The sequence below is a fragment of the Cryobacterium suzukii genome, assembly GCF_004403185.1.
GTDB lineage: Bacteria > Actinomycetota > Actinomycetes > Actinomycetales > Microbacteriaceae > Cryobacterium > Cryobacterium suzukii.
On record NZ_SOHJ01000004.1, the window covers coordinates 227,064 to 283,648 of the forward strand.

At 66.0% G+C, this 56,585-nt stretch carries 53 protein-coding genes, 1 tRNA gene and 1 other RNA gene (2 of these 55 cut by a window edge); 20 read left to right on the forward strand and 35 right to left on the reverse strand.

Translation table 11 applies throughout. From position 1 onward, the window contains the following. From E3T39_RS05455 to E3T39_RS16670, 4 genes are all read left to right on the forward strand, one after another. Window positions 1-15: the 3' portion of an ABC transporter permease gene (locus E3T39_RS05455; RefSeq protein WP_134513708.1), read on the forward strand. It extends 1,023 nt beyond the left edge of the window; the window shows 15 of its 1,038 coding nt (coding positions 1,024-1,038); its start codon lies beyond the left edge, outside the window; its stop codon occupies window positions 13-15. Window position 16: 1 nt separating this feature from the next. Beyond that, window positions 17-943, forward strand: a complete 927-nt coding sequence (locus E3T39_RS05460; protein WP_198416088.1) for an SMP-30/gluconolactonase/LRE family protein — start codon at window positions 17-19, stop codon at window positions 941-943. 16 nt (window positions 944-959) lie between these two features. Next, window positions 960-1,886: a cyclase family protein gene (locus E3T39_RS05465; RefSeq protein WP_134513709.1), complete on the forward strand. Its 927-nt coding sequence runs from the start codon at window positions 960-962 to the stop codon at window positions 1,884-1,886. Window positions 1,887-2,011: 125 nt separating this feature from the next. Further along, a complete protein-coding gene (locus E3T39_RS16670; protein WP_174845094.1) occupies window positions 2,012-2,401 on the forward strand; it encodes a hypothetical protein in 390 nt (129 codons plus the stop codon). Window positions 2,402-2,553: 152 nt separating this feature from the next. Here E3T39_RS16670 and E3T39_RS05475 read toward each other — a convergent pair whose 3' ends face one another. From E3T39_RS05475 to E3T39_RS16675, 3 genes are all read right to left on the reverse strand, one after another. Further along, on the reverse strand, window positions 2,554-2,874 hold the full coding sequence (locus tag E3T39_RS05475) for a hypothetical protein (protein ID WP_134513710.1): 321 nt from the start codon (window positions 2,872-2,874) through the stop codon (window positions 2,554-2,556). A 163-nt stretch (window positions 2,875-3,037) separates the two neighbouring features. Further along, window positions 3,038-3,769 carry an arsenate reductase/protein-tyrosine-phosphatase family protein gene (locus E3T39_RS05480; RefSeq protein WP_134513711.1) on the reverse strand — a complete coding sequence of 244 codons (732 nt, stop codon included), beginning with the start codon at window positions 3,767-3,769 and terminating at the stop codon, window positions 3,038-3,040. Between the two features lie 246 nt (window positions 3,770-4,015). After that, a complete protein-coding gene (locus E3T39_RS16675) occupies window positions 4,016-4,231 on the reverse strand; it encodes a DUF4012 domain-containing protein (RefSeq protein ID WP_420898141.1) in 216 nt (71 codons plus the stop codon). A 339-nt stretch (window positions 4,232-4,570) separates the two neighbouring features. On the opposite strand from E3T39_RS16675, the gene E3T39_RS05490 reads away from it, so the two are divergent. Continuing rightward, window positions 4,571-4,879, forward strand: a complete 309-nt coding sequence (locus tag E3T39_RS05490; RefSeq protein ID WP_134513713.1) for a DUF7882 family protein — start codon at window positions 4,571-4,573, stop codon at window positions 4,877-4,879. A gap of 91 nt (window positions 4,880-4,970) precedes the next feature. On the opposite strand, the gene E3T39_RS05495 is transcribed toward E3T39_RS05490, so the two are convergent. From E3T39_RS05495 to E3T39_RS05520, 6 genes are all read right to left on the reverse strand, one after another. Then, complete coding sequence (locus E3T39_RS05495) at window positions 4,971-7,334, reverse strand: sensor histidine kinase (RefSeq protein WP_134513714.1); 2,364 nt, start codon at window positions 7,332-7,334, stop codon at window positions 4,971-4,973. Continuing rightward, on the reverse strand, window positions 7,334-7,987 hold the full coding sequence (locus E3T39_RS05500) for a response regulator transcription factor (RefSeq protein ID WP_134513715.1): 654 nt from the start codon (window positions 7,985-7,987) through the stop codon (window positions 7,334-7,336). The genes E3T39_RS05495 and E3T39_RS05500 overlap by 1 nt, the downstream gene beginning before the upstream one ends. Before the next feature lie 45 nt (window positions 7,988-8,032). Next, window positions 8,033-8,656, reverse strand: coding sequence for a thymidine kinase (locus E3T39_RS05505; protein ID WP_134513716.1), 624 nt, complete (start codon window positions 8,654-8,656; stop codon window positions 8,033-8,035). Beyond that, the gene (locus E3T39_RS05510; RefSeq protein ID WP_134513717.1) at window positions 8,656-10,062 is read right to left on the reverse strand and encodes a hypothetical protein; all 1,407 of its coding nucleotides are present in this window, start codon (window positions 10,060-10,062) and stop codon (window positions 8,656-8,658) included. Before E3T39_RS05510 ends, E3T39_RS05505 begins: the two co-directional genes overlap by 1 nt. After that, a complete protein-coding gene (locus tag E3T39_RS05515) occupies window positions 10,059-11,288 on the reverse strand; it encodes a sensor histidine kinase (RefSeq protein WP_134513718.1) in 1,230 nt (409 codons plus the stop codon). Before E3T39_RS05515 ends, E3T39_RS05510 begins: the two co-directional genes overlap by 4 nt. A 206-nt stretch (window positions 11,289-11,494) precedes the next feature. Next, window positions 11,495-12,694: an Rv2578c family radical SAM protein gene (locus E3T39_RS05520; protein ID WP_134513719.1), complete on the reverse strand. Its 1,200-nt coding sequence runs from the start codon at window positions 12,692-12,694 to the stop codon at window positions 11,495-11,497. 304 nt (window positions 12,695-12,998) lie between these two features. On the opposite strand from E3T39_RS05520, the gene E3T39_RS05525 reads away from it, so the two are divergent. The 3 genes from E3T39_RS05525 to E3T39_RS05535 all read left to right on the forward strand — a co-directional run bounded on the left by E3T39_RS05525 (window position 12,999) and on the right by E3T39_RS05535 (window position 15,016). Further along, complete coding sequence (locus E3T39_RS05525) at window positions 12,999-14,141, forward strand: DNA topoisomerase IB (RefSeq protein ID WP_134513720.1); 1,143 nt, start codon at window positions 12,999-13,001, stop codon at window positions 14,139-14,141. A 128-nt stretch (window positions 14,142-14,269) separates the two neighbouring features. Further along, window positions 14,270-14,710, forward strand: a complete 441-nt coding sequence (locus E3T39_RS05530) for a hypothetical protein (RefSeq protein ID WP_134513721.1) — start codon at window positions 14,270-14,272, stop codon at window positions 14,708-14,710. 24 nt (window positions 14,711-14,734) lie between these two features. Continuing rightward, window positions 14,735-15,016, forward strand: a complete 282-nt coding sequence (locus E3T39_RS05535; RefSeq protein WP_134513722.1) for a hypothetical protein — start codon at window positions 14,735-14,737, stop codon at window positions 15,014-15,016. Between the two features lie 123 nt (window positions 15,017-15,139). Here E3T39_RS05535 and E3T39_RS16100 read toward each other — a convergent pair whose 3' ends face one another. From E3T39_RS16100 to E3T39_RS05565, 6 genes are all read right to left on the reverse strand, one after another. Further along, window positions 15,140-15,448, reverse strand: coding sequence for a hypothetical protein (locus E3T39_RS16100; RefSeq protein ID WP_166784048.1), 309 nt, complete (start codon window positions 15,446-15,448; stop codon window positions 15,140-15,142). A gap of 328 nt (window positions 15,449-15,776) precedes the next feature. Further along, a complete protein-coding gene (locus E3T39_RS05545; RefSeq protein ID WP_134513724.1) occupies window positions 15,777-17,309 on the reverse strand; it encodes a malate:quinone oxidoreductase in 1,533 nt (510 codons plus the stop codon). 2 nt (window positions 17,310-17,311) lie between these two features. After that, entirely contained in the window at window positions 17,312-18,517 is a 1,206-nt protein-coding gene (locus E3T39_RS05550) for a PP2C family protein-serine/threonine phosphatase (protein WP_241979531.1), read from the reverse strand. Beyond that, window positions 18,514-18,957, reverse strand: coding sequence for an ATP-binding protein (locus E3T39_RS05555; protein WP_134513725.1), 444 nt, complete (start codon window positions 18,955-18,957; stop codon window positions 18,514-18,516). Before E3T39_RS05555 ends, E3T39_RS05550 begins: the two co-directional genes overlap by 4 nt. Continuing rightward, window positions 18,950-19,282 (reverse strand): STAS domain-containing protein, encoded by a 333-nt coding sequence (locus E3T39_RS05560; RefSeq protein ID WP_134513726.1) that lies wholly within the window; start codon window positions 19,280-19,282, stop codon window positions 18,950-18,952. Before E3T39_RS05560 ends, E3T39_RS05555 begins: the two co-directional genes overlap by 8 nt. Next, window positions 19,282-21,246, reverse strand: coding sequence for a glycosyltransferase (locus E3T39_RS05565; protein ID WP_241979532.1), 1,965 nt, complete (start codon window positions 21,244-21,246; stop codon window positions 19,282-19,284). Before E3T39_RS05565 ends, E3T39_RS05560 begins: the two co-directional genes overlap by 1 nt. 220 nt (window positions 21,247-21,466) lie before the next feature. Between E3T39_RS05565 and E3T39_RS05570 the strand changes: the two genes are divergently transcribed. Next, window positions 21,467-22,399 (forward strand): response regulator transcription factor, encoded by a 933-nt coding sequence (locus E3T39_RS05570; RefSeq protein WP_134513727.1) that lies wholly within the window; start codon window positions 21,467-21,469, stop codon window positions 22,397-22,399. 38 nt (window positions 22,400-22,437) lie between these two features. Here the strand turns inward: E3T39_RS05570 and E3T39_RS05575 are convergent, their stop codons facing one another. The 8 genes from E3T39_RS05575 to E3T39_RS05610 form a co-directional block, all read right to left on the reverse strand. Then, the gene (locus E3T39_RS05575) at window positions 22,438-22,788 is read right to left on the reverse strand and encodes a hypothetical protein (protein ID WP_134513728.1); all 351 of its coding nucleotides are present in this window, start codon (window positions 22,786-22,788) and stop codon (window positions 22,438-22,440) included. A gap of 114 nt (window positions 22,789-22,902) precedes the next feature. Continuing rightward, window positions 22,903-24,081, reverse strand: coding sequence for a diguanylate cyclase (locus tag E3T39_RS05580; protein ID WP_134513729.1), 1,179 nt, complete (start codon window positions 24,079-24,081; stop codon window positions 22,903-22,905). Between the two features lie 22 nt (window positions 24,082-24,103). After that, complete coding sequence (locus tag E3T39_RS05585; RefSeq protein ID WP_134513730.1) at window positions 24,104-25,741, reverse strand: sensor histidine kinase; 1,638 nt, start codon at window positions 25,739-25,741, stop codon at window positions 24,104-24,106. Further along, on the reverse strand, window positions 25,738-28,137 hold the full coding sequence (locus E3T39_RS05590) for a putative bifunctional diguanylate cyclase/phosphodiesterase (RefSeq protein ID WP_134513731.1): 2,400 nt from the start codon (window positions 28,135-28,137) through the stop codon (window positions 25,738-25,740). Before E3T39_RS05590 ends, E3T39_RS05585 begins: the two co-directional genes overlap by 4 nt. Before the next feature lie 258 nt (window positions 28,138-28,395). Continuing rightward, on the reverse strand, window positions 28,396-29,466 hold the full coding sequence (locus E3T39_RS05595; RefSeq protein WP_134513732.1) for an aspartate-semialdehyde dehydrogenase: 1,071 nt from the start codon (window positions 29,464-29,466) through the stop codon (window positions 28,396-28,398). A gap of 226 nt (window positions 29,467-29,692) precedes the next feature. After that, window positions 29,693-30,970, reverse strand: coding sequence for an aspartate kinase (locus E3T39_RS05600; RefSeq protein WP_134513733.1), 1,278 nt, complete (start codon window positions 30,968-30,970; stop codon window positions 29,693-29,695). A gap of 268 nt (window positions 30,971-31,238) precedes the next feature. Next, complete coding sequence (gene recR, locus E3T39_RS05605) at window positions 31,239-31,838, reverse strand: recombination mediator RecR (protein ID WP_104192574.1); 600 nt, start codon at window positions 31,836-31,838, stop codon at window positions 31,239-31,241. A 3-nt stretch (window positions 31,839-31,841) separates the two neighbouring features. Continuing rightward, window positions 31,842-34,520: a DNA polymerase III subunit gamma and tau gene (locus E3T39_RS05610; RefSeq protein WP_174845095.1), complete on the reverse strand. Its 2,679-nt coding sequence runs from the start codon at window positions 34,518-34,520 to the stop codon at window positions 31,842-31,844. Window positions 34,521-34,776: 256 nt separating this feature from the next. Here E3T39_RS05610 and E3T39_RS05615 point away from each other — a divergent pair, with 256 nt between their 5' ends. After that, the gene (locus tag E3T39_RS05615; protein ID WP_134513735.1) at window positions 34,777-35,697 is read left to right on the forward strand and encodes a type IV toxin-antitoxin system AbiEi family antitoxin domain-containing protein; all 921 of its coding nucleotides are present in this window, start codon (window positions 34,777-34,779) and stop codon (window positions 35,695-35,697) included. Between the two features lie 121 nt (window positions 35,698-35,818). On the opposite strand, the gene E3T39_RS05620 is transcribed toward E3T39_RS05615, so the two are convergent. The 5 genes from E3T39_RS05620 to ffs all read right to left on the reverse strand — a co-directional run bounded on the left by E3T39_RS05620 (window position 35,819) and on the right by ffs (window position 43,144). Then, window positions 35,819-37,042 (reverse strand): acetate/propionate family kinase, encoded by a 1,224-nt coding sequence (locus E3T39_RS05620; protein ID WP_134513736.1) that lies wholly within the window; start codon window positions 37,040-37,042, stop codon window positions 35,819-35,821. Continuing rightward, a complete protein-coding gene (pta, locus tag E3T39_RS05625; RefSeq protein ID WP_134513976.1) occupies window positions 37,039-39,249 on the reverse strand; it encodes a phosphate acetyltransferase in 2,211 nt (736 codons plus the stop codon). The genes E3T39_RS05620 and pta overlap by 4 nt, the downstream gene beginning before the upstream one ends. Before the next feature lie 37 nt (window positions 39,250-39,286). Then, a complete protein-coding gene (locus E3T39_RS05630; protein WP_241979559.1) occupies window positions 39,287-41,734 on the reverse strand; it encodes a phosphoketolase family protein in 2,448 nt (815 codons plus the stop codon). A gap of 137 nt (window positions 41,735-41,871) precedes the next feature. Then, on the reverse strand, window positions 41,872-42,921 hold the full coding sequence (locus tag E3T39_RS05635) for an NAD-dependent epimerase/dehydratase family protein (RefSeq protein WP_241979533.1): 1,050 nt from the start codon (window positions 42,919-42,921) through the stop codon (window positions 41,872-41,874). A gap of 126 nt (window positions 42,922-43,047) precedes the next feature. After that, window positions 43,048-43,144, reverse strand: an RNA gene (gene ffs, locus E3T39_RS05640) — signal recognition particle sRNA small type. A 121-nt stretch (window positions 43,145-43,265) separates the two neighbouring features. On the opposite strand from ffs, the gene E3T39_RS05645 reads away from it, so the two are divergent. After that, window positions 43,266-43,353, forward strand: a tRNA-Ser gene (locus E3T39_RS05645). A gap of 763 nt (window positions 43,354-44,116) precedes the next feature. Here E3T39_RS05645 and E3T39_RS05650 read toward each other — a convergent pair. The 5 genes from E3T39_RS05650 to E3T39_RS05670 all read right to left on the reverse strand — a co-directional run bounded on the left by E3T39_RS05650 (window position 44,117) and on the right by E3T39_RS05670 (window position 48,066). Next, complete coding sequence (locus tag E3T39_RS05650; protein ID WP_134513738.1) at window positions 44,117-44,629, reverse strand: mycothiol transferase; 513 nt, start codon at window positions 44,627-44,629, stop codon at window positions 44,117-44,119. A 109-nt stretch (window positions 44,630-44,738) separates the two neighbouring features. Next, window positions 44,739-45,845 carry a sulfate/molybdate ABC transporter ATP-binding protein gene (locus E3T39_RS05655; protein WP_134513739.1) on the reverse strand — a complete coding sequence of 369 codons (1,107 nt, stop codon included), beginning with the start codon at window positions 45,843-45,845 and terminating at the stop codon, window positions 44,739-44,741. A 133-nt stretch (window positions 45,846-45,978) separates the two neighbouring features. Next, window positions 45,979-46,761, reverse strand: a complete 783-nt coding sequence (locus tag E3T39_RS05660) for an ABC transporter permease (protein WP_134513740.1) — start codon at window positions 46,759-46,761, stop codon at window positions 45,979-45,981. A 127-nt stretch (window positions 46,762-46,888) separates the two neighbouring features. Further along, window positions 46,889-47,656, reverse strand: a complete 768-nt coding sequence (gene modA, locus E3T39_RS05665; protein WP_134513978.1) for a molybdate ABC transporter substrate-binding protein — start codon at window positions 47,654-47,656, stop codon at window positions 46,889-46,891. Between the two features lie 5 nt (window positions 47,657-47,661). Beyond that, complete coding sequence (locus tag E3T39_RS05670) at window positions 47,662-48,066, reverse strand: TOBE domain-containing protein (RefSeq protein ID WP_134513741.1); 405 nt, start codon at window positions 48,064-48,066, stop codon at window positions 47,662-47,664. A 290-nt stretch (window positions 48,067-48,356) separates the two neighbouring features. Between E3T39_RS05670 and E3T39_RS05675 the strand changes: the two genes are divergently transcribed. The 6 genes from E3T39_RS05675 (at window position 48,357) to E3T39_RS05700 (ending at window position 52,806) form a co-directional block, all read left to right on the forward strand. Continuing rightward, complete coding sequence (locus E3T39_RS05675; protein WP_134513742.1) at window positions 48,357-49,646, forward strand: ThiF family adenylyltransferase; 1,290 nt, start codon at window positions 48,357-48,359, stop codon at window positions 49,644-49,646. A gap of 3 nt (window positions 49,647-49,649) precedes the next feature. Further along, window positions 49,650-50,963 carry a molybdotransferase-like divisome protein Glp gene (gene glp, locus E3T39_RS05680; protein WP_241979534.1) on the forward strand — a complete coding sequence of 438 codons (1,314 nt, stop codon included), beginning with the start codon at window positions 49,650-49,652 and terminating at the stop codon, window positions 50,961-50,963. Continuing rightward, complete coding sequence (gene moaC / locus E3T39_RS05685) at window positions 50,960-51,469, forward strand: cyclic pyranopterin monophosphate synthase MoaC (protein ID WP_241979535.1); 510 nt, start codon at window positions 50,960-50,962, stop codon at window positions 51,467-51,469. Before glp ends, moaC begins: the two co-directional genes overlap by 4 nt. Before the next feature lie 133 nt (window positions 51,470-51,602). Then, window positions 51,603-52,298, forward strand: a complete 696-nt coding sequence (gene mobA / locus E3T39_RS05690) for a molybdenum cofactor guanylyltransferase (RefSeq protein WP_198416089.1) — start codon at window positions 51,603-51,605, stop codon at window positions 52,296-52,298. Further along, on the forward strand, window positions 52,295-52,567 hold the full coding sequence (locus E3T39_RS05695; RefSeq protein ID WP_134513744.1) for a DUF6457 domain-containing protein: 273 nt from the start codon (window positions 52,295-52,297) through the stop codon (window positions 52,565-52,567). Before mobA ends, E3T39_RS05695 begins: the two co-directional genes overlap by 4 nt. Next, complete coding sequence (locus E3T39_RS05700; protein ID WP_134513745.1) at window positions 52,567-52,806, forward strand: MoaD/ThiS family protein; 240 nt, start codon at window positions 52,567-52,569, stop codon at window positions 52,804-52,806. Before E3T39_RS05695 ends, E3T39_RS05700 begins: the two co-directional genes overlap by 1 nt. A 48-nt stretch (window positions 52,807-52,854) precedes the next feature. On the opposite strand, the gene E3T39_RS05705 is transcribed toward E3T39_RS05700, so the two are convergent. Both E3T39_RS05705 and E3T39_RS05710 read right to left on the reverse strand, forming a co-directional pair. Continuing rightward, complete coding sequence (locus E3T39_RS05705) at window positions 52,855-53,277, reverse strand: molybdenum cofactor biosynthesis protein MoaE (protein ID WP_134513746.1); 423 nt, start codon at window positions 53,275-53,277, stop codon at window positions 52,855-52,857. Further along, complete coding sequence (locus E3T39_RS05710; protein ID WP_134513747.1) at window positions 53,277-53,792, reverse strand: MogA/MoaB family molybdenum cofactor biosynthesis protein; 516 nt, start codon at window positions 53,790-53,792, stop codon at window positions 53,277-53,279. The genes E3T39_RS05705 and E3T39_RS05710 overlap by 1 nt, the downstream gene beginning before the upstream one ends. Before the next feature lie 160 nt (window positions 53,793-53,952). Between E3T39_RS05710 and E3T39_RS05715 the strand changes: the two genes are divergently transcribed. The 3 genes from E3T39_RS05715 to E3T39_RS05720 form a co-directional block, all read left to right on the forward strand. After that, entirely contained in the window at window positions 53,953-55,278 is a 1,326-nt protein-coding gene (locus E3T39_RS05715; RefSeq protein ID WP_134513748.1) for an MFS transporter, read from the forward strand. A gap of 99 nt (window positions 55,279-55,377) precedes the next feature. Further along, complete coding sequence (locus E3T39_RS16105) at window positions 55,378-55,515, forward strand: hypothetical protein (protein WP_166784049.1); 138 nt, start codon at window positions 55,378-55,380, stop codon at window positions 55,513-55,515. A gap of 142 nt (window positions 55,516-55,657) precedes the next feature. Then, window positions 55,658-56,585, forward strand: the 5' portion of a protein-coding gene (locus tag E3T39_RS05720) for an NAD(P)/FAD-dependent oxidoreductase (protein WP_134513749.1). The gene runs 302 nt beyond the window's last position; only the first 928 of its 1,230 coding nucleotides appear in the window; it begins with the start codon at window positions 55,658-55,660; the stop codon falls past the right edge of the window.

Sequence of the window (56,585 nt, forward strand, 5' to 3'; positions counted from 1 at the left end):
CGAATTGGACACTGATATGCAGCAAGTTGAGATGACGTTGTTCGCTGAAGACCTGGCATTTCCCGAGGGGCCTGTTGTGCTCGAGGACGGCTCCCTGATGATTTGCGAGATCAAATCCCAATCAGTTACACGAATTACGGCAGACGGACAAAAGACAGTGCTGGCGCAGCTCCATGGCGCCCCGAACGGCGCGGCATTCGGTCCCGACGGACGACTTTGGGTGTGCGACAACGGTCGTTTTTCCTGGATCCGAGAGGGAGATTGGGATGCCCCTGCTGCAGAAACGCGCGACTACACCGGCGGCGGCATCATCGCTCTCGATCTCGACACAGGAATCGTCGAAGAGGTCTATCGAGAGTGCGACGGACGACCTCTACTCGGTCCGAATGACATCGTCTTTGACAAATTCGGCGGTTTCTACTTTACGGACCACGGGAAACGTCGCGCTCGCGATCTCGACTGCGGTGCCCTCTACTACGCGAAGGCGGACGGAAGCGAGATTAAGGAGGTCGCTTTTCCCCTGACCACGCCGAACGGTGTAGGCCTGAGTCCTGACGGCAAGCTCGTCTACGTCGCAGAGACTGATACGGGCCACCTGCTCAGCTGGGCAATCCGGGATCCGGGAGTTGTCGTCCAGGAATCCCGACGTGGCCCGGCCGGTTCCAGCGTCGTCCACGCACTCAAGCAATATCAGCTTTGCGACTCGCTGGCCATCGAGGCAAACGGGTATATCTGCATAGCGTCTCTGATCTCTGGCGGTATCTCGGTAATCTCCGCCGAAGGTGACTTGGTCGAGTTTCATCCCGTGCCAGTAGACGACAGTTTCGTTACAAACATCTGCTTCGGCGGGCCAGACAATCGAACTGCCTATATTACGTCCTCCGGTACAGGAAGAGTTTATTCCGCCATTTGGCCACGCCCGGGGCTGCCCTTAGCTCACTAAAATTGAAAGGAACGATATGTCTATCAATCTCGAGCCGACTCCCTACGACGGCACGGGAGCCGCTTCAAAGAAGTGGTGGCCCTCCCGTTACGGGGCCGGCGACCAACTGGGTGCTGGCAATGAGCTCAACTCAGACAGGACGCTGGAAGGGATACGCTCCGTCCAGCAAGGACGCGTCATTGAACTGGGGAGGGAACTCCATCCCGCTGTTCCGGCTTTTGATCCTCGTGCTTGGCAACAACTCATCCTCGCGCACGGCACTCTTGAAGACCTGTGGCTTGATAAGGGAGCGACGGACGTCTCGTTCTTTGAAGAGAGCGTCTGGCAGAGTTATCAGATCGGCACCCACCTCGACGCGCTTGGCCACCTCGGCATCGCGGGCCGCTTCTACAACGGCACCCCTTACGCAGAATTCTATGATCCGCACGGCCTGACTAAGTTGGGAATCGAGCACGTCCGCCCCTGGGTGGGGCGCGGTGTGCTGCTCGATGTTGCCGGAGTGCTGGGAGGGCCTCTTGACGAGGGCTTCGTGATCACAGCGGAGCATCTCAATGCCGCAGAGGCGAAAGCCGACGTGATCGTGGGTGCTGGAGATGCCGTTCTTGTGAATACCGGATGGGGGCGTCTCTGGGCGGCTGATCCAGGCCGATACGCCTCGGGACAACCCGGAATCGGTTGGGAAGGAGCCCATTGGTTGACGGCACGTCGCGTATCACTCGTGGGTGCTGATAACTCATCTTTTGAGCCTCGTCCCTTCGAGCGCGAAGCTTTTTCCTGGGCGGTTCATCAACATCTGCTGGCCGAGACTGGCACATACATTCTTGAAAACATCGACCTTGCTGAACTAGTCACGGCTGTGACCAGCACATTCCTGTTCATCCTTTCTCCCATAAAAACTCGCGGATCCACGGCTTCTATGGTTGCTCCTCTCGCCGTGATCTAATCACCCTCACACCTGGTTTCTCGCCAGGCAGGGCAGTGGAATTTGATGCTCGTATTGATGCCGGTGCCGGGGCGGTGGCGGTGAAGAAGTAGCGCTGGGTGTGTTCTGGATCAACGAGAACCTTGATGTCGGTGCGGGACGTGGCGGTCGTGTCGAACATGACGTCAACGGTGGCGGCACCGGCAGTGATCGTGCCCAGGTCGCCGGCGACCTGGCTGCAGGCAGGGACAGCGACCGAGGTGCTCATGCTCACGCAGAAGCAGCCCGGTGACCAAGAACCCGCTGATGACGAAAAAGACATCAACGCCCGCGAAGCCGCCGGACGGCCACGCCCACAGGTGATCGAAGCTGACGCCCACGACGGCGAGGGCCCGCAGGCCCTGGATGTCAGCTCGGACGTTCCTCGGCTGAGCGGGCACCTCGCTCGCGATCGTGCCCGAGGTCCGGATCTGAGTATCGGTAGACAAAATTCTCCCGGTTGTCCGTCGGAGATGGGCGGCGGGGCGCGGGGCTGAAGGCGACGACTCCGGTTTCGTCATGACTGTCAGTCACGTGGGTGAGGCTGCCGCAAGCCGGTCTAGGTGGCTACGGATTTTGGGCGACGGGCATGCGCTTGTGAACGCCCGCTACTGGCCGGACCTGATGAGGGTGGGGCTGGCGAGCTGGGCTAGGAGTCGACGGGGGGCCAGATGCCGTCGCATCCGCTTTGATGGCAAACGAACTGCCAGGCATCCCCGTCGGGCTCGACCTGCATCGGCATGAGGCAGCGCGCGCAATTGGGCGGCCCGAGCACGACCGTGTTGTCGCTGGCCAGTTCGGCCTCGGTGTAGGGGGGACCGCAGTAGACCCGCGAGCACGCATAGTTCTCGCAGCCGTAGTCGTAGGACACGCCGTGCCAGGAAACCTGCATGGGGTCGTTACACTGCGGGCAGAGGCGTGGCCGGGCCACGTCGTTCTTTTGAAAAACCCACGACACGTTGTCGTCCATGAGGTGAGACTAGTACTGCTGGTGGACGCTCGGTATGGTTTTGGCAATTTGTGGAGAGCCGAGCGGTTCCTTCTCCGGTTGGCGTTCACAAGCGCGAAGGCCTTGCGTCAGCGCAGGCACATGTTGGCGTCGCTCGGGCAAATTTCCGCACGTGAGTGCGACATCAGGCTCCTGCCGCGACGAGCGCTGCGGTGATCGTGGTGACGGAGCCGTTGATCGCCGCCGCCGCACGGGCGTACACGGCCGCGGACTGCCGATAGGGGTCAGCAACGTCGTCGAGAGTGGGCGGCGTGGGCGAAGGATAGAGTCCGCGGGTCGAGGCGACGTCGGCGATGAAGGCCGCGAAGTCGACGGGCGGCCGTGCAGTGGAGTCGGGGGGCGCGAGTGCTGTGGACGTCGCGACAGACTCGGCCGACGAGTTCTGGGCTGCAGGGCCGGCCGAGGCCGGCGCATCGACGCGAGCAGCCGGGGATACCAGACGCGCAAATTGATTGAGGGTGAAGGTGTAGCGGGTTGCCTTGGGCAGCATCGATACAACCTGTCGACGATGGTCTCTGGTGGCGGTCAGCACCAGATCGGCGTCGGCGATGAGCTTCTCGGTGAGCTGCCGCGCTACGTGCCTGGTCTGTGGCGCACCGTACCGCAACGACAGCGCCGCAGCCTCGGGCGTCATGGCACTGCCGGTCATGGCTTGGGTTCCGGCACTGGTGACGACGGCGTCGATGCCGGCGGCACTTAGGTTTTGGCGCAGCAGCTGCTCGGCCAGCGGCGACCGGCAGATGTTGCCGGTGCAGACCACGAGAATGCGGGGGGCACGAGCGGGCGCGGCGCTCACGCTCGCGGATGCAGCAGGCACGACAGCGTTCGGGTCCGTACTGGTGCGGGGTTCGTTCATGTTTTGCTCTCGATCGGCGGGAGGTAGTGGGGCGATGACTTCGGGGCCGGAAACGTCACCGTAGGTGCGTCCCGATAATGGTCGTAGTTGTCATGATCCGGTCGCTTAGTGGCCAGCGTGGTTATGACGCCGCCGCGAGCACGGCAAGAAGTTTACGAAGGCGAATACCGCTGCATTGAGACCGGATGCCTCCGATCACCGAGGATCACGGCGGTTCTGCGATCGCTGTGGTCACCCGTGGCGAACCTAACACGTGAATTCTAGTGATGCGGTCTCGTTCAGCGCGATCAGCGGTGTGCTGCGCAGCTCGAGCGCACCGGGAATGCCACCGGTGGAACGCAACTCGGCCGGGTTTTGGAACAGCAAAATGTAGTTGCGCGGCTCGGTGGCCCCGAGCATCGCCGGCAGCAGGGTCGCTGCCCGGTTCATGCCTTCGAGCGTGGCGGAGGTTTCTATGGTCACGGCCTGTCGCCCGTGGTGTGGTCTCGAGCTGAGAATGCCCGGGCGAAGCGGTGGCGCGATCATCGCGCCCGGGACTTTCCACGCTCTCGCGATCGAGCCACCGCTGGTGATTCTCTGACGATCTGCGTGCTGGGCAGGCCGTAGCAGCGTCAGACCGATCTGACTGTCCCCAGAATTGGGGCTAGGTTCTAGCTAACTTCTCGAACTACTTTGCGTCGGAGTTCACTAGGATCATCAGCGCATAGCAATTATCGCTCCCATATTGGGAACGAAACCCGTGGTTGTATGCGACTCGGCCTGCCGTTCGCGTTCGCCGATGACCCAGCGCGAGGCACAATAATGGGCAAGTTCACGTATGACTCGAGTATCACCGTCGATTTCGATGATCGAGTACTCGCGCACATTCAGCTCGTGATCGGTGCCAAACTGCGCCGCGGCGAATCGTTCTATTTCTCCTGGCGCGACGACCCCTTTGTTGGGGGAGGCCGCAGCACCGTTTGGGTGCACCCCGGCATTTCCTTGGCCTTTAAGTACTTCGGCAGCAAGGCGCCGACACTCAACCGAGATTGGGTCGAGGCGCTGTCGCTCTCGGCCAACTCCGCGAGCGGACTGCAGATAGTGACGGAACCAGGGCAGCGCACTCCCTAGCGCTGCGAGCGGGCGGTTAGGCGCAGGTACGCCAGCCGCAACGGGCGTAGAAACGCGGTCAAGTACCTGAAGTGGGGGTGTGCGAAGCAGTTCAGGCTTCGCGCACCGTTCCGTCACGGCCAACAAGCAGCAGGCGGCTCTGACCGCTCTCCACGATGATGGTGGCGAATTCGCTGCGCCCGGGGGGCAGTACTCGCACGGTCACACGCCCGGAAGTCAGCCGGTTGAGTTCGTCGCTGACAATTCTTGCCGTCAGCACAACGGATGCCGGTGGCCGGTCGCCGCTGTCGTCGAGCAGCACGACCTCGACGCCGCGGGATCGTGCCGCCCGGGCTGCGCCGATGATGGGTTCGACAAACAGACAACGCGCTCGAATGGCGTCTCGCAGGCTGGCCTCGACCAGCAGAAACTCGCCCCGCTGAAATTCCGTCACCGGGTCGGTGCGGGTGAGGCGTTCGAGCGAGGGGCGAGCCATCGCGTTCAATCGGGCCAGCTGCGCCTGTCGTTCGGAGGTGGTCGCGCTGATTCGAGCCACCAAGGTCTCTCTCTGCAACCGATCGCGGTACAGGTCATTGAGGTTTCGCGCGAAATTCCGCAGGGCAACGGAGAAGAGGGTTCCAGCCAGGAGAGTCCCCGCGTGACGGCTCGCTTGCATGACGCCGTCGCCGACGGTGAGGCCGGTGTGCACCGCCAGAGCGATGGCGCTGAGCGCCATCATGGCGTACCCCGCCCAGGCCCACCCTGGGCGTCCGCGGGCGACCAATACGACCAGCAACAGCGTGATGGCGCCCAGGTGCCAGTGGGCGAACGGTCCGACATGCCCGCTCGGAATGTGAAAGTACATCAGGCCAGCGGCGACCGTGCAGAGTAGCAGGACCGCCACGGTGCGTACCAGCGGCATCGGGTCGGCGGCGTCACCGGTGACCAGAATGGCTGCGGTGGAGAGCACGAGAAAGGCAAAGATTCCCAGCGGCATCAGCGTGATGTTCTCGGAGTTGGCGACGGCGAGCACCGAGTGCACGACGATGAAGAGCGCGACGACGACCCTCGCCATGTGCACAGAGTGACCGATCGCTGCCGAAAACGACAATGGACTCGACGCCGCCCCTGATGTGCGGGCCAGAAGGGCCGTCGTTGACACCCCAGGCGCGGCCCCGGTTGCGGCTACGGGTCGGATCCAAAACAGGTCGACCGAGACTCCACGACCCGGTCGACTCGTGATGACGGCGCTTCCGCCCTGCACACGTTGCATACGACCGACGATGCTCTCGGTGATTCCCAGCCGGTGGTCGGGCAATTTGGTGCTGTCGAAGCCGACACCGTCGTCGGTGACAGCGAGGTGGATTGCGCCCCGATCGATACTGAGCGTGACGCGACGATGCACCTCATGCGGATGGCCGACGCCGGCGGCGGCAACCGAATTGCGCAGGGCTTCATGGGCGGCGCCGAGCAGCGCGTGCAGGACCGGGGCCGGAATGGACGTGAGGTCGTTCCGCAGAATCGTGACGTGCACCTGCCTCGCGAGCTGTTCGCACTGCTGCCGCAACCGGTTTGCGAAGACCTCCCCGGTGATGGCGTCCGGCCCGATATGCGTGCCGAGGGCATTGAGCTGGTCGAGGGTGGAGCGCGCCTGGCGGGCGACCACGATGGGCGACACCCGGTTCAGGCCCGCCATCAGCAGGGTCGAGAGCACGCTGTCGTGCACGAGGGCATTGATGGTCTGCCGCTCCGCGCGTTGCGCGCCCCGTGCGGCCAGCTCGGATTCGGCGGCCCGTCGCACGTACTCCTCGCTGTCGACCCGAGCGGCGCTACGCCGGATGGTCAGGGTCAGCCCCACCAGCACGATCGACAGCAACAGCATATAGAGGGCGTCCTGCAACCCCACGAGCAGGGGCTGGGTTTCGGCCGAGGTCGCACCGCGGATGACCCCGCTCGCGATGGATGCGAGCAGGGCATAGCTGCGCGCGGTCCACGGACTGGCGATGATGGCGATGGTGACCGTCGGGATTCCCGAAAGCATGAGCACCCAGGGCACGTCGACGCCGAGCGGAAGCGGCTCGGACCGCACGATCAGCCACCAGCCCAGGATGCACGGAAAGGTGAGGCCTTCAGCGATGGCGATGCGTCGCAGCACGCGCAGCGGCAGCACGTGCGAAACAAACCCGAGTGCCGCCGGCAACCCCACGATGAAGACCCAGATGGCGGTCGATGCGATCGGGAACGGGAAATAGAACTGCCGCACGAACGCGTCGAGGGAGAGCACGCCGAAGATCAGGGCGGTGGCGCCGACCCCGAGATAGAGCATGCGGGTGAGACGTTCGGTGGCCGAGACGCCGTCGGGCTCGGCTACGTGGGCGCTGGCCGGCGTGGTCGTGGAGTCGGTACCGGGACCGACTGTCGGCGGGCGAAGCGGGGCATCCGTTTCGCTCGAGGGCCTCGCAGGCCGCTGAAACATCAGGAGCGGCCGGGAATGGGCAGAATACCGTCTTCCAGGGCGCGCTTGTATAGGTCAATTTTAGTGTTGGCTGGGCGGCCGACCCGCTCGTATTTGGCGCGTATGCGGCGGATGTAGTCAATGACGGTCGCCTCCGAGAGCTCGGTGCGGGAGGCGACGAGGGGCGCCTTCGCGCCGGCGGCGTAGAGCGAGAGTACCTCGCGCTCGCGCGGGCTGAGTTCGGCGTCAGCGAGGTCGGGGTCGCCGTCCAGGGCGGCGGCCCAGTCGGTCGAGGCGATGGTTTCACCGCGCGCAGCCCGGGTGATGGCGTCGAGCAGCACCGCCGTCGGCTCGGACTTGCGCACGACGCCGAGCACTCCCGCACGAGCGGCGGCCCGCATGAGCTGGGCGTCGTCTCCCCCGGTGAAGGCGAGCACGGCCGCTCCCCGGGCACGGAGACGGTCGACGTTGCTCGTGACCGTTGAGGCGTCCGAGAGGCGCAAGTCGAGAATGACCAGATCGATGCGGGTGCCGTGCGGCGTGGCCTCGAGCAGCTCGGTGACCGTGGCGACGGTGGCGGCGACGTGAATCTCGGGGATCGTGGAGAACAACTCGGCGAATCCGCGCGCGACAATTTCGTGATCGTCGATGAGGGCCACACGAAAGCGGTACATGGGTTTTACCCTAATGTTTCTTTGCGCACCACACCGCACCCCGACCTAAGTTAGTCGGCGGCGATTGTTCAGCACGCCGTGGCTCTCCTCGAGGTAGCAAGTTCCGCAGAGTGACTCGTAGGTAACTTCTTCACCGTCGATGGCCACCTGGTCGCCGTCGAACACGAAGACGCCGTCGATCTTGCGGCCGTTGAACACGGCCTTACGCCCGCAACGGCAGATGGTCTTGAGCTCTTCGAGGCTATGGGAAACTTCGAGCAGACGGCGGCTGCCGGGGAAAGCGACGGTCTGAAAGTCCGTGCGGATGCCGTAGGCCAGCACGGGCACGTTCTCCAAAATCGCGATGCGCAGCAGGTCATCGACCTGGGTTTCGGTGAGAAACTGAGCCTCGTCGAGCAGCAGGGCGCTCACGTCCCTGCCCGACCTTTTCAGGACCTGCGCGCGGTGCTGCTCGAAGACGGCGTAGGCATCCGTCTCGGGGGTGAGCAGAAAATCGACGGTTCGGGTGACGCCGAGGCGGGAGAGGATGCCGCGGTCGCCCTTGGTGTCGACGCTCGGCTTGGCCAGCAGCACGTGGTGGCCGCGTTCCTCGTAGTTATAGGCAGCTTGAAGCATGGACGTGCTCTTGCCGCTGTTCATGGCGCCGTATCGAAAGTACAGTTTCGCCATTATTTGATGCCTTTGCTCGTGGTGCGTTCAGCGGTAAATTCTAGCGTGAGCAGCGGATGCCGGCTGGTCACCCGCACCCGAGCGAACACGGCGCGCAGCACGCTGAGGTACGGGCGCAGGGCGCGGCGACGCTGGTATGGCGGTAGAGAGATTACGACCTGGATGGTGATGGTATCGACGGCACGGTCGTCTCGGCGGGGGCGCATTTGGGAATGTAGCTGCGCTTGGGCACGCGCCTGGGTGCGGGCCTGCGCGGCAGCCTGCTCCTGAGCCGCGGTGACGATGGCGATGGTCGTGGTGTCGGTGGCCGGGGTGGGAAGTGCTCCGCGCAGTCCGAAGGCCTGGGTGACCTGGGCGGTATCGGTCGGGGCGGCGCCGGATCCGTCGATCTGCACGACGAGGCTGGTCGGGTCGAATCCCTTGAGGGTACAGAGGGCCACGATCAGGGCACCAGCGGCGGCGCGCTGGTCGGAGTCGAAGCCGGTCGCGCGGCGGTCGGGGTCGGCGATCACGCAGAGCGGGTTGAGGCCGCGCTCGGTGAGGCCGATGCGTTCGCGGTCGATGAGGTCGTCGAGCCAGGTGTGATCGACCTCGGCCACGAGCACCCGCCGCACCTGGAAAGCGAAAGAGCGTGCGCGTTTGATGTCGGCGGCCGTGAGTTCCTGCCGCGCCAGAACATCGGCCAGAAAAGGGAGCACATCGGCGCCGAGATTGGTCAGGCGATGATCCACCACCTCGCGCGCGAGGAGGCCACGGCTCTCTTCGGTGCGCGCTCGGATCGCGCGGCGGGCATCCGTCTGCCAGCGGTGAATGGAGTTGACGACCTGTCGAGAGTACGCGGCGGAGGCCAGGGCGGGCGCGAGCACCTGGGTCATCGCGATGATGGCGAACAAAACGGGCGGCGTCTGGATACCGAGAAACGGCGACTGGGCCAGGGCCGTGATACCCACTACCGCGGCGGAAGAGACGCCCAGCACGAGGATCTCTTTCCACGGCCGAAACGGCGCGAGGGCCAGGAGGAGCAGGCCGAGTCCGATCGGGGCGAAGTCGTCCTGGATCATGCCGTTGAACTGCCAGGTACTCGCCGCGGCGAGCAGGTGCGCCGCGAGACCCAGTGCCACGATCACGATGGCGCGGGTGCGGGTGAACGGGGCCAGGTCGGGACGGGCGGCCCAGACGAGCACGGCGGCCGCGATCATGAGCACGGCAACGGATACCCCCGCGAGCTCAGTGATCTGGATCTCGTGCATGCGGGAGATCGTCGCAACGACGGCGTAGGTCACGACGATGGCGGAGACAACCGGAGCGAGCGGCCAGGCGGCGAGGCCTCCGATCGGGTCGAGCCGCTGCTGCGAAGCGGATGCCGGCGCGCGCGGCCGGCGCGGAGTGGGAGTCGCGCGGGTCATGCGGTGGGCCATTTGGCGGGGTTCGGCTGGCTCTGGGGCTGCCGGCGTGCCGCCGGCACCGTCAGACGCACGTTCGTACCGGCGCCCGGGCGGCTCCAGATCAGCACGGATCCGCCGAGCTGTTCGATGCGGCGACGCACGGACTGGCGCAGACCGAGGCGGTCGGAAGCGGATTCCGATTCGGTGAAGCCGCGGCCGGCATCCGCTATAAGAACTGAAATCGTAGTCAGGTCGGATTCGATGGCGACCTCGGCGGAGGCAACTCCGGCGTGCAGGATGACGTTGACGAGGCATTGCTGCACGGCCAGGCCGACGTCGCGGTCGTTGCTCGCGTCGAGGCGGGCGAGGGCGTCACGGTCGCCGCTGACCTCGACGACGAGTCCGCGGTCACGGCACCGTTCGATTGCGGTGTACACGGCGCTGGAGAGCCAGGCGTCGCTGTGCAACTTCTCGGTGACGGCCGATTGTGGTGCGATGGTGGCGCGGGCGTCGATGTCGGTGAGCCAGTTGGTGTCGTGCAGGGTGGTCAGGGTGTAGTTGAGGCTCGCTGTGAGGCCCGGTGAGAGCGATCCGGGCTCGGCGACAGACAGCGCCACGAGCTGAGCCACCGTCGTGTCGTTGAGCAGGGCGATGGCGCGGGTATCGAGGGCGTCGCGGAGCTGACGGTTGGCGCCGTCCTGTACTGCGCGGTGGATCGCTGGCTGGGCGGCGCTGCTCGCGCGACGGTCGATGCCGGCGAGCACCATGGCACCGACCAGCACGAGGTAGGTGGAGAGGGTGAACAGATCGGGCCGGTAGGGCACCGTGGTGGCGAGGATGGCGAGGAACGCGGCCGCCTCGGCGAGGACGAAGGCGGCGGTGCTCCAGAGCACGCCGGAGAGAGCGGTGGTACCGGCGCCGCCGACCATGATGAGCGCCATCTTGGGCATGGCGACGAGAAACATATTCGACGACGGGAATACGTCGGGGACGCCGAGGACGGTCGTGGTGAAGACGTAGACGCCGAGGGTTCCCACGACGAGATAGGCCACCGCGAATGCAATGCGGCGGTGCCGGGTGAAGAGCACGAGCAGGGCGCCCATGGCCACGACGACCACGACGGTCACCCACAGTTCGGGACTGTTCAGACTGAGAATCGCAACCGACACGACTGCCGCCATGAGGCAGGTCAGCGCAAACCAGTGCGCGGCCCGCGCCAAGGCGCGCGCGAGCGTCAGCTGGACCAAGTGGCCGGGTAACCCTAGAGACATATCTTCCTTCGGGTTAAGTATGCCACCGGGCGGGTTGGGTGATTGGGACTCGCGTCGTTGCGGGCGGCGTCGGTGGCAGTTGTGTTCTTGGAGACATCCGCTCGCCGGGCCCACGTTATGGCCCCGGGCCCAGTTTCTAAGCTGGGCCCACGGACGGGGCCCTGGCCCCGTCCGGAACGGTGTCAGAACAGAGTCGGCGCCAGATCGGGCGGAAGCTCCGCCGCGATCAGCGATCGGGGCACCTCCGCACCCCGGGCCCACCTTATGGCCCCGGGCCCAGTTTCTAAGCTGGGCCCACGGACGGGGCCCAGGCCCCGTCCACTCGACGAGGCCGGAGATGGGGAGGGTGTGCGAGAGGCGGACACTGGCATCCGCTCGGGGGAGGTCGGAAGGGCACTCGACCGCAGGCCACCGGTGGCTGGGTCGACGACTCCACGCTCGAGCCCGTGCGCACGAATGAGCGGTTTGATGCGGGCGGCGAGCCAGGTGCGGTACTCCTTGGGCGCGTATTGGCCGCCGGCATAGAGCTCCCGATAGCGGCCGACGAGCTCCGGATGCTCGCGCGCCAGCCACAGCAGGTACCACTCCTTGACGGCGGGTTTGAGGTTGAGTCCCGAGTAGAGCACGCTCGTGGCGCCGGCGGCTTTGGCCCGCCGCAGGGCCTCGTCGAGGTGGGCGCGGGTGTCGGTGAGAAAGGGCAAAATCGGCATGAGAAAGACGCCGCAATCGAGTCCGCGTTCGCGCACCGCGGTGACCGTGGCGAGGCGCGCCTTGGTGGTGGGGGTTCCCGGCTCGACCGACTGCTGCAACTCGTCATCGTAGATTGCAATCGACATGGCCAGGTCCACCGGAACGTGCTCGCTCGCCTCCACGAGCAGGTCGAGGTCGCGGCGCAGCAGCGTGCCTTTGGTGAGAATGGAGATGGGCGTCTTACTATCGGCGAGGGCCGCAATAATGCCGGGCATGAGTCGGTAGCGCCCCTCCGCGCGTTGGTACGGGTCGGTGTTGGTACCAAGGGCTACTGGATGCCGGCCCCACGTCGGCTTGGCGAGTTCCTTTCGCAAGACCTCGGCCACGTTGACCTTCACGATGATTTCGCTGTCGAAATCTTTGCCGGCGTCGAGGTCGAGGTATTGGTGAGTGGTGCGCGCAAAGCAGTATGTGCACGCGTGCGAACAGCCACGGTACGGGTTGATCGTGTAGCCAAACGGCATGGCGCTCTGGCCGGGAACATGGTTGAGCGCCGACTTGCAGAGGATCTCATGGAACGTGATTCCCGCGAACTCGGGCGTCTGCACACTGCGCACGAGGTTGTTCAGGCGGGCGAGTCCAGGCAGCGCGCCGACCTGTTCGGTCTGTAATTCCTGTGAGCTCCACCGCATACATCCAGTCGAACACAAGTACGAGTCAATTGCAAGTACTGCGCAAATTATCCGAAGAGAGCGGATGCTGGCGGCCGCACCGCGCGCGCCGCCTCCTTGCGGCACTCGTTCGGGAAGCGGGCACTCGTTCCTAAGTGTGCCGCGCGTTGCAACGAGTGCCACGAGACTGGCCACCTGCCACGAGGCCGAACACGTGCCGCCTGGCGCGTGCCACGAGGCGCGGGCAGGATCGGGGCAGGTGGCGGCATCCGCTTGTGGGCGATTCGCACTAGTGTTCCGGCATGCGCACAGAGACGCTCGCTGCATGACCCGGTTACGACGCAGCGACCCAACGCGGCCGGGGTATACGCGGCGGCGGGCTGGCACGGGGTTCAGCTATCGCGACCCGGCGGGGCACCACGTCACCGACCCGGAGCTGCGGCAGCGGTTCGCGGCCCTCGCTATCCCTCCAGCGTGGAACGACGTGTGGATCTCACCTCACCCGAACGGTCATATCCAGGCGATCGGCGTCGATGCCGCCGATCGCCGCCAGTATGTCTACCACCCGGTCTGGCGCGAGCAGAAGGACCGCCTCAAATTCGAGCGCGCGCTGCAGCTGGCCTCGTCCCTGCCGCGCGTGCGCGGCCAGGTCACCCGTGAGCTGCGCGGCGACGGCCCGCCGCGTACTCGGGCGCTCGCCGCGGCATTTCGCATGCTCGACCTCGCCTCACTGCGCATCGGCAGCGAGCGCTACGCCGACACCTACGGCAGCCACGGGCTCTCGACCCTGCTCTGCTCACACGTCACGGTGCGCGGCGACGAGGTCAGGCTCAATTTTCCGGCCAAGAGTGGGCAACAGTTCGAGGGCTTAATAGCGGATGCCGACCTCGCGACCTACCTGCGTGCCCGGCTGCGCGAACGGCCGGCCGCACCCCTGCTGTCTTGGGTGCTGGATGACGTCGAGGACGTCGTCTCGGCCTCCGACATCAACGATTTCATCAAGGAACGCACCGGCGGCGAGTTCACCGCGAAGGACTTTCGAACCCTGCGAGGCACGATTGCTGCCGCGCAGAGCCTGGCTCAGAGCTTGGCGGAGAATCTGGCGGCCAGCGCGCGACCGGCGGGGCCAGCTGCCAGGGGCTCGACCGGTGCGGCGGGCCCCGCTGCCAGGGGCTCGACCGGTGCGGCGGGGCCCCTTGGGGTGACAGCGTCGTTTGCGGCGCCTCTGACAACCGCTGGGCGGCCACCACGCGCGGCGACGCGCAGCCGGCGCTCCGATGACCGCGCCATTGCCGAAGCGATGCGGCAGGCCGCCGATGCGCTTGGCAACACGCCGGCGATCGCCCGCACGAGTTACGTCGATCCGCGCGTCGTCGATCTGTTTCGCGCGGGTGAAACCATCGACCCGACGAGCCGGGTGTCGGCCGAAACAGCCCTGCGCGCGCTTCTGCTCGGCGACTCGGAGTGAGCAAATGAAAGCAACCCGGAACATTGCCGCACCGGCTGCGCTAGGGATTTTAAGTGGACGTCCCCCGTTCGGGGTATAACTTGAATGTCGCCCGCCGCGGCGCATGTGTAATCGAGAAAGGTATGCCCGTGACCCACGATTCTGATCCCATTGAAGAGCCGCCGCTCAATGTTCCGGAGCCGCCGAGCTCACCGACCAATCCCGATCAGCTCGTGGGACCGGACGGCCCCGACGGCCCCGACGCAGAACACGCCGGGGCTGCCCGGAAACCAGAGGGTTCTGCCAGGGAACACCCCAAACCGACCGCTCCGGTCGCGAGCGCGAGCACCGGCCCGGACGGCCCGGCTCCGAGTACCGATGGGTCGACTGCCGGAGAAGCCGCCGCCGCAGCGCGGGTCGAGCCGAGCAACAACACCGAGCCGGACAGCGACAGCGAAGATGACCAGGACAACCGCGACAACGAGGCGAACCTCGACGACGTCGACCCGGTCGACAACCCCTCAAACCCTGATCTGATCGGCCACGACGTGGACGACGAAGATCCCACCCGCGCCGAACCCACGGCTTAAACCCCGCAACCTGAAGGAGTCCCCATGAAAGGCAAATTTCTGTTCCTCGCCGGCACCGCGACGGGCTTTGTGCTCGGATCCAAGGCCGGCCGCCAGGCCTACGACCGCCTCAGCGCAAAGGCCCATCAGCTCTGGGGCGACCCCGCCACGCAGAAGGTTATCTCGCAGGCCGAGACGATTGCGCGCGACGCGGCATCCGTGGCGCAGACCAAGGTGAGCGATCTGCTGGATCGAACGGAGGCATCCGTCAGGAAAGAGGAGGCCAAGACCACCCCGAAAACGGATGACGGGAGTCACGAAATATAGACCACCGGGGGTAACGGCACCCGGCTGCCACCCCGGCCCGGGGCGTCGGCGGTCGCACGGTCTCTGTGCTGCTACGACCGCCGGCGCGTCGTCTCCGGCGTCGTCTCCGGCGCGCCGTGTCGGCTACTCCGTAAGGCGGGAACCGACCGGCTGGACTGGCCGCGAAGCCGGCCGCTGCGCCGGGGCACCCCGCACCAGAAAGCTGGCTTGGGCCCGGTCGAACGAGGAGTAGAACCACCTCGTCGTGAGTACTCCGAGCTTCGTCACCTCGAAAGCGTCCCCGCTCTGCTGGATGACCCCGAGCAGGGCGGCCGGGTCGCCGTCAAGAATTTGCGGATCTCGTACCAACCACTCGGTCGGTGTGAGCTGGAGGATGCCGAGCTGCGATACGCGCAGATTCTCCGCATCCGAAACGCCATTGTTCGGGTTCACTTGCCGCCTCCGGGCCGCTTTGGGCCTTAAGTAGACATCGGCTGACCGCCCTAATCAAGGGGTTGACAGGGCACTCCTACGAAACTCCCACGGCACTCCAAGGCGTCGGCCGCGCATAACTCCTGCAAAGCCCTCCGGCCGACTTCTCTCGGAGCGCATGACTCCTGCAATTCGTTCCGGGCGCGCCGAAGCTCCCGCATGATCACGCAGGAGCCCACGTAGCGGCACGAAAATTGCAGGAGTTATGCACCTCGCCGGCCGCCGAGCAGGCAAAGCCAGGCAGGCAAAAAGCCAGGCAGAAGCCTACGAAGCCAGCGGCTGCCGTGCGTTAGTTGCTGAGCTGTAGGACCTCAGCGGTGGCGGCCAGCGACGCCGCGGCAGCGACAGGGTCGTCGGAGAGATTGGTGCCGTAGCTCGGAATCATCTGGCGGATACGCGGCTTCCAGCCCTCGATGCGGTCAGGGAAGCAGCGGGCCAGCAGGTCCACCATGATCGGCGCGGCCGTCGAGGCCCCCGGCGACGCGCCGAGCAGCCCGGCAATCGACCCGTCGGACGAGCTAATGACCTCGGTGCCGAACTGCAGCACTCCGCCGAGCTTGGCGTCTTTCTTCATGACCTGCACGCGCTGACCGGCCGTGATGAGCTCCCAGTCGTCAGAGACGGCGGTGGGAATGAACTCTCGCAGGGCCTTAAGCTTGGCGTTTCGCGAGGCGAATACCTCGCCGATTAGATACTTCATCAAGTCGAAGTTGTGACGCGCGACGGCGAGCATGGGGCCGAGGTTGTGCACGCGAATAGAGAACGGCAGGTCGAACCAGGTGCTCGACTTGAGAAACTTGGGGCTGAACCCGGCGTACGGGCCGAACAGCAGCGACATTTCGCCGTCGACCACGCGGGTGTCGAGGTGCGGCACCGACATGGGCGGCGCACCCTTGGCTGCCTTGCCGTAGACCTTGGCTTGGTGCTGGGCGACGAGCTTCGGATTGGTGGTGCGCAGAAACTGGCCACTGATGGGGAACCCGCCGAATCCCTTGATTTCTGGGATTCCGCTCTGCTGCAGCAACGCCAGGGCGCCACCGCCCGCACCGACGAAGACGAAACGGGCGTTGATGCTGGTGCGTGTCTGGCCGACCTGGCGCAGCAGCTTGAGGTTCCACGTGCCATCCGCTTTGTGCTTGAGGCCGACGACCTGCTCGTTCATGTGCATCGTGACCCCCTGCTGTTCGAGGTTGTCAAACATGAACCGGGTCAGGGCGCCGAAGTCCACGTCGGTGCCGCTCACGATGCGCGTTGCGGCAATCTTCTGGCCAGCCGGGCGCTTGCGGGTGAGCAGGGGCGTCCAGGTACCGATCTTTGCGGCGTCGTCGCTGAACTCAATACCGGAAAACAACGGCTGGGTTGCCAGCACGGCGTGGCGCTTGCGCAGGTACTCCACGTTTGCTTTGCCGTGCACAAAGGTCATGTGCGGTGTGGAGTTGATGAACTTGTTCGGCTCCGGCAGGGCGCCGATTGAAACGAGGTGAGCCCACAGCTGGCGGCTGATCTGAAACTGCTCGTTGATGACGACGGCCTTGTCGGCGGTGACGGACCCGTCGGGTGCCTGCGGCATGTAGTTGAGCTCGCACAGGCCAGCGTGGCCGGTGCCGGCGTTGTTCCACGGGTTCGAGCTCTCCTGGGCAAGTTCACCGAGGCGCTCGTACACCTCGATGCGCCAGTCGGGCTGCAACTCTTTCAGGAGTGTGCCGAGGGTGGCGCTCATGATGCCGCCACCAATGAGGACTACGTCGACGGTTCCCTGAGAATTCACACCTTTGAGTGTATCGCTGCGAGCGGATGCGCCCGACCGTGCGGGCGCTCGCATGGTCACCCCTCCATCTCACGCCGGACGACGATCACCGTGACGTCATCAGGGGCGGACACCCCGGCCAGTGACATCAGGGAATCGACGACGGCCTGCGCGGTCGACGCCTGGCGCACCAGCCGGTCGACCGCAGCGAGCGAGGCGAGCGTGCCGTCGAACAGGTCGAGTACGCCGTCGCTGACCGAGATCAGGGTACTGCCGGGAGCGAGCACAACCTGCTGCTCCTCCCAGGGTGAATCGTCCCCGGCGCCGACTGGCAGGCGCAGTGATGTGAGGCGCTCGGTCGTACCATTGGCGTGCACGACGAGAGAGAGACCGTGGCCGGCGTCGACATAGCGAATGACGCCAGTGTCCATGTCGAGCCGGGCATGGAACAGCGTGACAAAACTGCCGGCCTCGTCGAGGTCGGGTTCGAGAGTCGCCGCAGCAGCCCCGGCTACGTCGGCGACGGCGGCAAGGCGGGATCCGGCCCGCAGTACTGCCCGAACGGTGGCCGCAATGATCGCAGCGCCCACACCCTTGCCCATCACGTCGGCGAGGGTGAACGCCGCGCCCTCCCCCACCGGATACCAGTCGTAGAAGTCGCCGCCGACAGCCCGGGCCGGCGAACACGCCCCCGCAACCTCGAAGCCCGGCAGGCTCACAAGCTTCTTGGGCAACAGGCCGCGTTGCACGGCGGCCGCCTGGTCAAGTTCCTGCGAGGCGTTGAGTTCTTTCTGCACCCAGAAAGCGAGATCGCGCAGCAAATTCTGCTCGAGAGCTGTGAACTCCCGCGGCTGAGTGTCGAACACGCACAGGGCACCGATGCGTTCGCCGCCGTGGGCTTCGAGCGCGTGACCGGCATAGAAGCGGATTCCCGGTGCCCCCGTCACGTAAATATTGTCGCGAAAGCGCGGGTCGATCCGGGCGTCCGGAACAATGAGGATGCCGCACGCGTCGATGGTCGAATCACAGAAGGCGATGGACCGCGGATACTCGGTGGGTTGATCGGGATCGATGCCGGCGCTGGACTTGTTCCACTGCCGGTCGTGGTCGATGAGCGAGATGATCGCGATCTCCACGTGGAAGAGTTCCTTGACCAGGCGGGTAATCCGGTCGAATCGCTCCTCCGGTGGGGTGTCGAGAATCTGCAGGTCGTCGAGCGCCCGTTGCCGGGCGAGCTCGCTGTACGGCAGTATGGGCGGCACGCTGCTGAGCGCGGGGGTCATGACCGCAACGCTCGCACGATATGCCAGTGGTTCAGATCTCCGTCACGACTGTATTCCAGCTCGTCAACCAGAGCCTGGATCAACGCGATCCCCCGCCCCGATTCGCTGAGCCCGTCGGGCATCTCGCGGGCATCCACGCCCGCACTGCCCGGAATCTTCACCGCGAACAGTTCCTTCGACGTCGCGCCGGTGTCGCTCAACCGGGCATCGAGAGAAACGTCACTCACCTCGAGGCGTAAGCCGCAGGTCACGCCCGAACCAGTGTCCGCGTGGCGAAAAACGTTCGAGGCGAGTTCGATCAGGGCCGTCTCGAAACTGCAGCGATCCGTCGCGGAAACGTGCGTGGCATCCGCCCAGACCGTCTCAAGCAAAGCGTGCACCGCGTTCACGTCGTCGGGCGGCGAAACCAGCGTGAGGGTATGCGTGCTGATATTAGCCATGGAATGCGTCACTGGCGGCGGGATAGGCGGTCAGCACGCGTTCCATATTGGTCAGCTGCAGCACCAAGCGAACCTGTTCGTTGGGCGCTGCAATGCGCAGGTCACCGCCGGCCTGCCGGGCAGTCTTTAGGCCGCCGATGAGTGCGCCGAGCCCCGAGGAATCGATGAAATCCACGTCGCTCAGATCGACCGCGACGCGGTTCTGGCCGGCGGCGACGGATGCTGCCACCACCTCGCGCAGGCGCGGCGCGGTGACCATGTTCAATCGTCCAGCGATGTGTACAACGGCGATGCCGTCGCCCTGGTCGGTGACCGTGAATTGCATTATGGGGTGCTCTCCTTCGTGGTGGAACCTCGAAAGCGTGCGGCGGGTACCAGCACGCTGAGAATAAGCAAGTCAAATATTACCCAGGCCAGGTTCACGAGGGTGCCAATCGGCTCTCCCAGGCCGAGTCCCAGCCGGGTCACGCCGATGATGACCGAGACGACCAACACGATGGCGACGGCGATCTGCGGAAGGATCAAGTGCCAAGCAGCGGTACCCTCCTGCCGTGTTTTTGGAGTGACCGCGAAACCGAGCGGCCGGTGGAAGACCACATTGGCCGCAGCGGTCGTGGTGGCCTTGATCCACACCGGAAACAGGGCGAGGCTGTACTGCTGGCCGCGCCAGGTTGAAATACCGTGACTGGAGATGATGAACAACAGCTGGTTGGCGACCATGAACGGCAAAAAGCGCAGAAAAAATTCGAGGGCCGTCGTATTGACGGGCAGAATGCCGAAGCATAGAAATACCGCGGGGGCGGCGAAGTAGACCAGCGCGGCGTACCCGCTCAGGTAACTCCACATGGTCGAGAAGTACATCAGGCGCTGCGGCACGCTGAGACCGCGCTGCAGCAGCGGATTCTCCCGCAGCATCACCTGCATCGTGCCCTGCGCCCAGCGCAGCCGCTGGGTGATCATGGTTCCGAGGTCTTCAGGAGCAAGCCCGAGGGCAAGAGTTTCGTGGTGGTAGACGCTCGAGAAACCCAGGCCGTGCAAGCGCATGCTCGTGGCCATGTCTTCGGTGACGCTGATCGTGGCCAGCGGCATGAGCGGCTGGGCCTCGTCGGCGCGGTCCACGTCGATCGACCGCAGCAGCACCTGCACAGATTCCAACGCGCCGAGCGGGGATAGGTCGCGGGCCGCGAGCAGCTCGAGGCTGTGGGCGGGAATAAAGCTGTCGGCATCCGTTTCGACCTGCAACTCAGCAATGGCGGCGAGGTCGAGGGTAAGCAGTCGCAGGTCGACGGCCACGAGGTCGCGTGACACCGAAGCGATGCGCTGCTGCAGCGTATAGGTGGCGTTCCCGATGGTTTCGCCAGCTGCAATTGCGATGCGTGTGTCGCCGATCGCTGCGCCCACCTCGTGCAGGGCGGTCTGCACGATCGGGTCTTGTGCATCGTCGGCTCGGCCGGCCCGGTCGAGCACCCGTGCGGCGCCGGCGAGGGCACGGGTGACGACCCGCTCCATCTCGAGCACGTAGCGGGTGATGCCGAGCTGCATCAGCGCTTCGCGACGCACGAGGGCATTGGACCCGCAGAAGAACGCGGCGTTCCAGCCGTCTTTGCCCTGCTGGATCGGCCCGTAGAACAGGGGCGCCTGGCTGCCAAGCGGGTCGCCAGCGCTGACGTTGTCAAACACCTGCGGCGTTTGTACGAGGGCCACTTTCGGGTCATTGAAGTAGCCGAGCGTGTGGTCGAGAATGTGCGGCAGCGGCACCTGATCGGCGTCGAGAATGAGCAGAAACTCACCCTCGGTGCTCATGAGGGCATTGTTGAGGTTGCCGGCCTTGGCATGCAGGGGCCGATTCTGCCAGTCGGGGCCGCGGGTGATGTAGCCGACCTCGAGCAGCTGGGCCGCCTCGCGCATCTCCGGGCGGTTACCGTCGTCGAGAATCCAGGTGGCATGTGGGTAGCGGATGCGCCGGGCCGCCTGCGCGGTGCGCTTGACCAACTCGACGGGTTCGTTATAGGTCGTGATGAATACGTCGACGGTGAGATCTGGAACCGGTGCGGCGGGAAGCTCCCGGTCGCGAGCCCGCCACATGGTGAGACCGAACAAGGCCACGTCGATCAGGCTGTACGTTTCGGCGAGCACGAGGGCCACGGCGATCCACCAAGCATCCCAATTGAGGGAGAAAAACCAGCGCCAGATGATGTAATTCGCGCCGAGCGCGACGGTGACCAGCACGGCCACGCGCAAGAACAGCAAGTGTGCCGCAGATCGGGCGGAACGAACCGGTACCGCCACGATTCTCCCTGAGGCAAGCCCATTTCCACAGGCATATTTTCACCTCAGAATAAACTAGTGCTAGGCGGAATTCAATTCCCGAAATGGGCATTGTGCCACATCCGTGTCCTACGCTAAGACAGCACTTCACGGCGCACGATTCGGCCGTGGGTGAACCGCGACGCATGAAATCGAAGTGCCCTCGGCGAGGATCTGCCCACTTAACGGGATACTGGACCGTATGGTGTCAGAAAACCCCGAGCAGCGCGTCGCCGTCATCATCGAAGACGACTCCGACATTCGTAACCTGCTGGAGGCCGTGCTCACCCAGGCCGGGTTCGAGACAATCGCCACGAGCAACGGCCTCGACGGTATCGCCGCGGTGCGCGCCTACGATCCGATCGTCACGACCCTTGATGTGAGCATGCCCGGTATGGACGGCTTCGAAACGGCCAAGCGCCTTCGCGCGTTCAGTCCTACGTACCTCGTCATGCTCACCGCCCGCGACGACGAAATCGATACGCTCCAGGGACTGGAGGCCGGCGCCGACGACTACCTGACCAAACCATTTCGTCCGCGAGAGCTGCGCGCGCGCATCGAAGCCATGCTGCGACGCCCCCGCCACACCGTCACTGCGGATACCGTCACGCCCGCAGCCGCAGCCGCCCCCACCGTTGCGGTGGTGGCGCCGCTGGTCACCGCGCCAGTCACCACCAGTTTGACCACCGCTGCGCCGATTGATACCCCTGTAACCCCGGTATTTCGACAGACCCCCGTCGCATCCGCTCCTACCTTCGTGCCGGCCGTCGACGCCGCGAGCCCGATGCGCAGCGCCACACCACGCGATGGCTGGTTTGAACACAACGACCTGCGGCTGAACCCAGCGGAACGCCTCGTGCAACTGGCCGGCAGCCAACTCGAACTGACCCGCACGGAGTTCGAGCTGCTCGCCGCCCTGCTCGAATCACAGCGGCGGGTGCGCAGCAAGAACGATCTCGCCCTGCTGTTGCGCGGCGAGGCCTACGCGAGCGCCTACCCGGTGAACGAAGCCGATCGGCGCGCGGTCGAAGTGCACATGGGCAACCTGCGGCGCAAACTCGGTGACAGCAGCACGACACCTCGCTGGCTGGAAACCGTACGTGGCGTGGGCTATCGCCTGGCAGCCGAGGAATAGTGCGAGTCGCCGGGCCAAACCCGGCCTGCTGAATCAAACTAGCGCGCGATATACCGCGACAGCGCCAGGCAGGTATCTGCGGCCACCACGGAAAGAAGGGGCAATTGCTGCCGACACCCGGGCAGGTCCTGGGCCTTCAGGGTGCGGTGCAGGTGACCCGCAGTATTTTCGAGGCGCACGGCTCCCAGCATTGTGCTGCTCGAGCGGATGCTCAGCAACACAATCTCGGCATCCTCGAGGTCTGCTGAGGCCAGGGCGGTGCGCAAACGCAACTCCCGCTTGTGCCACAGGGCGAGAAAATCCTTCACAAACCGGTTCTCGACCGCAACGTCCCCGCCGAGATCACTTCTCAGCCGCTGCAATGTGCCCGGGTCGACCAGCGGACTCATGCCGGGCAGCCGCTGGTCGCGGTGGCATAATTTTTCGGCAAGGTCACTCTCTCAACTCTGACAGGTCCCCCCCGATCTGGGTGCAATTTGGGGCTGCTTCGCGTCAAGATCTGATCAAGATCCGTCGTGGCCGGCCGCGGCGAGTTGTACGGCGATGTCGTTACCGCCGCGCCCCTTGACGGTATCGATGGCAGTGCTGACCGCGACGCTCAGCGCGGTCAGGTCATGCCCGTGGTCGAAGGTGTCTGCAATACCAAAACTCGCGGTCAGGCGGATGAGGGAGGCTCCCTTCAACGGTTCGTCGACCAGGCTCGTTCGGATTCGTTCCGTGAGGGCGTGTGCCTCGGCCGCAGACGCGGCATCCGCTAACACCAGGAACCGCCCACTGGCCCGGTGTCCGATGACCGCGAGCACCGGTGCGCTCGCGCGGAGTTTCGCGGCGAACCGGGAGATGGCCTCATCGCCGGCCGCCCGACCAAAGGCCACATTGATTTCCGGCAGGTTGTCGATATCGGCCCCGATGAGGGCGAGTCCGACTCCGGCATTCTTCGCGCGGTCCAGGTGGTCGGTTGCCGCCTGCGCGAACGCGGCAGCGGAGAGTACGCCTGCCGCCGAGTGGATGCCGTCGGTCAGGTCACCCACGGCTCTGCCGGACGCCTGCTGGACGCGTAGGGCCGAAGCGGCAACGGTCATGAGCACGACCAGAAACAGGCTCAACGCCGCGACGTTGGCCGTGTTGAAGTACGTCAGAAATACCGTGCCGGTCACACCGTCGACGGTGAAGACGATGGCGCGGGCCGTGGCGGCGATGGCAGCGACCCAGAGGGCGACGGCGAGGATACGACCGCTCAAGTTGCGGCGCAATCGCCCACGCACCGCTTCGAGGGCTCCGAACACCGACAGCACCGCGAGTGCCATCCAGGATTCGGCGGCACCGGCCCAGCGATCGGCCGATTCACCGTGGACGAGCGTCGCGGCCAGCACGAGCACGCTGATCGTCGCGATCACCCAGAAGCCGCGGCTGCGACGGTTATAGCGACGCAGCCCGGCCCAGAGCGAGCCGGCGGCGATGGTCAGCGTCACGTTGGCGACGACGATCGCCCACCAGATCATCTGCCCGCTCTCGGTCGCCCCGTGCGCGATTGTGACCATCATGCCGGCGATGAAGGCCAGGCTCCAGATGCGTCCGACGGAATCGTTGCGATTGAACGCGGTGTTCAGAATGAACGACACCCCGCACAGCGCGATGACCACTCCATTCAGAACGAGCAGTGTCGGTGTGTCCAGGGTCATTCGACTATCCCTTGCTGGGCATTCATGATGTGTGCGGTAACGTCGCGATCGCGGTGGTGCCCTTGCCGGGGGCGGATTCGACCGTCAGGTCGCCCCCGTGCCGGCGGCAGATATCGCGGCTGATGCTGAGTCCGAGACCGGTGCCATGGATGCTCGATCCACGCACCGAATCGGCGCGGTAGAACCGATCGAACAGGTTCAGCTGCTCACCGTGGGTCATCCCCCGCCCGGTGTCAACCACGCGGAGCTCCACTTGGGTGACGGAATCGCTCAGGGTCACCTCAATGCGACCACCCGTGATGTTGTATTTGATCGCGTTGGAGAACAGGTTGTCGATCACCTGGCGCAGGCGGAAGGCATCCGCTTGTAATCGCACGGTCGGCAAAGCCACCAGCACGAACGTGATGTCGCGATCAGCGGCGACCGGCCGCGATGACTCGATGGCGTCGGTGACGATCACCGCCAGGTCACATGGGGCCAGGGTGATTGCCAGCTCGTGTTTGGTCGCGGCGGCGGTCGTGAGCAAATCGGCGACCAGGGCGAGCAGGCGGTCGGAGTTCTTCGACGCCACTTCAAGCATGCGCCGGGTCGACGGATCGAGGGTGTTGTCATCGAGGGCCAGTTCGAGGTAGCCCATGATCGAGGTCAGCGGGGTGCGCAATTCATGGGAAACGGATGCGACGAGGTCGTCTCGCGCCTTGATTGCGCGCAGTTCGGCTGTGATGTCGCGCGCGACCATGACACCGCCGTCGTAGTTGTCGTTTTCGTCGAGAATGGGCCGGGCAGAAATGAGCACCGCGGCCTGTTGCTTGCCCTGTTCCCCCACCCAGAAGGTCACGCGGTCGACCGTTTCGCCGCGCATCGCCCGCTGGAACGGCCGATCTGCCTCGGCGAAAGGGGTGACCTGGTCTTCGTGGTAAACCGCGATGGACGAGAGCTGGTTCTCTTTCACGCCGAATCGGGAGAACATTTCGCGTTGGGCTCGGTTGATGAAATTTGGCTTGGATTCCCGGTCGAACCCGACAACGCCGAAGTCGACGCTGTTGACGATCTCGTCGAGGGTGCGTTCCTCACGGCGAGAGCGGCGCAGCGCTCCCTCGAACAGGACGGACTGCTGGGTGAGCAGCGTCCGCTGCGCTGCGGCACGCTTTGTCGTGGTGTAGGTCGTCGCGGCGACGAAGGCCAGCACGATGGGTACGATGGCCAGCCGTGGAATCTCATTGCCCGACACCGGCTCCGCTCGCATCAGACCCGCAGCCCAGAGCAGCGTCGAGGTGAACACGACGCCTCCCACGGCGCCGCGGCCACCGAAGTGCGTCGACAGCCAGATGATGGGGAACACGAGGAGAAACGTCGTGCCGAGCAGTGGCTCACCCTCTCGGGCGATCACGAGCGCGACGAGGTCGACGATTGGCAGAACAACGATCCATTTCTTGTCGAGGTGCCGCCAGGGCACCCCGGCCGAAACAGCGGTGGTCAGAAAGATAATGAGAATGCCGGCCAGGAACAGCTGGTTGTTGAAGAGGTTACTGTCGAGCAACCCCGACACGGCCACCAGAAGCAGCGTCGCTGCTCCGACCAGCAGCTGCGTCAGAAAGACGGATCTTTCGACCCGATAGCGGTGCGCCCGATCTGGGCGGCGGCGGCGCGGCTGGATCATGACTCGGTCACCAAAACGGGCGCGGTGTGGGCTGCGGGCTGCGTGACCGGCCCCGTGCGAGCCGGCAACACGGCCTCAGCCCCGAACTCGTCGAGCCGGTCGAGCGTCTCGGTAAAACCCCGCGGCACTCCAAAATGAAACCCTTGCGCGCTCCGAATGCCAAGGTGGGCCAGTTGAACGGCCATGTGTTCGTTTTCGACACCCTCGACGATCATCGAGTACTCGAGCTTGTCGCCGAAACTTTGCAGGGCGGTGAGCACTTCACGCTGGCGCACGTCGGCGAGGTCATCGACCAGGCTGCGATCGATCTTGAGGATGTCCATCGGTACCCGAACGAGCGAATCGACCGAAGAATCTTCGGACCCGTAGTCATCGAGTGCGATCAGAATGCCCACATCGCGCAGCCGATTCGCCTGCTCTCGAACCTGATCCGAGACTCGCACCGCCGAGCGTTCGTTGAGCTCAAGGCACAGCGAGATCTCCGGGTAGCGACCGTTCAGGTCTTCCCAGAACGTTCCGAGTCGATCCGGCGCCAGCTGCCCGGCCTCAATGTTGATGGTCATGCAGATGATGCCGGGTTCGACCAGTCGAAATTCAGCGGCCGCGGTCATCGCCTTCTCGGCAACCTGGCGGGTCAGCTTGTCGAACCGCCCCAGACTCTTAGACTTTTCCACCAGCGACGGCGGTGAGATCGCACCCAGCTCCGGGTCGACGTAGCGCAGCAGCGCCTCAAACGCCCAGATGCGGCCGGTGACGAGGCTGACGATGGGTTGATAGGCCAACTGCAGCTGGTTTTCGTCGATGACACGGGCAACCGTGGCGTTGAACTGCGAGGAGCGATGGCCGGACACGTTGATGCTCGCCTCGCCGTCGATGCTGCCGCGGCGGCGGCTCTTCTTGACCATGAGCATGCTGTGGTCGGCGTCGTGAACGAGCGAGGCGACATCCGTTTCGATAAGAGCGGAGAACGCCAGGCCGATGCTGAGGCTCGGCCTGATGCTGTCGGTGCCGACCGCCAGTGGCGCAGCGGATGCTCTGAGGATCCTTTGGGCGATGGCTGTGGCTTCGTCCAGGCTGGCCAGACGAGTGAGGATGATGACGAATTCGTCGCCGCCGACCCGGGCGACGACATCGTGGGCACGCACAGCTTGGCGCAGTCGTTGGCCAAGAACTCGTAGAACCTCGTCGCCCACCTGGTGCCCGTAGGTGTCGTTGAGGCGTTTGAAACCGTCAAGATCCATGAACAGCACGGCGATGGCTTCCGCGTCGCTGCGGGTGTTGTTGATGGTGTCGAGGGCCTCCTGGAAGGCGCCGTAGTTGGGCAGGCCGGTGAGCGGGTCGGTGTTGGCTTTCGCCGTGAGTCCGGCCACATTCTGCCGGGCCTGCCCGGCCAATTCGGCGGTGGCCACCAGGGCTTGCAGCGCGTGCCGGTCGACGCCGGAGAACGCGCCGTCCATCGGGTCGCGGCGGGCCACCAAAAACCGTGGTTCCCCGGGAGTGAAGGTCACCGGCACACCGATGGCGCCAGCCTCGGCGGGGTCGGGCTGCAGGGCGATCGACTGCACACCGACCGCGGTGGCCGCCGCCTGACACAGGGCATCCGCGAGGCTGTCCACGCTGCGTGTGCCGCTGAGGATGCTGCTGCCGAGCACGAGGCCGTTCAGTCTGCGTCGCATATCCCACACGATGCGCACGACAATGACGATCATGGCCACCGTGAAACTTGCCAGCAACGTGCCGACCGCGGTGTGGATGCTGGTGCGGCCCTCTCCCGGGACGGGAAGGCCGACGCTGACCCAGCGGACCGAGAACATGGTCAACGCGGCGACGATGACCAGCAGTGCGCCGAGGCGTAGCGGCGAGACGAGTAGATGGCCGCCCCGGTCTGTGGGCGCGTTGATCAGGCGCACCCGGAAGACTTCGAGCGCCAATACGAGCACCACATATCCAGCAGATGCCGCGGCGGCGGCCGGCACCGCGGCCACACCGGCCCGGCCGAGGAGCCAATCGATGAGGAAATAGACCAGGCAACCGACACCGGCGAGGCCCGCGCTGTGGACGGACACTGCGATGCGACGGGATTCCACTAACAGCACGACGAGAATTCCAAACATCACGACGCCGATGATGGCCTGGTCAGGCAACACCGGGACCAGCGCGGGAATGGCGAGAACCGGCATGCTGATAGCGGGGGTGCGATGCGGCACACTGCCCACGCGAATCCAGGCCATTTCGAGGGCGCCCACGCAGACAACGCCGACGAGCGCAGCGGCGACTCTGGTGCCGGGGTCAGCCAAAATGGCGACGATTGCGCCCGAGATGAACACCAGGGCCACGACCGAGAACACGCCGAAAGAGACGCGCTGCAGCACGCCCGACACCCCACTTCGGCTCACGCAATCAGAGCCTACGCGACTTGTCGGGGAACGGGGCGTTGGACGCGATTCGGTGCTGGCGTTTGTGCGCGTGGAGCGCTCCTGGCTGCGGCGTGCGTGTGCCTGTGCCTGTGCCTGTGCTCGTGCCTGAGGTCAGGGGCTGCGAAATTTTGGACGGGGCCTGGGCCCCGTCCACGGGCCCAGTTTATAGACTGGGCCCACGGACGGGGCCCGGGCCCCGTCCGACAGAGCGGTCGGCCTCAGGGCTCGGGGCTCAGTTCAGGCGACGACTCGTGCGGCGGCGATAAGCTCGGCGATCTGCACGGCATTCAGTGCTGCACCCTTGCGGAGGTTGTCGTTACTGATGAAGAGGGCGAGGCCACGGCCATCCGCTACCCCTTCGTCCTGGCGTATGCGACCGACGAAGCTGGCGTCCTGACCAGCCGCCTGCAACGGTGTCGGGATGTCGGTCAGTTCGACGCCGGGGGCGGTTTTCAGCAATTCCTGGGCGCGGGCAACGCTGATCGGCTTGGCGAACTCGACGTTGATCGAGAGGGAGTGGCCGGTGAACACGGGGACGCGCACGCAGGTCCCCGACACGAGCAGCTCGGGCAAGTCGAGAATCTTGCGGCTCTCATTGCGCAGCTTCTTCTCCTCGTCGGTCTCGAACTGGCCGTCGTCGACGATGGAGCCGGCCAGCGGAATCACGTCGAAGGCAATCGGACGGGCGTAGATGGTGGGCTCGGGCAGCGTGACCGAGGCTCCGTCGTGCACAAGCTGCAGCAGGTTCTCGTCTTGCGCGGCGACGCGCACCTGGCTGGCCAGCTCGAACGCGCCGGCCAGCCCGCTGCCGGAGACCGCCTGATAGGTACTCACGATGAGCCGCTTGAGGCCGGCCTCATCGTGCAACACCTTGAGCACGGGCATAGCGGCCATGGTCGTGCAGTTCGGGTTTGCGATGATGCCCTTGACGGCCCGTTCGATGGCTTCGGGGTTGACCTCGCTGACGACCAGCGGAACATCGGGGTCCATGCGCCAGCCACTCGAGTTGTCGACGACCAGCACGCCGGCCGCGGCGAAGCGCGGGGCCTGCGCCTTGGAGAGCGTCGCGCCGGCCGAGAAGATGGCCACGTCGAGCCCGGTGGGGTCGGCGATCGAGGCGTCTTCGACCGTGATCGGCTTTCCCTTGAAGGTGAGGGTGGTGCCGGCCGAGCGGGCCGAGGCGAAGAAGCGAATGCTCTTGACGGGAAAATCGCGCTCCTCGAGCAGCCGGCGCACCACGGCGCCGACCTGTCCGGTGGCTCCGACGACGCCGATGTTGATTCCGGTCGTGTTGGCTGAGGTGGTCACGTGTGTTTCCTAACGTCGTTCGCCCTCACGGGCACTTCATACTGCAAGGCGCCCCCGCCGTTCTGGGGCATAACTCCTGCAATTTCCGCGCCCGGTGGTTCACTCCCGCGTAATGACGGGGGAGTCAAAGACGACGGTGACAAATTGCAGGAGTTATGAACGCGAAGAAGGCGGGGGGTGGATTTCGGGGAAGCTGGGGGCATCCGTTGGGCCGGTGAAGTGCGAGCTAGCGGCCGGAGCCGCCGTGCACGACGGCCTCGATCTCGCCATCCAGCCCGAACGCGGTGTGCACCACGCGCAGGGCTTCGTTGATGGTGTCGGCCCGGGTGACCACCGAGATGCGGATCTCGCTCGTGGAAATCATCTCGATGTTGATTCCTGCCTCGTAGAGGGCCTCGAACAATTTTGCCGAGACGCCGGTATTGGTGCGCATGCCGCCGCCGACCAGTGCGAGCTTGGCGATCTGGTCGTCGTACTGCAGGCTCGTGAAACCGATGAGCTCCTTCTCGTTGGTCAGCGCGGTGAGCACCCGCTCGCCTTCCGACTTAGGCAGCGTGAACGAGATGTCGGTGAGCCCGGTGGCGGCAGCCGACACGTTTTGTACGATCATGTCGACGTTGGCGTTGGTGCGTGCGACGATCTTGAAGATGAGCGCGGCCTTGCCGGGGATGTCGGGCACACCGACCACGGTGACCTTTGCCTCACTCAGGTCAGCGGCGATTCCGGCGATGATTGGCTCTTCCACGATTTCTCCATTTTCTCGCGCGGTCACGGCGTTGTACACGATGGTGCCGGTGTTGTTGTTAAACGAGGAGCGCACGTGCAGCGTGACGCCGTGGCGGCGGGCATATTCCACCGCGCGAATATATAGAACCTTGGCCCCGGCTGCGGCGAGTTCCAGCATCTCTTCGCTCGTGACCCGTTCGAGCTTATGGGCGCGGGGAACGACGCGCGGATCCGCTGTGAAGACGCCATCGACATCGGTGTAGATCTCGCAAATGTCGGCGTCGAGGGCAGCAGCGAGCGCGACGGCGGTGGTGTCGGAGCCACCACGACCAAGGGTGGTGATGTCTTTGGTGTCGCGATTGAAGCCCTGGAAACCGGCGACGATGGCGACGGCGCCCTCGTCAAGCGCCGAGCGGATGCGCCCCGGCGTGACGTCGACGATGCGCGCGGAGCCGTGGCGCGCATCCGTGATCATGCCAGCCTGGCTTCCGGTGAAGGAGCGTGCGTCGTAGCCAAGGCTTTTGATGGCCATCGCGAGCAGCGCCATGGAGATGCGTTCGCCGGCCGTGAGCAACATGTCGAGTTCGCGTGGGGCGGGCAGCGGCGTGACCTGGTGGGCGAGGTCGAGCAGTTCGTCAGTGCTGTCGCCCATCGCCGAGACAGCGACGACGACCTCGTTGCCAGCCTTGCGGGTGTCGACGATGCGCTTGGCGACCCTCTTGATACTTTCGGCATCGGCGACGGATGACCCGCCGAACTTCTGCACGATCAAGCTCATGTGACTCCTGAGATGGGGGTTTGCGGGCCGATGATACGCGCCGCGTCCAAGGTCCCATCCTAAATGCTGGCGCTCGGGGTCGGTGCCATGTGACGCTGCGCGGCGGGGGCGGAATCGGAGCGTCCGCTGGCCGGGCCCACCCTATGACCGCGGGCCCAGTCTATAAATTGGGCCTACGGCCCGGGCCCGGGCCCCGTCCAAAAGGGGGGGCGAGTGACGTCGGGTGAACCGAGGTGTGGGTTTGACCGGGGCGGCGGGGTGGGAGCGGCTAGTGCGCGACCTCGCGGCGGCCCTCGAAGGCACGGCCGAGGGTGACCTCGTCGGCGTACTCGAGGTCACCGCCCACCGGCAGCCCGGAGGCGAGGCGGGTCACCTTGATCTCGAGCGTTGTGAGCAGGCGCGACAGGTAGGTCGCGGTCGCCTCCCCCTCGAGGTTCGGGTCGGTCGCTATGATAACCTCCTGCACCGTGTTATCGGCCAGGCGCTGCATCAGCTGACGGATGCGCAGGTCGTCGGGGCCGACGCCGTCGATCGGGCTGATGGCTCCGCCAAGCACGTGGTAGAGCCCTTTGAACTCGCGGGTGCGCTCGATTGCTACGACGTCCTTGGCCTCTTCAACCACGCAGATCGACGTGGGGTCGCGGCGTGGGTCGCGGCAGATAAGGCAGGTCGGCTGCTCGGAAACATTGCCGCAAATCTCACAGAATCGCACCTTGTCGCGCACCTCGAGCAGCACATTCGCCAGCCGCGTCACGTCGAACTTCTCGGTCTGCAGAATGTGGAATGCGATGCGCTGGGCTGACTTCGGTCCGATGCCCGGAAGTTGACCGAGCTCGTCGATCAGTTCCTGAACAATGCCTTCATACATGGTCTAGTAATCGTTTCTGGTTCGGGGTGCCGCGGTGTACGGCTGTTCTTCGATGAAGGTGGCACCAAGAATCTCGCGCACGACGGCCTCGCCGTAACGCTGCTTCTCCGCGAACGACGGCGCCCGCGACGGATCTTTCGGGGCGCCGCGCTGGCCGGCATTCTGGTGCTGCCGCTGGGCCGAGGCATTCGGCTGGCCGGGGTTCTGGTGACCCGAACTTGGGTTGCCAGAGCTCCGCTCGGGCCGGCCCTGCTGCTGCTGCTGCGCATTAGTCCGCACAGCGTTTGTCTGCACAGCGTTTGCCTGGGCAGCTGATGCGTGGGCAGCTGATGCCTCGGCCTGCGCCGTGTAGTTCGGCACACGTTCGTCGGCGGGTGCGTCCATCTCGGGCGGAACGTCGTCATCGAACGGCGGAGGTACGTCGTCAAACGGCGGCTCGTCGTGGCGCGGCGGCGGAGAAGACGGCGCGGCGGGCGAGGTGTCGAACGACGCAGACTTCACAGCGCCGGAAGTCGCAACTGAGGGCACGGACTCGGACGACGGCGAGGTCGAGCGCGGCGCAGTCGTCGAAGCCGGCGCAGCAGCGGGGGCCGCGGCATCCGTTGTGTCGTCGGCGATGACGGGCAGCGCCGGACCGTTGGGCGAACCGGGAATGGCCACGGTGGCCCACCCACTGGTTGATGCGGCGACCGGTGACGCGCCTTCGGTCGGCGATTCGACCTCGCGCACAGCAGCGGTCGGCGCGGGCGCGGTGCGCGGGGTCGCGTCAGCCCCGCGTGCAGCCGGTGCGGCTGACCGGGATGCCGACGAAACCGCAGTCCCTGAATCGGGCTCGGCCGATTCGAGCGCATCAGCGGCGGGTGCTGTGACTTCGGTTGATTCGAGTGCGGGGTCCGCTGGCGCGGGCTCCGCGGCGACGGTCGGCGAGGCGCCGGACGACGCGCTGGGCGAGGAGGTCTCACGGCTCGCTTCGACGCGCGCGATGAACTTGACCCGCAGGCCGAGCACGGCAACGATCGCGGTGCGCAGAAAATCGCTGGTTCCCATTCCGGGAACCTTTTGCTGCTTGAAGCTCTCGACGTCGGCCTGGCTCGGGAACGAAAGGGCGAGCACGTCCCCGTTTAGGCCGAGTACCTGGGCGGTGTAGACGACGAGCCAGGCCGTGGTCTTTTCATTCTTGACGGCTTCGAGAATCTCCGGCCAAGCGTCCTTGAGCTGCTGCAGAGAGACCGGGGAACCGGGGACGACAACGGGGCGGTCAGCCTGCGTTCCCGAAATGGCAGACTCGACTACCGGTTGGGGAGCCACGGCCAGCGGCAAGGGTGCTGCCGCGGAGGATGGCGACGCCGCCGCGCCAATCCGCATTTCCGGGGTGGCGGTCTCGGCAGACTCGACCAGCGGCGAGGGTGCCGAGGAAGCTCGCGCTACGGGCGGCGAGACAGGCGCGCCCGAGGCGGGCGGCACAGAATCCGCGGAATTCGCCGATGCGCCGACGCCGGGCGCTGCCGCAACACCGTCGACGCCGATGCGACGCTCGAGGCGCTCGACCCGGGCTAAGGCGCCGCGGGTCGAGTCATCGGTCGCGGGAATCAGGGCGCGCGCGATCATGAGCTCGAGGTGCAGGCGCGGCGAGGTGGCCCCGCTCATCTCGGTGAGCGCAGCATTGAGAATGTCGGCGGTGCGCGAGAGTTCGGCCGCACCAAAGGCGGCGGCCTGCACGCTCATGCGCTCGAGTTCGTCTTGCGGCACCCCGCGCAGCACGGCCGCCGCCCCCGCGACGCTCGTGGCCGCGACGATAATAAGGTCGCGCATGCGTTCCAGCAGGTCTTCGACGAACCGGCGCGGATCTTGCCCGGTCTGGATGACCCGGTCGACAGCGTCGAACGCGGCGGCAGGATCGCGGGCGCCGATGGCCTCAACGGCCTCGTCGAGCAGGGACGCACTCGTGTACCCCAGCAACGCCACGGCGCGCTCGTACTCAATGGACTGCCCGTCAGACCCGGCCATGAGCTGGTCCAGGAGCGAAAGAGTGTCGCGCGGCGAGCCACCGCCGGCGCGCACGACGAGTGGCAGCACTCCGGGCGCAACGACCATCTTCTCGGCGTCACACATCTGCTGCACGTATTCGAGCATCGGTCCCGGCGGCACCAGCCGGAAGGGATAGTGATGAGTGCGCGAGCGGATGGTGCCGATCACTTTTTCAGGTTCGGTGGTCGCAAAAATGAACTTCACGTGTTCCGGCGGCTCTTCGACGATCTTGAGCAACGCGTTGAAGCCCTGCGGAGTGACCATGTGCGCCTCGTCGAGGATAAAGATCTTGTAGCGGTCGCGGGCCGGCGCAAAGATGGCGCGCTCGCGAATATCGCGGGCGTCGTCGACACCGTTGTGGCTGGCTGCGTCGATCTCGACGACGTCGAGGGAACCGCCGCCGTCGCGGGCGAGTTCGACGCAGCTCGGGCAGACACCGCAGGGGGTATCTGTGGGACCCTCAGCACAGTTCAGGCAGCGGGCCAAAATGCGCGCGCTCGTGGTCTTGCCACAGCCGCGCGGTCCGCTGAACAGATAGGCGTGATTCACCCGGTTGGTGCGAAGCGCCGTCATCAGCGGATCGGTCACTTGGGACTGGCCGATCATCTCGGCAAAGGTCTCTGGCCGATAGCGGCGATACAGGGCGGTAACCACGTTCTCAATGGTACTTGCCCGCACCGACACTCGCCCGCGCGCAACCGAGACCCTGCCTGACCCGTCGGCCCGACCGGTACGTGAAACCGGTAGATCTGAGACACGCCGTTCACATACGGCGCGATTTTCGGCGTGTCGGGATTTTACCGGCATTGCGTGCAGCGGATGCCTCCTCCCCAGCCGGGCTCAGCATCCGCTTGTGCGCAGAATGGCTTGTCCGCCCCCAATGAGCGGCCGGATCCGGCATTCTCACGGCATGCGTGCCCTTCAGATTGTGTGCTCTCTCGGTCACGTCGCCACAACCGACGAACTATTTCGTCGCGGGATCAGCGCACGCGAAATTCGAGCCGCGCTGCAATCGGGACACATTGCTCGGGCAGCTCGCGGCAGTTATGTCTGCGCGCACGCCGATGCCGAACAGCGCCAGGCCGCAGCGCTGCACGCGCAGATCGCGTGTGTCAGTGCCGTGCATCGGTTCGGTGTCTGGTCTGGCGTGGATTCCGCGTTGCACCTCATGCGTCCAGCGGATGCCCGTGGCGGCGGCCCGATCACCCGCCCGAGTACCGACCAGAGCGGACGCGACCTGCACTTTCACGGAGCAACGCCGCGGTTCGCCCGACCCGGACAGTCGTGGATGGTCGACCCTCTGGAAGCGGTGTGGCAGGCCATCCATTGTCTCGACGAGGAGAACGCGATCGCCTGTCTGGAATCGGCCCGACACCTCAAATTCATCACGCCCACCGAACTTCGTCGTCTGTGCGTGCTTGCACCGGCCCGGCTGCAGCCGGGCATTCGGGAGATGGAGGACACGGCCGATTCCGGGCTCGAAACCCTGGTGCGCCGACGTTTGCGTCATCACGGCTTCACCGTCGTCGCGCAGGGGCAGGTCGGCACTTTCGCCGGGTCGATCCGCGAAGACCTCGTCGTTGACGATTGCGTCGCCCTCGAGATTGATGGACGGCAATGGCATGGGGCGGCGAGGCTCGGCTCCGATTACGACCGGGATCTGATGGTCGAGGGGCTGGGCCGACGGACTCTGCGATTGTCGTACCGGCACGTCATGTTCGAGTGGGCAACGACTCTCGCGACGATCGAACGCACGGTTGCGGATGCGCGTCGGGTCCGAGATCGCCGCCGCGGTCGCCGAATCGACGGCCAGAACGAGCCCTGGTGGTGACCCGTGTACCTAACGCCGGTAAATTTCGCGACACGCCGGGTTCCGTGCCGATTTACGACGGCGTGTCCCAGATTTACCGGCACAACGTACCAGCCCGGCACGGGCATGGGGCGGCAGCCGCCTAGCGCACCGTCGCAAGGGTCTGGCGGGCGATCTCTAGCTCTTCGTTGGTGGGAATCACCAGCACGGTGACCGCGGAGTCGTCGGCGCTGATCACCCGGGCGCCGCGAGAGGCGGCGGCGTTGCGCTCGGGATCAATGCGGATGCCCAGCGCCTCCAGACCGGCGAGCGACCGTTCGCGAACGAGCGGCGCGTTCTCCCCGACTCCGGCCGTGAACGAGATCACATCGACCCGGCCGAGCTGCGCGTAATACGCCCCGACATAACCTTTGATTCGGTGCACATAGACGTCGATCGCGAGCTGCGATGGCCCGTCGCCGGCGGCGGCAGCTTCCATCACGTCGCGCATGTCGCCGCGGCCGGTCAGGCCAAGCAGTCCGCTGCCCCGGTTGAGCAGGGTGTCGAGTTCGTCGATGTCGAGTCCGGCCCGACGGTTCAGGTGAAACAGCACGCCCGCGTCGATGTCGCCGGTGCGGGTGCCCATGACGAGTCCCTCGAGCGGCGTCATGCCCATGCTGGTCTCGACCGAACGGCCGCCCGCAACCGCGCAAACCGATGCGCCGTTGCCGAGGTGCAACACGATCTGGTTCAGATTTTCGACCGGACGTTCCAGAAAGATCGCTGCCTCGCGCGCGACAAAGCCGTGGCTGGTGCCGTGAAACCCGTAGCGTCGAATGCGAAAGCGATCGGCCAAATCGGCATTGATCGCATAGGTGAAGGCCTCTGGCGGCAGGGTCTGGTGAAACGCGGTGTCGAAAATGGCCACGTGCGGCACCTTGGCGAAGGCTTCACCGGCCGCGACGATGCCCTGCAGCGCGCCCGGATTGTGCAACGGCGCGAGCCCCGACAGCTCGTCGATGTCGCGCTCGACCTGCGGTGTCACCAGGGTTGGCTCATGAAAACGTGCTCCGCCGTGCACCACGCGGTGCCCGACGGCAACCGGCATGTGCTCGGTAAGCGACGGCCCGTGGGCCCGGAACGCGTCGAGCATGACGGCGAATCCGGCCGTGTGGTCGGGAATGGGCAGCTCGCGCTTCCATTTTTGATCAGCGGATGCCGGAACGTCGCGTGCCGGATCAGTCGCGGCGACGGAATGAGAGGACTGCCCGACCAACTCACCGATGCGCTCCACCAGCCCGCTCGCGAGCGTGGTCTCGGTGTCCATTTCGATGAGCTGATATTTGAACGAGCTCGACCCGGAATTGACGACCAGAACAGCGGTCATCGAGTGGCTCCGGCCGGAGTGGCGTCACGGGCCGGTGCCGCGGCATCCGTCAGCCCGGCGGCCTGGATGGCCGTGATCGCCACGGTATTGACGATGTCCTGCACCAGGGCGCCGCGGGAGAGGTCGTTGATCGCCTTGCGCAGGCCTTGCAGAACGGGTCCGATCGCGACAGCGCCAGCGCTCCGCTGCACCGCCTTGTAGGTGTTGTTGCCGGTGTTCAGGTCGGGAAAGATGAACACGGTGGCGCGGCCGGCCACGCTGGAACCGGGCATTTTTGTGGCGGCGACCGCGGCATCTGCTGCTGCGTCGTACTGAATCGGGCCTTCGACCAACAGGTCGGGCCGGCGTTCGCGCACGAGGGCGGTGGCGGCGCGCACCTTTTCGACATCGGCGCCCTCGCCGGAAGTTCCGGTGGAGTACGACAGCATCGCGATGCGCGGCTCGATGCCGAACTGCACCGCCGTTGCCGCGGCCGAGATGGCAATGTCGGCAAGCTGTTCGGCCGTGGGCACCGGAATGACGGCGCAGTCGCCGTAGACCAGCACCCGGTCGGCGAGCGCCATGAGGAACACGCTCGACACCACGCCGACGCCGGACTGGGTCTTGATGATCTCGAAACTCGGCCGAATGGTGTGCGCGGTGGTGTGGGTGGCGCCGGAAACCATGCCGTCGGCGAGCCCCAGCTGCACCATCATGGTGCCGAAGTAGCTCACGTCGGTGACGGTCTCATTGGCCTGGTCGAGAGTGATTCCCTTATGTGCCCGCAACTGCATATATTCCTGCGCGAACTTCAGGCGCAGCAGGTCGTCGTACGGGCTCACGACGTGGGCCTTGGAGATGTCGAGCCCGAGGCCGATGGCGCGCGAGCGCACCTCGAATTCTTCGCCGAGGATGGTCAGTTCGACCACATCGCGGGCCAGCAGTGTCGCCGCGGCGCGCAGCACGCGGTCGTCCTCCCCCTCTGGCAGCACGATGTGCTTGCGGCTTTGCCGCGCGCGTTCGAGCAGCGCGTACTCGAACATGAGTGGGGTGACGACCTCGGTCGGGCTGACGTCGAGCCGATCGAGCAAAGCGGATGCGTCGACGTGCGTCTCGAACAGGGCCAGCGCCGTGTCGTGCTTGCGCTGCGAGTCGGCGGCGAGCCGCCCCCGCGTGCGGGTGATGCGCATGGTCGTGTCGTAGGAGCCGAGCGGCGACCTGATGATCGGCAGCGAGGGCGCGAGGCCTTCCATCAGCCGTTGGATCGCGTCGGGGAGTTCGAAACCGCCGTTGAGCACGATGCCGGCGATCGACGGGAACGTCGCGGAGGCGTTGGCGAGCAGAACGGCCAGGAGCACATCTTCCCGGTCACCGGGAACGACGACGACAGCGCCCTCGATCAGGCGCGGCAGCACGTTGACCATCGACATCGCCGCCACGACGATGCCGAGCGCCTCGCGGGCCAGCAGCGCCGGGTCGCCCTTGATCAGGGTGCCTTCGGTCGCTTCCATGATGCTCTGCATGCTCGGAGCGACGAGGTAGGGGTCTTCGGGAATGGCCCAGATCGGCACGCCGAACGCTCCGCCGGAGCGCGCCGGCTGGGCGTTGGTCGTGGCGCGCACCACGTCGATAATCTGCGGCAGAGCGTTTTCGTCGGCGCGGTTGACGATGATCGCCAAAATGGATGCGTGTTCGTCGCGCAGTTCCGCCAGCGCCACGTCGGTCTGCTGGCCGATATCCACGGCCGAGCGCGCGTCGCTCTGGCCGAGGCGTTCGCCCTCGCCGGGGCCGACACGGCCGCCGAGCACGAGTAGCACGGGAGCACCAAGGTTCGCGGCAATGCGGGCGTTGAAGGCGAGTTCGGTGGGGCTGCCGACGTCGGTGTAATCACTGCCGATGACGACGACAGTGTCGCAGAGCGCTTCGATCGCTTTGTAGCGCGCAACGATGCGGGCGAGGGCGGCGTCGGGGTCGGTGTTGACGTCGTCGTAGCTGACACCGATGCTCTGCTCGTAGGTCTGCCCGGCCAAGGCGCCGGGGCCGGCGTTGGCCTTGAGGTGTCGTAGCAGCAACTCGACGACGTAGTCCGGTTCGGTCGCGGTGCGGGCGACGGGGCGGAACACGCCGACTCGCTCCACGAGGTGGGTGAGCGTGTCGAGCACGCCGAGAGCGATTGAAGATTTGCCGGTATTACCTTCGGCGCTGGTGATATAGATGCTTCGAGCCACGGTGTCCATTCAAGCGTATGTGGGGTGTGAGTTTGTCCTAGACGTTGTCGCTGCCGGTTTGGTCGGCGCGCGGCGCGGCATCCGTCTTCGACCAGGACCAGTCGGTGACCGCTGGCAAGTCCTCGCCGAAGTCCCGGGTGTATTGGCGCGCGGCGAGGCGGGCATCCTGCATTTGCTGCCGGAGCAGGCCGGCGCGGGCGGCGAGGCCGGGGGTGCGATCGATGACGTCCATGACGAGGTGATACCGGTCGAGGTCGTTGAGCATGACCATGTCGAACGGGGTCGTCGTGGTGCCGTTCTCCTTGTAGCCGCGGGCGTGCAGATTCTCGTGGCCGTGGCGCTTGTAGGTGAGCCGATGAATGAGCCACGGGTAGCCGTGATAGGCAAAAATGATGGGTTTGTCTGGCGTGAAGACCGCATCGAAGGCGCTGTCGCTCAGGCCGTGCGGGTGATCGTCCTCGGACTGCAGGCGCATGAGGTCGACGACGTTCACGACCCTCAGCTTGAGATCGGGCAGGTTTTCGCGCAGAATCTCGGCGGCGGCGAGCACCTCGAGCGTCGGAACGTCGCCGGCTGCGGCGAGCACGACGTCCGGCTCCTGACCGGCAATTTCGGTGCCGGCCCAGTCGAAGATGCCCAGCCCCCTGGTGCAGTGGGCGACGGCCTCGGTCATGGTGAGCAAATTCGGCGCGAGCTGCTTGCCGGCCACGACCACGTTGACATAGTTGACGCTGCGCAGGCAGTGGTCGTAGGTGCTCAGCAACGTATTCGCGTCAAAGGGCAGGTAGACCCGCACCACGTCGGCGCTCTTATTGACGACATGGTCGATGAATCCGGGGTCCTGATGGCTGAAGCCATTGTGATCCTGCCGCCACACGTGCGAACTGAGCAGGTAGTTCAGGCTCGCGATCGGCGCCCGCCACGGAATGTCGGCGGTCACCTTGAGCCACTTGGCGTGCTGGTTGAACATCGAGTCGACGATGTGAATGAACGCTTCGTAGCAGTTGAACAGCCCGTGCCGCCCGGTGAGCAGGTAGCCCTCGAGCCAGCCCTGGCACTGGTGCTCGCTCAGCACCTCCATGACGCGGCCGGCGCGGGCCAGGTTGGTGTCGCCGGGCTTCACCTCGGCGTTCCACTGCTTATCGGTCACCTCGTAGACCGGCGGGGCCAGCCGGTTCGAGGCGGTTTCATCCGGCCCGAAGATGCGAAAGTTGTCGGGATTCAAGCGGATGACCTCGGCCAGATAGCCGCCGAGCACGCGCGTCGCCTCATCCAGCGTTGCACCCGGCTCCGGCACGTCGACGGCGAAATCACGAAAGTCTGGCAGGTGCAGGTCGCGGCGCAGGAGTCCGCCGTTGGCGATCGGGTTGGCGCTCATGCGCAGGGGGCCGACCGGGGCGAGAGCTCGGATTTGTGCGACGGGAGCACCGTTTGCGTCGAACAGGTCTGCGGGACGGTAGGAGAGCATCCACTGTTCGAGCAGGGCCGTGTGCTCCGGGGTGTCACGGGCATTCGCGAGTGGAACCTGGTGGGCGCGGTAGGTGTTCTCGACCTGCACGCCGTCGATGATGGCGGGACAGGTCCAACCCTTGGGGGTGCGCAGGATGATCATCGGCCAGCGCGGACGGGCGAAATCCTCGTTGTTCTTATCGGCCATAGCCGCGGCTGCCTTGATCTCGGCAATCTGGTTGAGCACCAGATCGAGCGTCTCGGCCATGCGTGCGTGCACGAGTAGCGGATCTTCACCGTCGAAACCACCGGAGACGATATAAGGAGTGTGCCCGTAGCCGCGCATGAGGTCGAGCAGCTCGTCTTCGGGGATGCGCGCGAGCACGGTGGGGTTGGCGATCTTGTACCCGTTGAGGTGCAAAATGGGCAGCACGACGCCGTCGTGAATCGGGTCGATGAACTTGTTGGAGTGCCAGCTGGTGGCGAGCGGCCCGGTTTCAGCCTCGCCGTCACCGACCACCGCGGCCACGAGCAGGTTGGGATTGTCGAATGCGGCCCCGTAGGCGTGGCTGAGGGCGTAGCCGAGTTCGCCGCCCTCGTGGATGGATCCGGGGAGTTCGGGCGAAGCGTGGCTGGGAATGCCGCCGGGGAAAGAGAACTGCCGAAACAACTTCTGCACACCGTGCGCGTTCTGTTCGATGTCGGCGTAGACCTCGGTGTAGGTGCCGTCGAGGTAGGCGTTCGCGACCATTCCGGGGCCGCCGTGGCCCGGGCCGGTGATGTAGATGGTGCTCTGGCTGCGTTCCTGAATAGCCCGGTTGAGGTGCGCGTAGAGAAAGTTGAGACCGGGCGTGGTGCCCCAGTGCCCGAGCAGGCGCGGTTTGACGTGGTCGCGAGTGAGGGGCTCGGTCAGCAGGGCGTTGCCGAGCAGGTAGATCTGGCCGACGGCGAGGTAATTCGCGGCACGCCACCAGGCGTCGATGCTCGCGAGGGCCTCTGGGGTGAGCGGTGCGGGTGCACGCGTAGGCCAGGTCATGGTGCCGGAATCGTTGATCATCGGTCCTCCACATCGTTACGCGGCCACGCAGCCGCACTTCTTCCATCCTATTGAGCGCTGAAAATGTCTCCAGTGCCAAAGGTCCCTTCGGATCCGCTGGCGACAGTTTCGTAGATTTATACCGTCGCCGCCTGAGCCGAAACGGTCATCCTTGCCGCGTCAATGAGCGCGTCGAAGCTGCGCTCGAGGTGCTCATCTCTAATCTGCGCGTCGGGGTGTGCGTCGAACCAGCGGATGGTGTCGCGCGCGCCGAGCGCGAGCGGAGTGGTGCAGACAAAATCGGGCACGAGCGCCTTTATCTTGCTGTTGTCGAAGATGACGGAATGCGCCTTGTCGCCGAGCAGTGCCGGGCCGAGGTGCGGGACCGCGGCCGCGATGGTCTCCGACGCCACGTGCACCAGCTCGGGAAGTGGTGCGCCCGCTGCCGCGGCGTAAAGCTCGTAGATCATATTCCACGGCAGAAATTCGTCGGAGGTGATCGTGAAACTGTCCCCGATGGCCTGTGGCAGGCCGAACAGCCCAACAAAGGCTTTGGCGAAGTCGGTGCTGTGTGTGATCGTCCAGAGCGAGGTGCCGTCACCGTGCACCAGCACCGGGCGACCGGCCCGCATGCTGACGATGTCACTCCACCCGCCGGTGAGCGGGATCGCGGTCTGATCGTAGGTATGCGAGGGGCGCACGATCGTAACCGGGAATCCCCGCTCGCGGTAGGCGGCCACCAGCAGGTCTTCCCCGGCAATCTTGTCTCTCGAGTACTGCGAGTAGGGGTTACGAAGCGGCGTGGACTCCAGAATCGGCAGTCGAGCCGGCGGCTTCTGGTAGGCCGACGCCGAACTGATGAACACGAACTGGCCGGTGCGTCCGGTGAACAGCTCGATATCGGCAGCCACGTGGTCGGCCGTGAAGGCAACGAAGTCGACGACGACATCGAAGGTTCGCCGGCCCACCGCAGCCCGGATCGAGGCCGGGTTGCGCCCGTCTGCGGTGAGCACCTCCACACCGGCTGGAACCGGCCGCTGGGTTGGCGTAGCCCGGTTCAGCACCGTGAGGCGGTGCCCGGTCGCGACGGCTCGTGCGGCGGCGGCAGCGCTGATCACGCCGGTGCCGCCGATGAACAACACATCGAGCCCGCGCATCACCATGCGACGTTGGCCGTGTCGAAGCATAACCGAGAAACCGTGAGGCCGGAACGGCCAAGTTGGGTGTAGTCCATAGCTTTAGGCTGGTCTCGCACGGCGTAACTGTCAAACAGCACACGGGCGCAGCCCCGGTTACCCTCGCGGTCCAGGTATAGAAAAGACTCCTCGCGCACCCGCCAGAGCCCGGTTACCCTTGCTACGTTTCCGTCCTGGGGGAATTGGCCAAGGTGGCGCCACGCGAGGAGCCGAACCTCAGTTTAGGGTACGACGTGGGGCGTGGCCAACCGAGCGCGGTCTGGGCCGGTGGCGGCAGCATCCGCTGGAAACAGGTAAGATTCTCTGGTGCCGTTGCTTTATTGAAACGGCGGCCAGGAGAATTCGCCTAGTGGCCTATGGCGCACGCTTGGAAAGCGTGTTGGGTGAAAGCCCTCGGGGGTTCGAATCCCCCATTCTCCGCCAGAGCAAGAACCCCAGCGTGTTGGGTGACGCACAACGCCAATTCGCGGCGTCCGAATCCCCCATTCACCGCCAAAGCACAAACCCCAGCGTGTTGGGTGACGCACAACGCCAATCGCGGCGTCCGAATCCCCCATTCACCGCCAAAGCACAAACCCCAGCGTGTTGGGTGACGCACAACGCCAATCGCGGCGTCCGAATCCCCCATTCACCGCCAAAGCACAAACCCCAGCGTGTTGGGTGACGCACAACGCCAATCGCGGCGTCCGAATCCCCCATTCACCGCCAAAGCACAAACCCCAGCGTGTTGGGTGACGCACAACGCCAATCGCGGCGTCCGAATCCCCCATTCACCGCCAAAGCACAAACCCCAGCGTGTTGGGTGACGCACAACGCCAATCGCGGCGTCCGAATCCCCCATTCACCGCCAAAGCACAAACCCCAGCGTGTTGGGTGACGCACAACGCCAATCGCGGCGTCCGAATCCCCCATTCACCGCCAAAGCACAAACCCCAGCGTGTTGGGTGACGCACAACGCCAATCGCGGCGTCCGAATCCCCCATTCACCGCCAAAGCACAAACCCCAGCGTGTTGGGTGACGCACAACGCCAAATCGCGAAGTCCGAATCCCCCATTCACCGCCAAAGCACAAACCCCAGCGTGTTGGGTGACGCACAACGCCCAATCGCGGCGTCCGAATCCCCCATTCACCGCCAAAGCACAAACCGAAGCCCGGCCCGTAACCGAACGTTCGTGGGTGCGCGGCTCAGACGCCGGCGCGATCGGCGAGACCGCGCACAAAGGCGGCCTGACCGGCGTGCTGCAGGTCATCGGAGAGCACACTCGCGAGGCGCACGCCGACCGTGACGGCGGGGGTCCAGGACTCGTCAACGACCCGGTCCAGGTCCGCCGCGCTCAGACTGGTCAGATAGGCCAGGGTCGCGGTGTGTACGGCGTCGTAGTAGCCGCCCAGCAGGTCCGCGTCGGCGCGAACGGCGGCGACCTCGGCGGAGGTGAAGCCATAGCCGATCCTCTTCGGGCCGAACGGCAGGTCGAATCGTTCGGCCCACCCCTGCCCGGTGTACACCTGATCCGTGCCCGCCAGGTCGGCGATGTGGTCGTCCTGCACGCGGGACAGGTGCCAGGTGAGCCAGGCAATCGTGTTGGCATCGGCATCCGCTCGATAAGTCAGGGTGGCGACGGTCGCGTCTTTCAGGGCCGCGCGCACGCTGCCCTGGATACGGGAAAACTCTTCGATGAGCAGTTCGGACGGGGTCATGGCTCTCCTTAGTCGTGCCCCTAACGTACCCCGGCCGGCGCTCGAGCACCCCCCCTAGACGGGGCCCCGGCCAGTGCGTTGCTGCGCCGGGCCGCCGGCACGGGCGGCGCTACCGACGGTAGGCACTGACCTCGGTGGCCTTGACCGAGAGCCAGACCGTCGAGCCGAGCTGCAGGCCGAGGTCGGCGACCGCTGCGGGAGTGAGTTCGGCGATGACTTCGGGGTCACCGCTCGTGCGCAGGCGCACCCCGCCACTGCCCGGCTCGATGGCGGTCACCCTGGCCGACCAGACGTTTCGCGGGCTCGCGTGACGGGGCTGTTCCGTGTGCACGACAACGGATGCCGGGCGGAAGACGGCCGCGCCGGGGCCGGTGGAGTCGAGGTCGCCGGCATCTGCTGGGCGCACCCAAAAAATGCGGCCATCGGGGGCGACGATCGCACCGTTCTGCACGGTGCCGACGACGAGGTTGACGCCGGCGAGGGCCGCGACGAACGGATTGCGCGGGGCGGCGAGCACTTCGGCGGTCGTTCCTTGGTCGATGAGGGCGCCGTCGTGCAGCACGGCGACGCGATTTGCCAGGACGACAGCGTCGACGATGTCGTGGGTGACGATGATGGCGCTCGTTCCGGTTTCGGCGAGCTGCTCGCGGATGAGCTGGCGCATGAACGGGGCGGTCTCGGCGTCGAGGGCGGCCATCGGTTCGTCGAGCAGGAGCACGCGCGGGCCGGCCGCCAGGGCGCGGGCGAGGGCGACGCGTTGCTGTTGTCCGCCGGAGAGGGCTCGGGGCAAGCTGTCGCCGAAGTCCTTCAGGCCGACGCGGTCGAGCCAGCGGTCCGCCTCTTTTCGGGCCAGGGAGGCGTTGAGTTGAGCGTCGCCGACGCGGAGCGCAAAGGCCACGTTGGCGCGGGCGCTCAGGTGCGGGAAAAGTAGAGCGTCTTGACCGAGCAGCCCGATAGCCCGTCGTTCGGGTGCCACGAAACGCCCCGGCGCGGTCAGGACCGCGCCGTCAATGGTGACGGTTCCAACGTCGGGGGCGGCGAGGCCGGCGAGTAGGTCGAGCACGGTTGACTTGCCCGACCCGTTCGGTCCGAGGAGCGCAAGCACCTCGCCGGGTGCAAGGGTGAGCCGTACGTCGAGGGTGAACGAGCCGCGAGTGAGCTGCAGGTTCGCCTCGAGCAGGGCATTGGCGGCGGATTTCCAGAGGGCGGGGGTCATGGGAGCACGCTCCGGTTTCGGGCCGGGTTCCGCCGGGCGTTCCTGGCCGGAGTCCCGGTCTGATTGGGGTTTGTCCCGGTCTGACGTTGGTCCGGGCACAGAACACGGCCGCGGGCATCCGCTCTTACCGGCGTCACGAGAGCACGCTCGCTCGGCGGGTTCCGACCAGCACGAGAATGATCACGGCGACCGCGATGAGCAGCAACGACAGGGCCACGGCCTGGTCGGTCGTCACTCCCGAGCCGTTGAACGCGGTGTAGATGGCGAGGGGCATCGTGCGGGTGACGCCAGCCTGATTGCCGGCGAACAGGGCGGTCGCGCCGAACTCTCCGAGGGCGCGGGCAAAGCTCAAAACGGTGCCGGCGAGCAGGCCGGGGGCTACCAGCGGCAGCGTGATGCGGGCGAAGACCGTTCCGCGACCGGCACCGAGGGTCGCGGCAACGCGTTCGTAGCGCACGCCGGCGGTGCGCAGGGCACCCTCGACCGCGATCACCAGGAACGGCAGGGCAACGAAGGTTTGCGCGATGACCACCGCGGCCGTCGTGAACGGAATGCGCAGCCCGGCCAGTTCAAGGGTGTTCCCGAGCACGCCGCCGCGTCCGAGCAGGGAGAGCAGCGCGATGCCGCCGACGAGGGGCGGCAACACGAGCGGCACGGTCACGAGAGCGCGCAATAGGCCGGCCACGCGCGGCTGCGACCGGGCGATGACGACGGCGAGAGGCACGCCGAGCAGTAGGCAGAGCACCGTCGAAACGGATGCCGTCGCCAGCGACAGTCCCAGCGGCTGCAGTGCTTCGGGCGAGAGGAGCAGGGCGGGCAGGCCGGGCCAGTCGACCTTGAGCAGGAGCCCGGCGAGCGGCAGCACGAGCAGGGCCAGGCCGATGCTCGCGGGCAGGTAGAGCAGGCGCGGGATCATGCGCGGCCCCTCCGGGATTCGTTCGCGGCTCTGTTCGCCACCATGTTCTGGGCCCACCTTATGAACGCGGGCCCAGTTTCTAACCTGGGCCCGGGTTCACAAGGTGGGCCCGGTCGGCTAAGAACCCTCACGGGGCGAGAAACCCGTGAGCGGCGAGCACGGCCTGACCGGCCGGCGAGAGCACCAGGTCGACGAAGGCCTGGGCGGCCTCGACGTGCGCACTGTCGGCTACGACAGCGATCGGATAGTGCCCGACGACCGCGTCCGCTCCGGCCGGCGTCACGCCCTGGAGACGGTCGGGGTTGGCGGCGACGTCCGTAGCGTAGACGAGGCCGGCATCCGCTTCACCCCCGGCGATCTTGGTGACGACGGCCGTCACATTCTGTTCCTCGCTCGCGGGTGTGAGGCTGACGCCCGCGTTGGCGAGCAGACTAGCGGATGCCGCGCCGCACGGCACCTGCGCCGCGCACAGTACGGTGATCACGCCGGGACGGGCGAGATCTTGCAGGGTCTCGATCTGGAGTGGGTTGCCGGGGGCGACTGCGATGCGGAGGGTGTTGCCGGCGAACAGGGTGGCGGGGCCGACCAGTGCGTCGTCGCCCAGCGGCTGCATGTTCTTCCGGTCGGCACTGGCGAACACGTCGGCGGGGGCGCCGGCCGCGATCTGGGTCGCGAGGGTGGAGGATCCGTCGTAGCTGACCTGCACGTCGACGGCCGGATTCTCGTGTTCGAGCAGGGTGGCGAGCTCGTCGAAGGCGCCGGTGAGGGACGCTGCGGCGTAGACGCTGAGGGTCTGGGGCTCGAGCCCAGTCGCGGGCTGCTCGGCGTCCGAGGCGTTCGATGGTGCACAGCCGGTAAGGGTCAGGGCGAGCACGGCCAGGGCCGCGAGGGCCATGCGGGTCACAGCATCCGTCCCGGAGTTTCGACGATCACATTGGTGGCCTTGATCACGGCAACACTGAGCGAACCGATCTCGAGGCCGAGTTCGCGCACGGCCTCGCTCGACATGAGCGAGACCACGCGGTGCGGGCCACACTGCAGTTCGACCTGGGCCATGACCGTGTCCATGGTGATGGCGGTGACGATGCCGACGAATCTGTTGCGGGCGCTGCGCCCTACGCTCGACGGGTCGGTCGGGGTGCTCGCCTGATCGACCGCAAAGGCCGCGAGCGCGGCCCCGTCGACCGCGAGTCGGCCGGAGGCGTCGGCATCCGCTGCAAGACGGCCACCATCGACCCAGCGTCGCACGGTGTCGTCGCTGACGCCGAGCAGCTCGGCAGCCTCACTGATCCGATATTGCGTCATAAATGGCACGATAGCACCGCATTTGCGGAATCGACCTGTCGGGCGGTCCCGGAAACCACTACGGGCTGGCGCGAAACACCTCTGAGCCGGCCCGGAAACTTCTCGGGGCTGGCCCGCGCCCTGCGCCTAACTCCTGCAAATTGCTCAGCCCGGCGGGTAGATTCCGCTCAGATAGGGGCAGAGTGGCGGCGGCGACAGATTGCAGGAGTTATGCGCTTTGCAATGCGGTTGGGCGGCCGTCTCCCGCGGAGCTGGTGGCCGCGAGGCCGCGCAGCGCCTAGCGTTAAGCCATGGCTATTCCTCCCCTCGTCGAGCCCATTGATCGGCTTACCGCTTCAGAATCCGTGCGCACCGCCCGCCAGCGCCGCCTCCCGCAGCTCAATGAACTCGGTCAGCGCCGCCTCGCCAACGCCCGGGTGCTCGTGCTCGGCGCCGGTGGGCTCGGCTCCCCCGCCCTGCTCTACCTCGCAGCGGCCGGCGTTGGCACCATCGGCATCGTCGACGGTGACGACGTGGAACCGAGCAACCTGCAGCGCCAGATCGTTCACGGGCAAGCGGATGTCGGCCGCCCCAAGGTAGACAGCGCCGCCGAGCGCATCGCCGAGATCGCTCCGGAAACCACGGTCGTACGGCACTCCGAGCGTCTCGTGGCGAGCAACGCGGCCGAGATCATCGGCGGCTACGACATCGTCATTGACGGCACCGACAACTTTCCGACCCGGTTCCTCGTGAACGACACCTGCGCGCGGCTAGGGCTGCCGCTGGTGTGGGCATCCGTTTTGCGATTCGACGCTCAGCTCTCGGTGTTCTGGGCCACTCCGCCGGCTGGTAGCGGCGTCACCGGAGTGCATCTGCGCGACCTGTTTCCGACGCCACCGGCCGAGGGCGAGGTGCCCAACTGCGCCGACGCCGGTGTGCTCGGCGCACTGTGCGGCCAGGTCGGGTCGCTCATGGCGACCGAAACCATCAAGCTCATCACCGGGATCGGCTCGCCGCTGATCGGTCGCGTGCTCGTGATCGACGCGTTGTCGGGTCGGTTCAGCGAGATTCCGTTGCTCGGAACCGGTATTGCCGCCGAGCCGACCGCCGCCGAGATTGCCGCCGAGCTCGCTCAGGCTGCCATGACGAGCACCCCGGAGGTCTCGAGCGTGGAACTTGCCGGGCGCCTCGCCGCCCAGAGTGCCGGTACCGACAAATTTCTCGTCGTGGACGTGCGCGAGCCGAGTGAATTCGCCGAGAGCTCTATTCCGACGGCCCAGCTGCTGCCCATCGGTGAGCTTCTCACCGATGGTGTGCTCTCGGACAGTGGCCGAGCCGCGCTGCCCGAAGACACCCCCCTGATCGTGCACTGCCACGCCGGCGGCCGGGCCGCCCGCGCCGCGAGCGCGCTGCGCGAGGCGGGATTCACCGATGTGTCGGTGCTCAGCGGCGGGATCCTCGCCTGGGATGACCTCGTCACCGCCGGGGGCGCCCCGGGTTTCGGCAGCCGCTGGAGCTCAGCAGAGCCCGTCCCGGCGGGGCGGCACGCCTCGGCGAGCGACGACGCCGGCACCGCCGACCAGTCCGACAGCCAGGTCTAACCCGTGACCGACATCGAACACACACACGGGCACTCGCACACCGAGCGGGCGGATGCCTGCGCACCCGCCGCGACCGCACGCAGCGTTTCCGAGCAACTCGCGATCGTGCTCGGTAGTGTCGATCCCCTGCCGCCGGTGCGGGTCGAGCTCGACGAGGCCAGCGGGCTCGTGCTGGCCGAAGACGTACTCACGGTGACCGATACACCTCCCTTCGACAACTCCGCGATGGACGGCTACGCCGTGATCCGCGCTGACCTGCTCGAAGCATCCGCCCACAACCCGATAACCCTGCCCGTCGTGGCCGACCTCGCTGCCGGCACTGACCAGAACCCCGCTCTGGCTCCCGGGCAGGTCGCGCGCATCATGACGGGCGCGCCGATTCCCGACGGGGCGGATGCCGTCGTGCCGATCGAAGACACCGACCAGGGCACCGAGCAGGTCACCATCGTTCGAGCGCCCGAGCCCGCGGCGCACGTTCGCCGGGCCGGCGAAGACGCCCACGCCGGTGACCGGGTGCTGCGGTCGGGCAGCGTGCTCTGGCCCACCCGGGTCGCCGCAGCGGCGAGCGCCGGAACCAGCTCCGTACTCGTGCACCCTGCTCCTCGGGTGGCCGTCATCTCGACGGGCAGCGAACTGGTCGCTCCCGGCAGCCCGACGCGTCGCGGGCAGATTCCCGATTCGAACTCCTTTCTGCTGTCGGCGGCCGTCGCCGAGGCCGGCGGTATTCCCGCTCGGATCGGCGCCGTGCCCGACGACGATGACGTGCTGCGCGCGGTGTTGACCGAGCTCGCTGGCAGGGTCGACGTGATCGTGCTCTCCGGCGGGGTGAGCGTCGGAGCGTACGACGTGGTCAAAGCCGTGCTGAAGCCGCTCGGCACCGTCGACTTCGGACCGGTCAAAATGCAACCCGGTAAGCCGCAGGGGTTCGGACGCTGGCCCTCCACCGGAAACGCGCCCGGACCGCTGATCTTCGCCCTGCCGGGCAACCCGGTCAGCGCCTACGTGTCGTTCGAGGTGTTCGTGCGGCCCGCGCTGCGGCGTCTGCTGGGCCACGAGACCCTGCAGCGGCGCACCGTCACGGCGACCGTCGTCGATGGCTGGCGTTCCCCGCCCGGACGCGCCCAGTTCATGCCCGTCATCGTCACGCACCGCACCGACGGCACCGAAGACGGGATCGAAGCACGCCCGGCCTCCCGCGGCGGGTCGGGTTCGCACCTCGTCGCCGGCCTCGCGCAGTCCAACGGACTCGCCATCATCGCCGAAGACACGACTCAGGTTCGCGGCGGCGACCTCATCACTGTCATGCTGACATCATGACGCACACCACCGACACGACCGGAGCGCCCATGCCCGCACAGCTGTTCACCCACCTCGACTCGGCCGGACAGGCTCGCATGGTCGACGTGACCAATAAGGTTCCAACCGTGCGCAGCGCCACCGCCGCCGGTTTCGTGCGCTGTGGCGCGACAGTGATCGCCGCCCTCCGTGACGGCACCGCGCCCAAGGGCGACGTGCTCGCCGTGGCCCGCATCGCCGGAATCCAGGGCGCCAAGAAGACCGCCGACCTGCTTCCACTGGCCCATGTGATCGGCGTGCACGGCGCTGTCGTCGACCTTGTCGTCGAAGATGACGGCGTCAGCATCAGCGCCACCGTGCGCACCGCTGACCGCACCGGCGTCGAAATGGAGGCGTTCACCGCCGTCTCGGTCGCCGCCCTCGCCGTCGTTGACATGGTCAAGGGCCTCGATAAATCCGTCACGATCGAGAACGTGCGCCTGCTCGCCAAGAGCGGCGGCAAGAGCGGCGACTGGCTGCGCGCTTGACCCGGCCAGCTTCCGGCACATTCGCCGCTCAGAACGGATGCCCCGCCACGGGCGCGCCCACATGCGGTAGCCGCGCCGCCGGTTACCGTAGCGCGCACCGAAATCAGGCGCGCCCATCTGCCCGGCAGGCAGCGTGAGTTCACCTGCCGGCGTCACGGTCGATTTGATCGTGCTCGCCGGCGGCCGCGGAAGCCGACTTGGCGGCGCGCTCAAGCCTGCGGTCGAGGTGGCCGGGCGCACCCTGCTCTCCCGGGTTCTCGACGCTCGCCCGGTCGCCCGGAACGCTGTCGTCGTCGGCCCGCCCGCCGCTCGGCCCGCCGCTGGCGAGCGATCGAGCGATGCCCTGATCTGGGCCCTCGAGGATCCACCGTTCGGCGGCCCGGTGGCCGGCATCGCGGCCGGCCTCAGAGCGCTTGAGACGACCTCCGATGCACCCGCCGACTGGGTGCTCGTACTCGCCTGCGATCTGCCCTGGGGAGCGGATGCCGCGCGCCTGCTCGTCGCGGCAGCATCCGCTCTCGACACCGTCGGTGAACAGACCGTCGGTGAACAGACCGAGGGCGTGCACCTCACCGACGACACCGGTCACGCCCAATGGCTTGCCGGGATCTACCGGACACCCGCCCTGCGCGCCGCCGCGAACCGACTGGGCGATCGCGTCAATGGTGCCAGCATGCGTGAACTGCTCGCGGGACTCAACCTTGCGGGGCTGCTGGACGACTCCGAAGCCGGTGCTGACGTGGACACGTGGGAGGATGTTGAGAGCAGCACCGCTCGCTTGGCCGCTGCTCCGACAAATCAGCCCGACCCGAGGAGTGACCCCGAATGAGCTCTACACCGTTGCCTCCCGAAGCGCTCGACGAGTGGCTCACGGCCCTCGCCGATCGGCTCCAGCTCGACCCGGCCGACGTGCCAGTGGGAGACCTGCTCGATGCGGCCCGCGACATTGCCCACAACGTGGCCCGGCCGGCCGCTCCGCTGAGCACCTTCCTGATCGGCCTCGCTGCCGCGAAGAACGGTGGCACGGGCGCCGATATCGAAGCTGCCTGCGCCGCCGCGAGCGAACTCGCCCGCGACTGGGCCCCCGAGAAGCTCTGATGGCGACCCTGCGATTCTTTGCCGGCGCAGCCGAAGCCGCCGAGACCGAAACGGCCACGCTCGACGCGAACACCATCGGTGAGCTGCGGGCCAAACTCGGCGAGGCCTACGGCACCGAGTTCATGCGCGTGCTGGGACTGTGTTCCCTGCTGGTGAACGGCGCCCGCGCCGGCGATGACGCGGTCGCGCTCGCGCCCACCGACGCGGTCGACGTACTCCCGCCCTTCGCCGGCGGCTGAAAACCCCAGATCGACGGCAGATCTCCGCCGTTCTGAACCAGTCCTGAACTACAAACCAACCCAGGAATGCGTTCCGTCGACCTCGTACTGCTTCTTCCAGATCGGAACCTCTGCCTTCACGGCCTCGACGAGACTCTCACAGGCCGCAAAGGCGTCGCCGCGGTGCGCGCTCGCGACGACCGCGACGAGGGCGAGGTCACCGACCTCGAGGTGTCCGATGCGGTGACTGACCGCCAGCACCACGAGCGGATGTTTCTCCCGCACCCGGTCAGCGATCTCACCGATAATGCGCCCCGCGTCGGGATGCGCACTGTAGTCGAGGCCCGTAACGCGGCCGGACGCATCCGGATCGTGATCGCGCACCTGCCCGATGAACGTCACCACTGCGCCGTGGGTCGCATCGGAGACCGCCAAAAGGTGCTCACCCACATCGAGCAGCGACTCGGTGACCAGAGCGAAACCAGCAGCCATCAGTGGTCTCCCCCGTCGAGCTGATCGATGATGTGCCGCACGAGCGGCGCAAGAATGGCCACACCGTCGCGCACCGCACCGGTCGAACCGGGCAGGTTCACGACCAAGGCACCGTTGTTGCCGACAGAATCGGCGATGCCGGCGATGCCGCGGGACAGCACCGCGGTGGGGATCGTCGCGGCGCTCAACGCGCGCATCCGTTCGGAGATTCCCGGCAGAATCGTGTGGAGCACGGTCGCCGTGCCCTCGGGGGTGAGGTCGCGCGCCGACACGCCGGTGCCGCCGGTCGTCACAATGAGGCGGGCACCATCGCCGAGCGCGGCCAAGATCGCTCCCGCCACACTCTCGATTCCGTCGGGCACCACCCGCGGCAGCCCGCACGGAATGCCGACCTCCGCGAGCGCATCGACGGTGGCCGGACCCGACCGGTCTTCGCGCTCCCCGCGCGACGAACGATCAGACACGGTGATCACGACGGCCCCGAGTTCGGCACCAAGCTTGAGCTGAGTTTTCACCGTTCTACAGTACCGCGACGCAGCCGGCCTGGTTCGGCTGCCGGCATCCGCTCTGGGCCAAAATCATTTGTCACGGTGTTTGCGCGGTGCAAGCCGAACGGCAAAAGAACAGGCTGGTCACGAAGCGGGCCGTATGCCCGACAACCAGCCGAGGAAGCCCATGTCAACCGTCTTACCACCACGCGTTACGTCCACGCTGAAGCCGGACCTCTCCAACTGGGATCCGGAACACGACGAAACGTGGGATTCGCGCCTCGCCTGGCGCACCCTGTGGATCACCACCTTCAGCATGACCCTCGGCTTCGCCGCCTGGTACCTGGTCAGCGCGATCGCCCCGCGCCTGAACGACATCGGCTTCGACCTCAGCACCAGTCAGCTGTACTGGCTGGTCGCGCTGCCGGGCCTCGCCGCCGGCCTCCTGCGTCTCGTCTTCATGTTTCTACCGCCGATTCTCGGCACCCGCGTACTCGTCGCCCTGTCGAGCGCCCTTCTGCTGTTGCCGATGATCGGCTGGACCCTGGTCGCCCGCGACGTCTCCACCCCCTACTGGGTCCTGCTGGCGCTCTCGTTCGCCGCGGGTATCGGCGGCGGCAGCTTCTCGGGGTTCATGGCGTCGACGAGCTATTTCTTCCCCAAGCGCCTGGCCGGAACCGCCCTCGGCCTGCAGGCGGGGCTCGGCAACTTCGGCATCGGCCTCATTCAGCTGCTCACTCCGTGGGTGGTCGGTTTCGGTCTGCTCGGCACCGCTGTGCTTACCCCGGAGAGCGATTCAAGCGGTGAGCTGGTCTGGCTGCACAACGGCGGCCTCGTACTCATTCCCTGGGTGATCCTCGCGGTCGTCCTCGCCCTCCTCTTTCTCAAGCGCGTGCCGATCAAGGCCAACTTCAAACAGCAGCTCGACATCTTCCAGGTCAAGCACACCTGGATCATGACCGCCATCTACCTCATGAGCTTCGGCGCGTTCAGCGGCCTGGCCGCGCAGATGGGCCTGATCATTCTCAACGTTTACGGCGACTTTCCGGATGCTCCCAACCCGCTCGCCTTCGCCTTCATCGGCCCCGTCGTCGGCGCCCTCGTACGCGCTGCGTCTGGCCCGCTCTGCGACCGGTTCGGCGGCGCTATCTTCACCTTCATCGGCGGCGCCGGCATGGCCGTCGGAACCCTTGTCACCGTGTTCTTTCTCACCCCGACAAGCGTCGAGGAGTTCTCCGGCTTTCTCACCGGCATGATCATCATCTTCTTCTTTTCCGGCCTGGCCAATGCCGGAACGTTCAAGCAGATGCCGATGATCTTCCCCAAGCGTCAGGCCGGCGGAGCAATCGGCTGGACCGCAGCGATCGCCGCCTTCGGACCGTTCATCGTGGGCATGGCCCTCACCGCCATGAGCCCGACCGCCTTCTTCATCGGCTGTTCCGCGTTCTGCGTGCTCTGCACGGGGCTGGCCTGGTTCTATTACGCGCGGCCCGGCGCACCCAACCCGAGCTGACGCTCCCTCCAACGACCCGAAGTCCCCTTCTCCTCCAGCGGGGGGCTTCGGGTTTTTTCCTGCCAGCACGCAGGTCATACTGAAAGGAGGAGGTCAACGATGACCAGAGATGAAGAAACACCAGGCGGCGACCCGGTCTGTTGGCTCGAACAGGTCTGCCCGGAGTGTGGCGCCTACGTCTCCGGCGAGTTGCCGGCCACCTGCTGGCGTTGCGACACGGTGGTCTCGCCGAGCTGAGCCCGCGCGGGGCATCCGTCACCCGCCCCGGCAAAACGGATGCCGCACCATTACGGATGCGGGGCACCGGGCTCCCGCACAGACCCCGCCGCAGGTGCCAAACGCTGTACAGTCAGAGCACGCTTCGAGGGAGGACCACGCTATGGTCGACCAGCAGACTTTTGTGATCGTCGGGGCGTCGCTCGCTGGCGCGAGTGCAGCGCACGCGCTGCGCGATGAGGGCTTCGATGGTGAGATTCATCTGATCGGGGCCGAGGAACACCTTCCGTACAGTCGGCCGCCGCTGTCGAAGGAGTATCTCGCCGGCACCGCCGACCGGGCGTCGGTCTTTGTCGAGAGCAAGAGCTGGTACGCCGACCGCGACGTGCAGTTTCACCCCGGTACGCGAGCGGTCGACCTCGACCTGGCGGCACACCGGGTCAGCACCGATGATGGCCAATCCAGGCGCTACGACCGGCTGCTGCTGGCCACCGGCTCGCGGCCCCGACGCCTGACCGTGCCGGGCGCAACCCTCGGCGGGGTGCACTATCTGCGCACCCTCGATGACTCCGAACTTCTGCATTCCCTGCTGGCCGACGGCGGCAAACGTCTCGTCGTCGTGGGGTCCGGTTGGATCGGCCTGGAAGTTGCCGCGACGGCTCGAACTTTCGGCAATGAGGTGACCGTGCTTGAGCGCGGCGCGGTGCCGCTCGCGGCGGCTCTTGGCGACGAACTGGGCAACCTGTTCGCTACCCTGCACGAGCACAATGGGGTGGTCATCCGCCGCTCCGTGAGCGTCGAAAGCCTGGTCGGGAGCGACGGCCAGGTCACCGGCGTACTGCTCGCCGGCGGTGAAACGGTGCCCGCCGACCTCGTGCTGGTGGGCATCGGCGCCGTTCCGAACGTGGAGCTGGCCCAGAAAGCACAGCTCGTGGTCGACAATGGAATCCTGGTCTCCGCGAGCCTGCAAACGAGCGATCCGCACGTCTTTGCGGCCGGAGACGTGGCCAACGCCGAGCATCCGCTGATTTCGCAACGCCTACGCAGTGAACACTGGGCCAATGCCCTCAACGGAGGCCCGGCTGCCGCCA

Excerpts from the sequence above, each read along its gene's own strand:
- E3T39_RS05460 (WP_198416088.1), top strand. The coding sequence starts at position 17 with ATGCAGCAAGTTGAGATGACGTTGTTCGCTGAAGACCTGGCATTTCCC.
- E3T39_RS05465 (WP_134513709.1), top strand. The coding sequence starts at position 960 with ATGTCTATCAATCTCGAGCCGACTCCCTACGACGGCACGGGAGCCGCT.
- E3T39_RS16670 (WP_174845094.1), top strand. The coding sequence starts at position 2,012 with ATGTCGGTGCGGGACGTGGCGGTCGTGTCGAACATGACGTCAACGGTG.
- E3T39_RS05475 (WP_134513710.1), bottom strand. The coding sequence starts at position 2,874 with ATGGACGACAACGTGTCGTGGGTTTTTCAAAAGAACGACGTGGCCCGG.
- E3T39_RS05480 (WP_134513711.1), bottom strand. The coding sequence starts at position 3,769 with ATGAACGAACCCCGCACCAGTACGGACCCGAACGCTGTCGTGCCTGCT.
- E3T39_RS05490 (WP_134513713.1), top strand. The coding sequence starts at position 4,571 with ATGGGCAAGTTCACGTATGACTCGAGTATCACCGTCGATTTCGATGAT.
- E3T39_RS05495 (WP_134513714.1), bottom strand. The coding sequence starts at position 7,334 with ATGTTTCAGCGGCCTGCGAGGCCCTCGAGCGAAACGGATGCCCCGCTT.
- E3T39_RS05500 (WP_134513715.1), bottom strand. The coding sequence starts at position 7,987 with ATGTACCGCTTTCGTGTGGCCCTCATCGACGATCACGAAATTGTCGCG.
- E3T39_RS05505 (WP_134513716.1), bottom strand. The coding sequence starts at position 8,656 with ATGGCGAAACTGTACTTTCGATACGGCGCCATGAACAGCGGCAAGAGC.
- E3T39_RS05510 (WP_134513717.1), bottom strand. The coding sequence starts at position 10,062 with ATGACCCGCGCGACTCCCACTCCGCGCCGGCCGCGCGCGCCGGCATCC.
- E3T39_RS05520 (WP_134513719.1), bottom strand. The coding sequence starts at position 12,694 with ATGCGGTGGAGCTCACAGGAATTACAGACCGAACAGGTCGGCGCGCTG.
- E3T39_RS05525 (WP_134513720.1), top strand. The coding sequence starts at position 12,999 with ATGACCCGGTTACGACGCAGCGACCCAACGCGGCCGGGGTATACGCGG.
- E3T39_RS05535 (WP_134513722.1), top strand. The coding sequence starts at position 14,735 with ATGAAAGGCAAATTTCTGTTCCTCGCCGGCACCGCGACGGGCTTTGTG.
- E3T39_RS05545 (WP_134513724.1), bottom strand. The coding sequence starts at position 17,309 with ATGCGAGCGCCCGCACGGTCGGGCGCATCCGCTCGCAGCGATACACTC.
- E3T39_RS05550 (WP_241979531.1), bottom strand. The coding sequence starts at position 18,517 with ATGACCCCCGCGCTCAGCAGCGTGCCGCCCATACTGCCGTACAGCGAG.
- E3T39_RS05555 (WP_134513725.1), bottom strand. The coding sequence starts at position 18,957 with ATGGCTAATATCAGCACGCATACCCTCACGCTGGTTTCGCCGCCCGAC.
- E3T39_RS05560 (WP_134513726.1), bottom strand. The coding sequence starts at position 19,282 with ATGCAATTCACGGTCACCGACCAGGGCGACGGCATCGCCGTTGTACAC.
- E3T39_RS05570 (WP_134513727.1), top strand. The coding sequence starts at position 21,467 with ATGGTGTCAGAAAACCCCGAGCAGCGCGTCGCCGTCATCATCGAAGAC.
- E3T39_RS05575 (WP_134513728.1), bottom strand. The coding sequence starts at position 22,788 with ATGAGTCCGCTGGTCGACCCGGGCACATTGCAGCGGCTGAGAAGTGAT.
- E3T39_RS05580 (WP_134513729.1), bottom strand. The coding sequence starts at position 24,081 with ATGACCCTGGACACACCGACACTGCTCGTTCTGAATGGAGTGGTCATC.
- E3T39_RS05585 (WP_134513730.1), bottom strand. The coding sequence starts at position 25,741 with ATGATCCAGCCGCGCCGCCGCCGCCCAGATCGGGCGCACCGCTATCGG.
- E3T39_RS05600 (WP_134513733.1), bottom strand. The coding sequence starts at position 30,970 with ATGAGCTTGATCGTGCAGAAGTTCGGCGGGTCATCCGTCGCCGATGCC.
- recR (WP_104192574.1), bottom strand. The coding sequence starts at position 31,838 with ATGTATGAAGGCATTGTTCAGGAACTGATCGACGAGCTCGGTCAACTT.
- E3T39_RS05615 (WP_134513735.1), top strand. The coding sequence starts at position 34,777 with ATGCGTGCCCTTCAGATTGTGTGCTCTCTCGGTCACGTCGCCACAACC.
- E3T39_RS05620 (WP_134513736.1), bottom strand. The coding sequence starts at position 37,042 with ATGACCGCTGTTCTGGTCGTCAATTCCGGGTCGAGCTCGTTCAAATAT.
- E3T39_RS05630 (WP_241979559.1), bottom strand. The coding sequence starts at position 41,734 with ATGACCTGGCCTACGCGTGCACCCGCACCGCTCACCCCAGAGGCCCTC.
- E3T39_RS05635 (WP_241979533.1), bottom strand. The coding sequence starts at position 42,921 with ATGCTTCGACACGGCCAACGTCGCATGGTGATGCGCGGGCTCGATGTG.
- E3T39_RS05650 (WP_134513738.1), bottom strand. The coding sequence starts at position 44,629 with ATGACCCCGTCCGAACTGCTCATCGAAGAGTTTTCCCGTATCCAGGGC.
- E3T39_RS05655 (WP_134513739.1), bottom strand. The coding sequence starts at position 45,845 with ATGACCCCCGCCCTCTGGAAATCCGCCGCCAATGCCCTGCTCGAGGCG.
- E3T39_RS05660 (WP_134513740.1), bottom strand. The coding sequence starts at position 46,761 with ATGATCCCGCGCCTGCTCTACCTGCCCGCGAGCATCGGCCTGGCCCTG.
- modA (WP_134513978.1), bottom strand. The coding sequence starts at position 47,656 with ATGGCCCTCGCGGCCCTGGCCGTGCTCGCCCTGACCCTTACCGGCTGT.
- E3T39_RS05670 (WP_134513741.1), bottom strand. The coding sequence starts at position 48,066 with ATGACGCAATATCGGATCAGTGAGGCTGCCGAGCTGCTCGGCGTCAGC.
- E3T39_RS05675 (WP_134513742.1), top strand. The coding sequence starts at position 48,357 with ATGGCTATTCCTCCCCTCGTCGAGCCCATTGATCGGCTTACCGCTTCA.
- moaC (WP_241979535.1), top strand. The coding sequence starts at position 50,960 with ATGACGCACACCACCGACACGACCGGAGCGCCCATGCCCGCACAGCTG.
- E3T39_RS05695 (WP_134513744.1), top strand. The coding sequence starts at position 52,295 with ATGAGCTCTACACCGTTGCCTCCCGAAGCGCTCGACGAGTGGCTCACG.
- E3T39_RS05700 (WP_134513745.1), top strand. The coding sequence starts at position 52,567 with ATGGCGACCCTGCGATTCTTTGCCGGCGCAGCCGAAGCCGCCGAGACC.
- E3T39_RS05705 (WP_134513746.1), bottom strand. The coding sequence starts at position 53,277 with ATGGCTGCTGGTTTCGCTCTGGTCACCGAGTCGCTGCTCGATGTGGGT.
- E3T39_RS05715 (WP_134513748.1), top strand. The coding sequence starts at position 53,953 with ATGTCAACCGTCTTACCACCACGCGTTACGTCCACGCTGAAGCCGGAC.
- E3T39_RS16105 (WP_166784049.1), top strand. The coding sequence starts at position 55,378 with ATGACCAGAGATGAAGAAACACCAGGCGGCGACCCGGTCTGTTGGCTC.